Source organism: Coleofasciculus sp. G1-WW12-02, from assembly GCF_040219735.1.
Classification (GTDB): Bacteria; Cyanobacteriota; Cyanobacteriia; order Cyanobacteriales; family Coleofasciculaceae; genus Coleofasciculus.
The window spans coordinates 1-41,980 of the sequence record NZ_JAVJRX010000137.1 but is presented as its reverse complement, the minus strand read 5'-3'; the positions used below and the strand labels follow the sequence as shown (position 1 = coordinate 41,980).

The window sequence follows — 41,980 nt, the reverse complement described above, 5'->3', positions numbered from 1 at the left end:
TATAAACGGACGTGGAGAGGGTGTAAGACCTCATTTGGAGGCAACCTTCAGCGAAGCGTCAACCCCAATCAGCGACCACCCCTAAAAAGGTGGCGTGGTGAGGAATCCCCCGCGCTCTTTAGCCGGGGGAGGATGTCAACGTCCCTCTGCCATCCCTTGTGAATTCTAACAGGGGCTAGTTCAGACAACCAAGTCAGCATTTGTCGCTGACCCACCATGACTGGAGAGAACCCGATCCCAGACTTTGCCGACTTACGCCCACTGGTTCTGTCAACGTCAGCCATGACTAACTCGTAGTGAATGGCACTAATCGGAAACAGTTTAAACAACTCTTTGACTACCCGTAACTCTAGCTGCTTATTAGCTCGAATCGAAGGCGGCAATTTACCCTGTCTTCGGTTTTCAAATCTGGCTTGACGGTGGCATCTTTCCGAGTAGGGTAACTTCCGGTTAATTCGTCTACCTCTCCTTGCTTGACGCATGACCCGCCGTAATTCCATCCGTTCCTTAACTGTCTTAAACGGTAGAACTAAATGAGCCATCCAGAGGGTAGCAAGGCTCGATTGAACCCCAATCCCCGAATAACATTTGCCGGGGTCTATACCCAAAGCTATGGGTTGAGTATTCTCTCCTGTTTCAAAGGTCAACTGGATGGCAAAGCATTCTAAGTCGTTGTGTACAATTTTGGCTTTACCTTCTTTGAGCCAACGTCTAGCGCGCGTCGGTTGGGTTGGCATTAAAGGTTTGCCTGACTTCGATAAAACTGGTACTCGTAACATAGCGATAAGCCTCCGAGTAAAGTATTTAGTCCCTTCCCGCCATCTCGGTTAAGATGTCTTGACTTAACAACAACCCGACAAAGGGTTTTAGAGGTGTCTGGACTAGGGAAACATCCAGAGGTCTGTACCAAACCGAGACTCTATGCGGTATTCAACGTTTAATTGCCGTTTGTCCGGCAATCCCTAACCAAAGAGCGATAGCTAGGTTAGGGTTGTTGAATCCTCCTCAAGAGGCGTATCCCGTAGAATACTGTCAATGTCTCGCATCCCTGGCAGAATCCGCAGAATTTCCAGGCGATTCTCCTTCACCCGATACACAACCACATAAGCCGTCTTGCCAATTAAAGGCGTTACCAGCTCCCTGATACCAAACACCCGCCCCGGCTTACCCAGGTTGGGCATAGACGCTAATCTATAGATACTCTGTTTCAGACGAGTGGCAACTTGTCGTGCCGCCTGCGGGTTATTCTTAGCAATATACGAGCGGATGCTTGCCAAATCCTGGACAGCAAGGGAAAGGAAAACTAACTGCATGGGGCGGGTTTTTCATCCTCCATCCCCCAGGAAGAAAGCCAAGCTTCCACATCATCACCCTCAACCCACTCAGCTTGTGGGCTATCGGCAAGGGTAACAGCTTCTTCAATCCTCTGAATCTGCCAGCTTTGCTGCTCCACATATAAAGCAATTGCCTCTGCCGCCAGCCAGGATTTGCTGCGTTTTGTACTCAAAGCTAGGGCATTGAGTTTTGCCTTAACCTCTGGTGTTAATCGGACGGTGACAACTTCAGTTTGAGACATACATTGCCTTGTTTATTGACCAGTCTAATCTAATTGTATACATGGTATACAATCGCATCAGACCGTCTTGAGCTTGAACCCAGTCCTTGCTTTCCTGCATTACGGCTAAAGAGAGACAGGAACACCTTGTCTATTGATTAGGTTTTCTGAGAATGCGCTGAAATAGGGGCAATCCAGGAATTGCCCCTACCGAACCGTTAAGATGTCCGACAACTGAGACTATTCGGGTTTACCCACTCGCTTTAACAGCACGGCTTGAGAATCAGCTAACTCAAAACAGCGCAAATCTGCCAAGGGTTCACTATCCAAACCCGGAGACGCGATCGCGACTTGCCATTCACTCATATCCAATTGCAGCCAGTCTCCCACGGTAACCGTCATCGGTTCTCCACCCATGTGCGCTACCATGGCGATTTGTTCCTCATGATCATCAGGATTACTGCGAACCCCGTAATAAACCGTCCGTTCCTCATCAGAGATTTTATTGAATCGATCAATTCCGGCTAAATTGTGAGCTAACCAAGGATGAGCATGGCGGAAACGACGCAGGTTAAGGTTATACTCAGTTCTTGTTTGATCAAGCTTGTCCTCATAGTGGGAGACATTACACAGTTCATAACAGTCTTCCATAAACATCAAAGCAAATGCCTTGAGCTTTTCAATAGTTAACCCTTTCAAGAAACTCACCATTTCTGGTCTATTCAACTTTTTGAGCGGCTCAATATCACACTGATCCGTATTTTCTCCCAAACAGAACTGGCAAGCTTGAACCACTTCGGCTAGATTGTAGTCCTTTTCAAGCATGGCAACTTGCAGCGCCCTGCCAAACTCCCGCAATTCCTCTAGCTGGCTAAATCCCAAAGACTTCAACCGACTAAAACTCTCTGGTGTCTCATAGAGTTCTGGCGTCACTTGCCAATCCAAGAACCCAATTTCCTCAGAAACCACCTTGACACCATAGCGTTCATCGGTATTGCGGAAAAACATCCAAGGGGCGTGCATTGTCGCATTGATAAAGTCCATGGGTAACCCCGGACTAAACCCATACACCCAAAGCGTTACCGCCGGGTTATCATAAGCATTTTTTAACACCTCTGGCAACGTAGTGCCTAAATTCCAATTAATTGGAGCCTCTAGGGGGATTTGATTGCCTCGCCGCACGGTATCATGATTTCCACAACCGGTGATCCAATGATCACCTTCAAAGATCACCTCACAAACCCGGCGCCATTTGCGATCCCAAAATTTTTCTAAGGCTGGGGTGTTATGGGCAAAAATCAGGGGTCCCCATTGGTAGGAGTCTGGTTTAAGATGAATTAATTCACGATAGGTCGAGATCTCTTCCCACCCTTCAGCGGGCCAGGGACGACCATCTTCAAAAATGGTGAATAATAGTCGTTGATGCCCCTCAATATCCTGAACCACATCACTCATCGCCAGCAGATAGGCGTCATCATATTCCACCAGTCCAGACAAAGGATTAAAGAAGCGGAAATCCTGACCCCCATCAATGCGAATCCCATCGGCTCCCGTGTTAATTTTACGCCGCTGCATTTCCAAAAAGATCGCCCGTACTGTGGGTAACTGGTGGTTTAAGTCTTGACCGTACATATTCGGTCCTTTGAGAAACTGGCGATGCAGGAGTAACTCCGATTGGTTATCTGCATGACCATAAACGAGGTCATAGATAATTTGAATCGGACCTGTGGGAAAATTATGCAGGGTAGCGATAAAGTCTACCAATTCATCGGGACGCAAGCTACCCAAAAGCGCTGCATTTGTAGCACTCGATCCCAAAATTGGCACGTCATAACCCCAATCCTGGGTATGGGGTTTTCTCAGCTTAATTTGCAGATCATCTCCCTCTTCAGCCGTACAGACAAAAAATTCACTTTCTGGACTGTATTCATCTCGATACTCAATCGTGGGTTCCATGGGGAGTAGCTGAATGGCATTATAACCCACATAGTTTTCTTCGGCTGGGGTTAAGGGGAGATGTCCGGCTAATTTACTCGCAATTTGGCGATAAACACGGGTTAAGCCTTCAACTGTTCCCTCTTTAGAGGCTGTGCCAACATGTAGCTGTAAAATGTTCCGAGGTGCTGGGACGCGAGGAAGCGCTAGGGGATCAGACTGGACACTGGTGGCTTTGAAGTAATCGAGATCGGCTCGTTGTTGCTGTAAACTTGCTATGTCATACAGTTCAGCCGGTCCGAACACGCCGTAGGGCATCGAATAGGGAATCGTATCCCGAATCGCTTGTAGTTTCCCTTGCTGATCGACAAAGCGCAGCCAGTAAAACGAGCCCATTTGCTCCCGGTTTCCGGGGCACATCCCGGCGACGACACCCCAATGGTATTCACCTTCTTGTTGTAAGAATAAGCGATCGCGGCGAAAGGTGACGGTTTGCTCAGCCGCCCGACAATCAATCGGAGCAAGGGGGGTTAAGACTTCCAGATAGATTTCCATCTTCCGCATCACCTGCGCTAATAACCGGGGTGTCCAGAAGCCAATTTCGGTTAACCCATCGGGACGGTAATGCGCCCCCAAGCGTTTGGCTATGACTTGAGCTTTTTCAAAATAGGTGGCGTCTGAATGCTCAATAGTCGCCGCCCAATCTACTAGTTCTTTGGTGGCATCTTCAACCAATCGGATGGAAGGTTTAGTATCAACTTTCACAATAACTTTTCTCGCAACCACTACCCAATGCTGTACGGGTGACTAAATCCTGACTTTCGGGATCGATATACCTGTACGGCAATTCCTGTCAAGTTTAACAGCCCCATAGCTTCTTTGAGAGTAAAACAATTTTCCAGTTGATCCCAACACTCTCAAGGATGAAATCGACTCCACCCATTAAGGTATGATTTTGATACAGCCGCGACAAATTAATTGTCCTGGAGTTAGAGTTAGTTCTTTTAGATCAACCTCTGAGCCTAAATCAATCGTGAAATGTTCTAGCGTTATCGGAGGCTGTTGAGTGTTAATTTGAATCTGGAGGGGGTGGAGTCGCAGTTGTTGAGGTGTCGCCAGTTGAATGCCCGCATTAATCACAATGGAGGTTTCTCTCGTCGGATGGTGCATCAGTGTTCCCTTGAGGGTTAGTCGCTCCCCATCAAGGGTAATCTGCTGCCAGTTCATTTTAGACTCACCCAGGGGTGGATACTGATCCGGTCGATTATAAGATTTAATAAATGTATTCAGTAAATCCGTTAAAGCATTTGATAATAAAGGAGCGCCCAGAGACGCTTGCAGGTCATTCTCTTGCAGTACGAGTTGACCCGCGACTGGTAAAGGTTCTAGGAGGCGTAGAGGTTTGCCTTTAAACACCTGAGTGAGATTGAAGCGAATATTGGTACCATCTAGCTGGAGCTGCGACAGGTGTAATCCTTGATAGACAGCACGACGAGCCGCAATAGACACCGTGGGAATGTGTCCCCGAAGAATTTCGCGATCGCGACCCATCAGCTTAAAGTGCAGTGTCTCCACGGTCTCCACCTGCGATCGCAGCCATAACTGTACCGCAGGTGACACCACCGTACTGATCATCCGGCTGCCTTTGTCTGTTCCAGCTTGTGATTTATTCACGCCCATTGCCAAAAATTCCGGGTCAATCCTGTATTCTGACACAACTGTGGTATAACTCGAACCGGGCAATGAGCGGGTGAAAAAACTGAATGCTTGCAATTATCCCCATTCTTGTAATATTTGTACATAGTCTATTCTGGTCAGTGCCAGGAGCAGACGTATCCCTCCAGCAACCTTAAAGCAGGAGATGTTCAAACAAAACCCCTGCCGGAGCTGGAAAAATTACCATAGGGATGGAGATCGACTCTTGACCAGCACAGTCTGGGTCTAGACGCACTAGCTTACACAGGTAGTCAAGCCATGGAGGAAAGATTACAAAAAATTCTTTCGCAGTGGGGTATTGCCTCACGTCGTCAAGCTGAGAAAATGATCATAGCCGGACAAGTTCGGCTAAATGGCACTGTGGTGCAGTTAGGACAAAAAGCTAATCCGGAAACGGATTTGATCGAAGTTAATGGTCAACATCTCAAACCGAGTAATCGTCCTCATGCCATTTATCTTTTGCTCAATAAACCCGTGGGTATAATCTCTACTTGTCGCAATGATCGGGCGTGTAATCCGAAACGTAAAACAGTTCTTGATTTACTCCCCAGAACCATTAGAGAAGGTCAGGGAATCCATCCAGTGGGACGGCTGGACATGGACTCTACAGGAGCATTACTTCTTACCAATGACGGAACGCTCACCAATGAACTAACTCATCCTCGCCATCACGTTCCCAAGACATACCAGGTTTGGGTCAAGGGTCATCCCTCTGAATCAATCCTCTCAGCTTGGCGTCAGGGTGTGGACTTATCGGGTAGAACCACTTTACCTGCTCAAGTTCGAGTCCTTAAGCAGCAACAGTCAAAAACACTTCTTAAAATTGTCTTGACAGAAGGAAGAAACCGTCAAATTCGTCGAGTTGCTGACCTGCTAGGCTATCCAGTAATCCATCTGCACCGCACGGCAATTGGTCCGATTCAATTACAACGACCAGGTGAACCAATACTGCTCAGTGGGCACTACCGTTATCTTGAAGAATTTGAAATTAGCTTCCTCCACAACCGAGTTCACTAACCACTACTAAAACGTGCCAGCAGATATCAAGGAGTACCGTGTATGAAGGAGAATACGAGGAATTTGCAGCAGGAACAAGTTGAGAAGCTAGAAGTTCTAGGCGCCCGCCTGCGCCAGTGTCGGCTTGAGAAGTCGATTACCTTAGAGGAAGTGGCAGCTCAAACACGGATTCAGGCACGGCTTTTACAGGCGATTGAAGAAGGCAGGCTTGACCTGTTGCCAGAACCCGTCTACATTCAAGGCTTTCTCCGGCGATTTGCCGAAGCCCTGGAACTCGACGGCGCAGAATTTGCCCGTGATTTTCCAGCCGGTGCGGGTGTCGTGTTGATGAAACCCCGCTGGCAATATTTACCCGCCGCTCAATTGCGACCGCTTCATCTCTACCTGTTCTATATTCTGTTGGTGATTAGTTCGGTTAGTGGTTTATCGTACATTCTGAATCGCTCGGCAGTCCAAGTGATTGAAGTTGAAAATATCCCTTCTGCCCAGCAGTTCCCTACACCGAAAAATACACAACCCATACCACCTAAACAGTCACTCGATGCTAGCCAATCGGCGCAAGTCAGTCATGCTAGCCAAGATGGCAAACCGGTGCAGGTGGGTGTCACCCTGAAGGCTCAGTCTTGGATTCGAGTCGTTGTGGATGGTAAAACCGAATTTGAAGGCGTCTTGCCCGAAGGAACCCAGCGGACTTGGGTGGCGGATGAACAACTGATTGTCCGGGCGGGTAATGCCGGAGGCGTCCTAGTGGAGTTTAATGACCAAAGCGCTAAACAAATGGGCGCCCCCGGTGCGGTTGAGGAAATGACCTTTGCGGCTAATCCTCGCTCTTGACATTAAGACCCATTAGGTGTCCGACCATAAGTATAAGTCAGGGTTTTGATGCGATCGCGCAGTTGCTCGGTTAATGCCTCGGCTCGATAGCGCCATTGCCAGTTTCCCTCGGATGTACTGGGACGGTTCATCTGAGCATCTGCACCCAAACCCAAGAAATCTTGCAAGGGAATCATGGCGAGATTAGCGACACTGCTGTAGGCTAACCGGATTAAATCCCAATGGATGCCTTGGGAACTTAACTCCCCTAAGTAACGAATCACATTTTCTTGTTCATCGTCACCAAGCTGTTTAAACCAGCCGATTGTCGTGTTATTATCATGAGTCCCGGTATAAATCAGACAGTTTCGCTCCAGATTAAAGGGTAAGTAAAAATTATCTGGCTCTCCACTAAAGGCAAAATGCAAAATCTTCATCCCCGGAAACCCAAATTGATCCCGCAATGCTTCAACTTCTGGCGTAATCAAGCCTAGATCTTCAGCAATAATCGGCAACCCTTCTAATTCTCGCTTGAGAACTTTGAAAAATTTAGCTCCAGGTCCTTTGACCCAGCGCCCATTCATGGCAGTTTCTTCACCTTGGGACACCTCCCAATAGGCTTCAAATCCGCGAAAATGATCAATTCGCAGCACATCGACGTACTCAAACATCATCTTCAGGCGCTTGATCCACCACTGATAGTTATTTTTTTCCATCAGTTCCCACTCGTAAATCGGGTTCCCCCACAATTGACCCGTTTCACTGAAATAGTCGGGGGGAACACCCGCCATTAGAGAGGCTTCGCCCGTTTCCTCATCAATGGCAAACAGTTCTCGGTTTGACCAGACATCGGCGCTATTATGGGCGACATAAATCGGGATATCCCCAATGATCTGGATATTGCGGTCATTGGCATACTGCTTCAACCACGACCACTGGCGGAAAAATTCAAACTGGAGGTACTTTTGGTAATAAATGCGATCACTTAACCGTTCTCGCCACTTCTTCACCGCCTCCGGTTCGGCTTTGGCAATGTCTGGCTCCCACAAATGCCAACTGGCATCGTCAAAGGTGTTGTGGAGTGCCATAAATAAGGCATAATCATCTAACCAGTAGGCGTGACGCTGACAAAATTTATCAAATTCATCCTGTTGTTCCGATGACACTTCCCGCTTAAAGCGATCGCAGGCTTTGAGCAGTAGCGATTTTTTCATGGAAGCGACTCGCTCAAAATCGATAGAATCCGGGGTAAACTCGGGCAGATGAGCGAGATCTTCATCCGTTAGTAGCCCCTTCATTTGGAGTTGTTCTGGGCTAATCAGCATCGGATTTCCCGCCATGGCTGAGTAAGACATATAGGGCGAGTTACCGAACCCCGTGGGTCCAACGGGCAAGATCTGCCAAAATCGCTGATCACTACCCGCCAAAAAATCAATAAATTGGTAAGCCTGTGACCCTAAGTCACCAATTCCATAAGGACTGGGGAAGCAAGTGGGATGCAGCAAAATACCACTCGATCTAGGAATCTGCATAGAAATAGACCATAGTACAGCAAAACAAGTCCTATCGACATTAGCACGCTAGGCAGGCGTTAAAAAAGAGCCTTCGTGGTAGATTTGAGTCTGCCAATAGAGGTATTCTGAAAATAACTTACCGGAAAATTGGGTCTAAAGCCTCGTTCTTCTAGGACGACTTTGTGTTAAAATTAACTTCGAGGAAAGGGTGTTTAACCTCTATAAAAACCCAGAGCCGAGAGGCATCGCACCTTGAAAACTAGGCTATTCGGGTTCTGTACAGGAATGCTTGTACAGGTAAAAAGTCTAAGCCCCAAGTACCAGAAAACACATTTTTTCTTGTTTTCAATAGTACGGTAGGGCATATCGTAACTAGCTTCTGCAATGGAGCAAAACGCTTCTGGAGAGATCCTCCTCTGGTATGAAATAGGACCCCTGTTTCATAGTAAGAGCGCTCGATGAAAGAAGAATCCTCATGCCTTTAGGCTGAGGAGTGTCAACCACCGCGATCGCTACCCGTTACATAAACTGGACTTGTGACTTACCGAAATCCCGTTCCCACAGTCGATATCATTGTCGAACTCATAGATCGACCCTCCCGACCAATTATTCTCATCGAACGCCAAAACCCACCCCTCGGCTGGGCAATTCCTGGTGGCTTTGTCGATTATGGGGAATCGGTGGAAACAGCGGCGGTTCGAGAAGCCAAAGAAGAGATTGGCTTACAGGTTGAGTTAATTGAGCAGTTTCACGTCTATTCGGCGCCTGATCGCGATCCACGTAAGCATACCCTCAGTATTGTGTTTCTCGCTACCGCGACAGGCGAACCCCAAGCCGCTGATGATGCCAAAAATCTGGATATTTTCAATTTATGGGATATTCCCTCGAATCTTTGCTTCGATCATGACCAGATTTTGCGGGATTACCGACGTTACCGCCATTATGGGGTGCGTCCTCATCATTGATTGAAGGATGAAGCAGGGGAAGCAGGGAATGTAGGGGCGGGTTTTACAGATAACTTATGGCAACAACTGATAACTTAAATAAACCCGCCCTTCTAGGGAAGCAGGGGAAGCAGGAGTAGGGTGGGCATTGCCCACAAGAAATGCTTATGGCGAAGACAGCGCAACTACAAACATTAGTGTAAACTACCCGCCACCAAGCTGAGTACAGCTATGGTGGGGGCTTTTAAAAAAGCCCAGAGTTTACCAGGCTGAGTGTTAATTCACTACGTTACGAAAATCAAGATACCTAAGAATGCGTAGCCAGTTTTTAGCTCTATCGTTTGCGATTAAACAGACATATCGGGTCGAAGTCAGTGTCGTAAACCCAACAAGCTTTCGTAACATTGCCAAGGCTAACATTACCCGCAAGGAGACTCACTCGTGAGTAAAGTTTTTGTCTTAGACACCAACAAACAGCCTCTCAATCCCATCCATCCAGGAAGGGCAAGAATACTGTTGTCTCAGGGGAAAGCTGGGGTTTTCCGACACTACCCCTTTACTTTGATACTTAAACAGGAGGTGTCAAACCCCAAAATTGAACCACTCCGAGTCAAAATCGACCCCGGAGCGAAAACTACTGGACTAGCATTAGTCAACGACACTACAGGCGAAGTGGTTTGGGTAGCCGAGTTGCAGCATCGTGGGTTTCAAATTCGGGAGTCTTTGACTTCACGTCGTCAGTTACGACGCTCACGCCGTAACCGCAAAACCCGTTATCGTAAACCTCGTTTCCTTAACCGCACCCGTCTAAAAGGTTGGTTGCCACCATCTTTAAGTAGTCGTGCTGCCAACATCCTGACTTGGGTCAAGCGCCTATCATCACTGTGTCAAATTACCACCATCTCTGAAGAACTGGTCAGGTTTGATACTCAGCAGATGCAGGATGCTGAAATTAGCGGAATTGGCTACCAGCAAGGTACACTCTTCGGTTACGAAATCCGTGAGTTCTTACTCGAAAAATGGAATAGAACCTGTGCCTACTGCGGGGCAAAAGACACCAAGCTGGAAATAGAGCATATTCAGCCTCGCTCAAAAGGAGGTTCTAACCGTATCAGCAACCTGTGTTTAGCCTGTACACCCTGCAATCAGAAAAAGGGCAACCAGGATATCAGGGACTTCCTCAAAGGCAAACCTGACCGGCTTAAAGGAATTTTGGCACAAGCTAAAAGACCTCTAGCTGATACGGCGGCGGTTAATGCAACCCGATGGAATCTGTACGAAAACCTCAAGAAAACGGGCTTACCTGTTGAGGTTGGTACTGGTGGTCGCACCAAATACAACAGAACCATTCGAGGACTGGACAAAACCCACTATTGGGATGCTGCTTGTGTAGGGGCATCAACCCCAGAGCAGTTAATCACATCAGGTGTTAATCCGTTGCTAATTGCTGCCAAAGGTCACGGAACCCGTCAGCAATGCCGCACCAACAAATTTGGATTCCCGATTCGTTATTGCAACAGAACAAAATTCCACAAAGGCTTTCAGACAGGTGACATCGTTAAAGCGATTGTCACTTCTGGGAAAAAGGTTGGGACTTACGTTGGTCGAGTAGCCACTCGTGCCACTGGAAGTTTCAATATCTCAACACCTGATGGACTGGTTCAGGGCATCAGTCACAGATACTGCAAACATATTCACAAAAAAGATGGATATTCATACATACAGTGATTTGGATATTTTAGGGGGATTGACCCCCATAAAATATCCCCCGTTTCCTCCCGCAGTTAACCTGAAGGGTATAACGGGGGTTTCCACGGGGGAAGAAAGATGAATGCGATCGCACAAACTCTAACACCGATTGTGGGCGACTCTGGCATCTACCAGGGGGATAATCTACCCCCGATATGGCAAGAGCGAATCCAGAAGGCTTACGGCGGGGAAACTCTTACTAGCACTCTCGTTTGCCCTAGCACTGTCCAACAGCTTTGTCAGGTGATCGAATGCGCCAACACCAATAACTGGCGGGTTCTCCCCTGTGGGAACGGTAGCAAATTGGCGTGGGCGGGTGTAGGTAAACCGATTGACCTGGTGATTAGTACCCAAAACCTGAATCAGGTGATTGATCATGCGGTGGGTGACTTAACAGTAACGGCGCAAACGGGTGTGAAGTTAGCAGATTTACAAGCAATACTGCTGAAAACCAATCAATTTTTGCCTCTAGAACCCGCCTACCCGGAAGCCGCCACCCTGGGTGGAATTATTTCAACGGCTGATAGTGGCTCATGGCGACAACGCTATGGTGGGGTTCGGGATATGCTTTTGGGGGTTTCCTTTGTCCGCAGTGATGGACAACTCGCCAAAGCCGGGGGACGAGTGGTGAAAAATGTGGCAGGTTATGACTTAATGAAACTGTTGACGGGGGCGTATGGCACCCTGGGAATTTTAACAGAAGTGACGTTTCGCTTGTATCCGGTACAAGAAGCATCAGGGACACTCGTGCTGACGGGAGACGCTGACGCGATCGCATCAACAACCAAAACCCTACTCGCGTCCGCCCTAACGCCTACAGCCGCCGACTTACTCTCGTCTGAATTGGTGAAACAATTAGGCATCGGTCAAGGGATGGGCTTGATGGTTCGCTTCCAAAGCGTTACTGAAAGTGTACAGGAACAGTCCTCCCGTTTGCTAGAGGTTGGGCAGCAGTTGGGATTACAAGGCACACTTTATCAGGATAATGATGAAGCTCATCTATGGCAATCATTGCCAGAACAAATCTGGGAAATGCCCCAATCCACCGCGATTACTTGCAAAATAGGAGTAGTACCAACGGCGGCAGTAATGACTTTAACTGTACTGGATACCCTAACCTCTGGAACGGGATTGGGGCTGATCCATGTTGGCAGCGGCTTAGGAAAATTGCGGCTTAAACCTGAAACGGTGAAACCGGAGACAATTTTAAAGATGCGAGAGCATTGCCAATCCCACAGCGGTTTTTTGACGGTACTAGAGGCTCCAATTAGTTTGAAGCAACAGCTTGATGTTTGGGGATACAGTGGCAATGCTTTAGATATTATGCGCCAAATTAAACAGAAGTTTGATCCGAAAACTATTTTAAGTCCTAATCGATTTGTGGGAGATATTTGAAAGAAGGCACAGGAGCAGATTTGACCCTTCACAACCTTCGAGGGAACCTGGTTTTTACGAATGTAAGGGCGGGTTTCACTATTATCTTTTCTTTTGCACCCGGATGTGACTAAACCCGCCCTGGCACGTCTGGAACATTCAATATTAGCTATTAGTTTTGTACATCTACCTAAAAAAATATGCAAACGGACTTTAAATTTCCCACACCAGATTCTGTTAAAGAAAGCGCAGAAACTACACCGTTAGAAACGGAACAAAATGAATCTCAATCCCCTGGTTTTGATGCCAAAAATCCGCCTAAACAAGCCTTAATCGATACTTGTGTTCACTGCGGATTTTGCCTCTCTACTTGCCCCAGTTACCGAGTGATTGGCAAAGAAATGGATTCGCCGAGGGGACGGATTTATTTGATGGATGCGATTAACAACGGTGAAGCACCATTAGCAGAGGCGACGACGCAACATTTTGATTCCTGTTTAGGCTGTTTGGCTTGTGTGACTACCTGTCCCTCTGGGGTACAGTATGATAAGTTAATTTCAGCGACACGGCATCAGGTAGAACGAAATCAGCCTCGGAGTTTATCTGATCGGATGATTAGAGCGCTAATCTTTAATCTGTTTCCTTATCCGAGACGCCTGCGCCCCTTCCTGGCGCCACTTTATCTGTATCAAAAATTGGGTTTACAGAAGCTAGTCCAGTCTACGGGGTTGCTAAAGCAGATATTCCCCCGTTTAGCGGCAATGGATTCAATTTTACCGCAAATTACTTTAAAGTCCTTTCAGGATAACTTCCCTGATGTGATTCCAGCGCAAGGGGAAACGCGGTATCGAGTGGGTGTGATTTTGGGGTGTGTACAGCGGCTATTTTTCTCTCCGGTTAATGAAGCGACGGTGCGGGTATTAACGGCGAATGGCTGTGAAGTTGTGATTCCCAAAACTCAAGGGTGTTGTGCTGCATTACCCGAACATCAGGGACAAACAGAACAAGCCCAAGCCTTGGCGCGGCAAATGATAGATAGTTTTGAGGGGACGGGTGTTGATTATGTGATTATAAATGCCGCAGGCTGTGGTCATACGTTGAAGGAATATGGGCATATTTTAGAAGATGATCCGGCGTATCGCCAGAAGGCGCAAGACTTTGCGGGGAAGGTGAGAGACGTGCAGCAATTTTTAGCTGAGGTAGGGTTGACGGCTAAATTGTCACCTCTGACAGATAAGCCTTTGACAATGGTGTATCAGGATGCTTGTCATTTGTTGCATGGGCAAAAGATTTCCGTACAACCGCGTCAGTTATTGCGGAAAATTCCGGGGGTAACATTACGCGAACCCATCGATGCGGCGCTGTGTTGTGGTAGTGCGGGGGTTTATAATATGCTGCAACCGGAAGTAGCCGATGAGTTGGGACAGCAAAAGGTTGAGAATTTGTTGAATACTGGGGCGGAGTTAATTGCGTCATCGAATCCGGGGTGTTCGCTGCAAATTAAGAAGCATTTAAACTTGCAGGAGAAGGAGATGCTTTTGATGCATCCGATGGAGTTGTTGGATTATTCCATTCGGGGGGAAAAGTTGGAAATTGGTGATAGGTGATGGGGGAAACGGGAATCGAAGTAGGGGCGCACCGACGTCATTGGTGTCAACTTAAGCGCTAAAAGCAGGGGTTGTTCCAGACGTGCCATGGCACGTCTGGGAGCTGGGGGAGCATTAGCGTGTAGGATGGTATACAGCATTTTCTACAATGCTGTAGCAGGATGTCATTAATGCCATACCTCACTCAAACCCAAGATATTGACCGTGCGATCGCAAGCTGCACTCAAGCCTCTATCCTATGGTTAGATACGGAAGTCGCTGACTACAAAACCGATACGCCCCAATTGTCTTTAATTCAAGTCTTGGCGGATGGGAATGAGTTCACGGGTGAGTGTGTCTCGATTCTCGATGTGCTATACCAGCCAGAACTCGCCGATGAGTTTATAGCTAAAATTATGTACAATCCGGCGATTGAGAAAGTCTTTCACAACGCCAGCTATGACCGGAAATTTTTGGGTAAACGCAAGGCAAAAAATGTCACCTGTACCCTAGAACTGGCGAAAACGATTCCCTACTATCGCCTCCCTGTCCCCAATCATCAGCTTAAAACTTTAACTGAATATTTTGGGATATGTCCCCATGTGGATAAAACGGAACAAACGGGTGACTGGAGGAAACGTCCCCTCTCACCCCGCCAACTCGATTACGCGGCTAAGGATGTCGTCTATATGGCTCAGGTTCACCGTCATTTGTTAGAGCTGGCTCAACCTGACCCCGCCACGGAAGATATTGAAGCCCTAACCCTACGATATCGACAAATCGAGCATCGCTGGAAGCAACTGGATACGGAAATTCAACAAATTAAGGAACGGCTGAAAGCGGCGATGCAGGCGCAAAAGGTGCAAAACGTCAATGGCTTTCGCTTATCCAGTCAAAATCGCACCAGCAAAAAAGTAGCCTTTCATCAATTGGCACAAGTGACCCAAAAACTGGGTATTGAGTTAGATTTATCGGTACAATTGACTAAATCTCTACAAGAGAAGTTAGGGGAGGTCATGGAGGAATTACCTGTAGAAGAAGAGAATAATAAGATTTGGCGACTCTCGATTACTCCACCGGAGGATGAAGACTTGCCATTTTGATTGCCATGTTTATAGAGGCTGCAAAAGCACGTCTGGCAGATGACTTTCTAGGTAGCGGTACTAGAGGACTCGGATCAATCCGTGGCTTACCCCATAAATTAAACGGGTAATAGCATCTTCAGCCTCAGGACTCAATGCATCTTCTAACGGCGCTGTCATTAACTCATACCACTCCGAAAAGCTAATTTGTCCCGTTTGCATGGTTTCGGCAAATAATAAGGCTAAATGAGATGAGCTGTGACTGACATACCGCCATTGTATTTTTTCTGCTACTATCATAAAATTACCGAAATCTAAAAATATTCTTAACTTACACCAAGATTTTAATCAAAAATTTAGATTTTGTCTCTAAAAATGGGGAACAAAGCCTAAATTTTTGAGTAAATAATTGTAACAATCACAGAAATTTTGTGGCTGAGGGTTCGACGACTGAACCGATGTTCGAGAAACGAATACCCGGTTGTGTTCAAACGCTAAAGCGATCGCGCAAGAAGCAGCTTATACTATCGTTGACGACCCTGGCTGACCTGACTTGGGCTAAAAACGATGACCATCGAATTATTACGCCATTTTTATCGGGCGACTGATCCGGGGAAACCTCTGTTGGCTCAAGACCCAGAGGATCAGAAGCTTTATATCGATTTCTCGGAAGTACGCGGCGGTAAGATTATTGAGGAGCTTAAGGGTAATATTACCTTCTTCTCGCCCGATAGTCCCACCTGTTCCCTATTTACCGGACATATTGGCTGTGGGAAGTCCACCGAGTTATTGCGACTCAAGCTGGAATTGGAACAAGAGGGTTTCCATCTGGTGTATTTTGAGTCCTCCCAAGACTTGGAAATGGCGGATGTTGATATTGGTGAAGTGCTACTCGCGATCGCACGCCAGGTTAGTCAAAGTTTAACCGATATTGCCCTGGTTGAACCCAGGAGGTTGAAAGAGTTTCTGGCTGGGGCATTGGAGGTGTTAAACTCTGAGGTGACAGGGATAAAGTTGAATATTCCGGGACTGAAGCTACTGGGGGACTCTCTGGGGGATGTGGGGATGGCGTCAGACGCCGATAAATTTTCCCTCTATTTTAGCATTGGCGAAATTACCACCCGCACCAAAAGTGATGCGAGACTGCGAGAACGACTAAATCGGTATCTTGGACCACAGAAAAATCAACTCGTGGATGCGATAAATCAGGAATTAATTGAACCTGCGATCGCATCCCTAAAAGCCATCGGTAAAAATGGACTCGTGGTCATCGTGGATAACCTTGACCGCCTGGATAGTCACCCCAAAGACTGGGGGCGTCCGCAACCGGAATATTTGTTTGTAGACCAAGGAGACTGTTTAAATCGGCTCCATTGTCATGTTATTTATACCATGCCTTTAGGACTGAAATTTTCCGACGAATATGGGAATCTTACCCAGCGCTTTACCGATGAACCCAAAGTATTACCCATGGTGTCGGTGAAGTTACCCGATGGTGGGGTTTGTGAGACGGGGATGAACCTATTGCGCCAGATGGTTTTAGCCCGGGCTTTTCCCAACCTGAATGAATCAGAACGCCTAGAGAAAATTCCCGAACTCTTTGATAGTCCACAAACCCTTGACCGCCTTTGTGCGATTAGTGGGGGACATGTGCGCGATGTCCTGCGCTTATTGAATGGGTGGATTCGCAAGCATAAGAAACTACCCCTATTGCGGGAGACACTAGAAGCGGTGATTCGTTCCCGGCGTAACGAAATGATGATGACGGTATCAGACGCCGATTGGGAATTATTGCGCCAGGTGAGACAAAGCCAAAAAGTGAGTGGGGCGGATGGATATGAGAAGTTGATTAATAGTCGATTAGTGTTTGAATATCGGCAAGATGAGGAATCCTGGTTTGATATCAATCCCCTTTTGGCAGAAGCGAAGGAGATGCAGGATTAGTCCTTTGTCCTTTGGGGATTGTGTAGGGGCGGGTTTTACTATTATCGTTTCTTTTTGACCCAGATGTGACTAAACCCTCCCCTTATCGACCCCACCCTAACCCTACCCTTATCAAGGGGAGGGAACCGGGAGGAAACCAGGTTTGTAGGGGCGGGTTTTACTATTATCGTTTCTCTTTGACCTGAATGTGACTAAACCCGCCCCGACCCTAACAATTGATGCTAATATTTGTTCAAAACCGACTGGCGTGGCACACCTAAAATTGTGGAATAGGTTGTAGGTTGGGAAAACGCAAGGAAACCTAACAGAATCTAGGGCTCGCATCCCTTACTACAAGCCAAATCTAATCCGTTAAAATAATACAATTCCCCACTCCCTCCTATCTCTTGCCTATTGCCCAACGCCCTAATCATGGTTAACCACCAACAACCCGAAGACATTATCGCCCACAACCAGAACGAACTCGACGAACTCGCCTGGTCAATCGAGATGTCTCTGGGACAATTTCGGCTCTATTTCGCCCGATGTAATTATATCCGGTTGCGATCGCGTCTCATCAAACAGCTACAGGCTTTAACCTCCGTACAGATACGGGTGGTAGAAATTAAGGCATCAGAACGGACACTCTATGCTCGCATCCAGGCGGAATTAGGCGACGAGAAACCCGACGCGGCGATGGTACTGGGGTTGGAGGCGGTGGGAAATAGCCGACAGCTTTTGAGTGCAACGAATCAGGTGCGGGAGGAGTTTCGCAAACATTTTTCCTTTCCCTTGGTACTGTGGATTAATGACCAAGGATTAAAGGATTTCTTGACTTATGCCCCAGATTTTGAAAGTTGGGGAATTAGTTCCCATTTTTTGATGCCTAGGCAGGAATTAATTGCGGTTTTAAAGGAAAATGTCGATAAGTTTTTTGCCGGGAGTTTACTCCTAAGTTTAGACCAATGTCGGGAAATTCACCAAGCGACGCAGGAATTGCCAGAGGCGGATTATCAAGGGAATTCAGAATTAGCCGCTACCGTGGAAACCTTACGCGGTGCGATTCAGGCGGGTCATCCAGTTAACCGAAATTTAGACCGGGCGTTAATCTATTATCAAAATAGTGCCGCCCTTTGGCAAGATTGTAATCAGGTAGAACGCCAGGGGAAACTGTTGCAGGAATTAGCAATCGGCTATTCCTTAAAAGCCGCGTCCATCGATGAGATAGAACATCCCGATTGGCAAACGGCGCGGCAGTATGTACAGCAATGTTTAGCCGTCTTTGCCGCCGCCCAACGTCCCGATTTAGTCGCCAATTCCCTCTCCAGTTTAGGGCATATTCTGAAACGGTTGGGGGAGTGGCAGGAATTACAACAGTGGGCAGAACAAGCAGTTGCTTACCACAAAAAAGCCAATCTGTCCAATAAATTAGCCGAAGATTATGGCTTATTAGCCCAAGTCGCCCTGGCACAAGCCAACTGGCAGAAGGCGCAGGACTTGGCGCAGCAGGCTTTGGACTGTTTAGCGGTAAGTTCAAGGGAGACTGACACCCCCTGGCAGATGGCATACGCCGAGAGTCAGTATCGATTCACCTTAGCGCAGGCGTATTCTCAGCTAAATCAACCTCAAGCGGCGATTGAGAACTTAGAACGCGCCCAAACCATGGGCAGTCCGGAGTATGACACATCCCTTTATCTGGACATTCTTAGTCAGTTGCAGCAGAGTTATTTTCAGCAACAGCACTATGTTCAAGCTTTTGAGATTAAACTGAAGCGACAATCGATAGAACAGCAGTATGGGTTTCGGGCATTTGTCGGCGCGGCGTGGATACAGCCCCAAAGACAGGCAAAGATAGCACCCACAGCGGTAACTCCAGCCGATTCTCAGCCGGGAGTCGGGGAAATGATAGCCCCAGAAATTGCCGCATCGGGGCGTCAGTTGGATGTGGAACGGTTAATTGAGCGGATTGGGCGGCATGATTGTAAGTTAATTGTGATTCATGGGCAATCTGGTGTGGGTAAGAGTTCTCTGGTGCAGGGGGGATTAGTGCCAGCCTTGAAGCAGAAGGTGATGGGTACGTCAGATACGTTACCAGTGACGATGCGGGCGTATTCCCATTGGCAAGAGGAATTGACACAGTTATTGGCAGAGGCGTTGGCAGATAGGGAAGCAGACGCATCATTCGTAGGGGAATTCGTAGGGGAATTCGTAGGGGCGAAGCATTTGCGCCCAGATGTCTCGGTTTTATGCCAAAATCCCAACGCAAATGCTTCGCCCAATCCCCATGACGAAGATGGGGGAGAAATTTCCCAATCCCCAATCCCATACCTACAGCACACAGAACGATTAAATCTGCGGACAGTGCTGATTTTTGACCAATTTGAAGAATTTTTCTTTGTCTATCCCGACGCCAGGGAACGGCGGCGCTTTTTCCAATTTATCGGAGAATGTCTGAAGATTTCCCCCGTCAAGGTAGTTCTCTCCCTGCGGGAGGATTATTTGCACTATTTATTAGAGTGCAATTACCTGGACAGCATGAAAGTGATTGGCAATGATATTCTCAGTCGGAATATCCTCTATCGGTTAGGGAATTTTTCCGCCGCCGATACTCAATCAATAATTCAACGGCTGACGGAACGGTCGAGTTTTCATCTAGAAGCGGCATTAATTGAAGCATTGGTGCAGGATTTAGCCGGGGATGTGGGGGAAGTGCGCCCGATTGAGTTGCAGGTGGTGGGGGCGCAACTGCAAACCGAGAAAATTACCCGATTAGCCGAATATCGCCAGTATGGGGAACAGGCGAAAGAAGTGTTAGTGCGGCGCTATTTAGATGAAGTCGTGGCAGATTGTGGGGAAGAGAATCAGCAGGCGGCGGAGTTGGTGCTGTATTTGTTGACGGATGAAAAGGGAACTCGCCCCCTGAAAACGCGGGCGGAAATTGAGCGGGATTTGCAGGCGTTGGCGGTGAATGTGAGGGCGGAGATGGGAGAATCGGATGAGGTTCAGACTTCTCCTCCCCGACACGAGGAGGGGATGGTGGGCATTGCCCACCCTACCACTGGTGCTTCCTTGGATTTGGTGTTACAAATATTCGTCAAATCTGGCTTAGTCTTACTATTACCGGAAAATCCTGAACAGCGGTATCAGTTAGTTCATGATTATTTAGCCGCGTTTATTCGCCAGCAGCAGGAACCGCGATTACAAGAACTAATCGCTGAATTGGAGAAGGAACGGAAACAGCGCCGACAAGCAGAAGCACAGCGTCAGTTAACCCAGGCAGAATTAGAACGCACCGAACAAGCGAGAGTGCGACTCAATCGCCAAGTACGCCGCGCCTTGGCAGGATTAGCGTTAACCGGAGTCATGGCGGGGGTGATTGTCGTATCTTTAGGCGGATGGGCAACCAAAACCGTGGGTGATGCGAAGTCTGAAGTTAGCGCGGCTGAAAACAAGATTAAGCAAGCTGAAACGAAAAGTAAACAAGCCGAAACCCAAGCAAATCAGGCAAAGAGACAAGTTAAACAAGCCCAGACGCAGTTAGGTACAGTTCAAACCCAGTTAAAACAAGCGGAAACCAAAACCCAAGCCGCCGAAGCCAAACAGAAAGAAGCAGAAGCCAAACGCCAAGCGGCACAGAAACAGGTGCAACAGGCACAGCGGCAAATGCAAGCGGCGAATCAAAACCTGAAAACCGCCCAGGCAAGGGTAAACCAGGCACAGCAGCAATATGAAGCCGCCAATCAAGCCGCTGAAACTGCCCGGAAGACTGTAGAAACGGCACGACGGGAACAAGCCCAATTACAGGAACAAGTGGAATTAGCCGAAACTGCCCTGCAAGACGCTGAAGCGGCGCAACAAGCAGCTAAAGCCGCCCAGGAAGCCGCGCAAATCGCTCAGAAAGAAGCCCAGGAGGGAACCCGACTGGAACGAGAGGGGACGAATGCTATCAAAGAATTTGAATATCAACCGCTCAATGCTTTAGTTTCTGCCATGGAAGCGGGACAAGAGTTACAGAAAATCGTTAAAAATCGCCCCCTGAAAGACTATCCCGCCACTAGCCCGCTGCTGGCGTTGCAGACGATTCTGGATAATATCCAGGAGCGAGTTCAGCTAAACGGGCATCAGAGTACTGTCTACAGCGCCAACTTTAGCCCGGATGGAGAGCGGATTGTCACTGCCTCTTCGGATAATACCGCCCGGGTTTGGGATAGAAAGGGCAACCTACTCACCGAACTCAAGGGGCATCAGAGTACTGTCTACAGCGCCAATTTTAGCCCCGATTGGATTAATATCGAGCAAGAAAAATCCCAACCCCAAAGTCAATTTGATTTCCGGGAGGATATCTTAGCAGAACGCCAAGACTGGATAGACTATTTAGAGAAAATAAAAGTCCAACGTCAAGGCTGGATTGAGGCGTTAAAAGATGGGGAGAATCCTTTCACGCGAGAGGAGTTAGAATCGCTGCGGAATGAGTGATTTATGGTGGTGCTGCGTAGGGGCACGATAATATCGTGCCCCTACCCTAAATGGCGTGTGTGCTTACAGCGTATTGCAAGTTGGTGAGGTACAGTGCGATCGCATTCATCATCGAATTCAGTGATAGGATTAGCCTCAGCATTGGAGGAGATTCTTCACTTCGCTTCGCTGCGTTCTCCAATGACAGGATGGGATTGGGTGTTGGGTTGAGGGGATGGGTTGCTGGAAGAGTGCGATCGCATTCATAATCCTATTGAGTGATTTTTGGGAATGCAAAAAAAACTCCCCTCTCCCCCGGTGGGAGAGGGGTTGGGGGAGAGGGGGTTGTGGCTTAAGTTGACACGACAGGTGCAGGGACAATAATATAACCCGTGTTGACATCACCCAATACCCAATTGCGCTCAATCCCCCAATACCACCAGTAAGCCGCAATATAGGCACAGATTAAACTATCCAATTTATCTTCTAAAGCTTTAAGCGTCACCCCCGTAAATCGTTCCGAAAAACTACCATTTAAACCATCAATCCCATCAAGTTTTGGTTCTAAACTTGGCAATACGTCCCTAATTAAATGATAAAGTTTTAATAATTCCCCTTGACGCTCTGCCAGTTTTCCTTTCTTATATTTCAGAATCCGATTTAATCCAAACAAATGCACGATCGCGGGATGGGGAAAGACCTCGATTTGATAGCGCCCCAGGGTTTTAGGCGTTATCTGGGGGGCGTGAATAAACCCCCGTGCTTCCAAACTCAAACCAAACTCTATCGTGCGTTGGGCAAAAGGGCGCTGGCGATTTGCCGGATAACACCCCCCGTGGTAGCGGTGAAAATACCGATGACTAAGTTTATCCGGGAGGCGCATTCCAGTGGCGTTGGGAATCAGCGTGGGGGCGTCTACGGCGATGATGGCAGGTTCAGTGGCGGCTGTCCAATCATTAATCCAATTCAGAATATCTGCTGTAGCTTGTTTACGATTTAATTCTAATAGCTGAAGCTGTCCATCTGACCAATTGAGGCAACATAAACCACTCGCACCCGAAGTCCAACCGAGGTCAATTCCGATAAATTTCATCTGTTCCCAATCAGGACTTACGCAATTTGAGGATTCAAACCCTATCCATACTGGTGGGGTGGGCAATGCCCACCCTACCACATATATTGCCAGACGATCGCGCCTTAATTCCCTGTACAGTATCAGAGATAGCGCAAACGTCTCCCTATGCTCAATTCCCTTTTCTCATTCAAAACCAATCGACCTTCCTACCGCCCCAGGTTTAACCCCAAACAACTGCTGCTGCTGTTGCTGCTGTTATTTGAAGCGCAATTCCTCACCCAGCCAACCCCAGTCACGGCTCAAACGGATGCACCGACAACGGTTGAACCCTCCCCAGATACGACAACACAAACCCTTTGTCCAGCCGATCTCAAAGCCTCCATCGACGCGATCGCAAATCGTCCAGAATTTAATTATGCCCGTTGGGGTATCCTGATCCAACCCCTATCCTCAGCCACACCCCTATACAGTCATGAACGCGATCGCTATTTTATCCCCGCCTCTAATCTCAAATTATTCACCACAGCCGCCGCTTTATCCCAACTCGGTGCTGATTTTCGCATTCGCACCTCTGTTTATGGCACCAATTCAGATGGAATGATCAGCCAATTACGAGTCATTGGGCGAGGTGATCCTAGTTTAAGTACTGATCAGTTAAAAAACTTAGCCCAACAGCTTCAGCGTCAGGGAATTCGGCGCGTGGATCAACTGATTGTCGAAGATCGTTATTTTAGTGAACCCACGGTTAACCCAACCTGGGAATGGTCAGATGTTCAATTTTATTATGGGACTGCCGTCAATAGTTTAATTCTCAATGAAAATGCCGCCTTACTAACCCTATCTACCCAAAAAATAGGACAACCTTTGAACGTTACTTGGGCTGATCCCATTGCTGCAAAACAATGGCAGATCGAAAATCAAACCCTTACTGCTGAAGCCGAATCACCGGAATCAGTTAACATTTCTGGGGTGCTGGGTAAACCTGTATTGCGAATTCGGGGTCAATTAGCAGCGGATGCAGGACTTTGGTTAACGGCGGTGGCAATTCCTGATCCGGCTGACTATTTTCTGGAGCATTTCCGTCTGGCGTTAGCGGATGCAGGAATTCAGGTGGAACAAGCCTCTGTTACGACTGATCCCAATGTCCAGAGGGGAACTGAACTAGCCGCCGTGGAATCTCCTCCCCTGAGTGAACTGATCACCGAAACCAATCAGCAAAGTAATAATCTTTATGCGGAAGCTTTATTGCGATCGCTAGGTGTGACTGACAAAGAGGCGGATGAGTCAACGGCTAAGGCGGGACGGGAACAGATTAGAGATATTTTAACAGAATTAGGGGTTGAACCGGAAACATACATCCTTGCTGATGGTTCAGGATTGTCTCGCCACAATCTAGTTAGTCCCACGGCTATAGTACAAATCTTACAGGCGATCGCACGAACTCCGATGGCACAATCCTATCGAAACTCCTTAGCTGTGGCTGGGGTGGAGGGGACGCTACGACAGCGTTTTGAGAATACCCCAGCCCAAGGTCGAGTTTATGCCAAAACCGGAACCATGACTGGCGTGTCAGCGCTTTCTGGCTATGTGGAAGTTCCCGATTATCAACCGTTGGCGTTTAGTATTATGGTGAATCAATCCAATCAATCGGTGAGTACTATCCGTCAGGCGATTGATGAGATCGTGGTTTTGCTGACGCGGCTACGTTCTTGTTAAGTTGGTCATAGATTTATGCTAGCCGCAAAAACTGGTAGAGACGTTGCCTGCAACGTCTCTACCATCTTCCCTATAATTAACCAAAGGCGGGTTGAGTCTAGTGATCAGTTTTTCCCAAACGTTATCGGCAAAACCCACCCCACTTGAATGAAAATGGGGGGGGAAACCTTCGACAACCCTGTCCTAATAACCCGTCTCTTCCTCGTATTCTGGGGTTTTAGTCTTTTCAGGAATGTTAAGGGGCGGTGCTTGATAGGGTTCGCGCTCTACATTATCGTCCCAAGCATCACCTTCTACCTCATAATCGGCGTACTCATCTTTAGAGTTTTGGTCATAAGGTTCAGATTCGGCATAAATGGGTTCTTCATAACGACGCGCTGATTGAGAAGAATCTTCCCATTCATCCCCCCAATTATCTTCTTCGAGTTGGGCTTCGGCATAGATTGGTTCTGCCCGTTGTTGGCGTATCGGCTCAGGCTCTGGCTCTTGCCAATCCTCATCCCACCGTTCCTCGACGGGTGTAGCCGTCTGGATGGGTTGAGCAATCGGGGTGCGAACGGGTATTCCTGTCCCCAATTGATTTTCAGGTCGAGTGGTGGGCGCATAGTAGCCTTCCTCTTCTTCCCGTTCCCAAGGAGGATTGCCAATACCCATACGCTCTAGAATACCGACGGTTAGCTGAATCAACCGTTCTTGAGCGCCTTCAAAGACGATTAGGCGGTCCGGACCACTGCTGACGATTTCCTCAATTGGTAATTCATAAGTACTAATCACCTGATCAGGGATTTGGGGTAATCCCAACGAAGCAATAATCAGAGACGCCACCTTGCCATCTTCTACGCTAAACTTGAACCCTCGAACCCGACCTAAGAGTTCACCGGTTTCGGTAATCACTTCGCTGTTGATCAGCGTACTGTAGGCGTCAACATCAACATCCTCAATCACATCCTCATCCTCAACCAGGATGACATCGCCCACTTGTTGAATGCTGCTGAGGAGCATATACTGCGGCATTCCAGCCAGCGAGAGCAGGTTGTCTCGTAACCCTAATGCCACAACTTCGCGCCGATCAATATCTACTAGCAGCTCCTTAACGACACCTAGGCGCTTACCGTTACTGCGAGTAATCACCTGAGTGTTTAAAAAATCGGAGCGCTGACGAATTAGTTCAGTTGTCATTATGTCTTGCAATCCTGAATCTCAACTCCTGCTGGAATGGTTATCAATAGTATCAAGGCTAATAATCACATATAATCTACATCAGTCCCGTTTGGCAGACCCTAATTTCAATCCTAGGACTTGAGTATACGCTCCTCTTGCTTGGGTAACACCAATGGTGCGCTCGGCAGATTCAATCATAGGTCGGCGCAAACTAACAACGATAAATTGGGCAAGTTTAGCCTGTTGTTTGATCATTCTAGCTAATCGCTCGACATTTGCCCCATCGAGAAACATGTCAACTTCGTCAAAGGCATAGAAGGGAGACGGTCGATACCGTTGCAGGGCGAAAATAAAACTCAGAGCGGTGAGAGATTTTTCGCCGCCGGACATCGACGCCAATCGTTGCACCGGCTTGCCCTTGGGGTGAGCCACCAAGTTAAGTCCGCCGTTAAAGGGATCATCGGCGTCATCCAGTTGCAGATGCCCGTCACCCTCGGAGAGTTCGGCAAAAATTGTTTGGAAGTTTTGATTAATCGCATCAAAGGCTTCTTTGAATGCTCTCAATCGTAGGGTGGTAAAGTTTTCAACTCGCAGCAATAGCTCAGTTCGCTCCGCTTCTAGAGTTGCCAGTTTTTCAGACAGTTCCTGGAAACGGGCTTGGGTGCGATCGTACTCCTCCAAGGCTAGCATATTCACGGGTTCCATTGCCTCAAGTTGTTTTTGACCGTTACGGATATCCCGTTGCAGTGTCTCAAGTTGAGCGGTGAGTTGGGAAATTGTATAGGGGTTCTTTTCACTACTATCGTTTCCGTGACTCCTAGATGGAACTAAACCCGCCCCATCTGAATGTGGATTAACTCCCTCATCTTCCAGACGTTCCACGGTCACGTCTCTACTAGCTCCTTCATCTGTCTCATCCTCGACTACCTGCTCCTGATTTCCTTTCCCTACCATCAGGGGAACTTCTGGCAAAGGGTTGGGTAATTCAGCCTGTTGAATGTCGAGTTGAGTTTGCAGGGTACCCAGTTTTTCCTGCCTTGTCACCTGGGTTTCCTGGAGTTTTTGCCGTTGCCAAGACAGCTTTTGCTGGTTTAGGTGCTGGTTTCTGAGTATAGCCTCTGTGCGATCGCGTTCTTGTTTGGCTTCCCCTAAACGCTCCTCTAGCTGGATTAATCGGCTTTGGGTTTGAGTGATTTGGGCGTCAATTGCCTCAAGCTGACGATTAATCTCGGTTTGCTGTTGTTGAATCGATTGTTGTTGGGTTTGATATTCGGCAATCCGTTGATAACTTATCGCCAGCTTCTCGTTCGTGCGCTGATGCTGATTCTCTAAGGCTTGGAGCTGTTTTTCCGCCTCTCGCAGTGCCTGTTCGCGATCGCCTAATACTGCTTCCTGGGTTTTAATTTGACTCTGAATCTGTTGCCATTCCTGGGGGGTTTGCTCGGCTTCGAGTTGAGCCAGTTGTTGGCGTAAGGCTTGCAGTTGGCTTTCTTGGGCGGGTAGTTCCTGATTTAACTGGTGCAAACGTTCAGCCGCCGTCTGTCGTTCCTGGGTATTTTTGCTCAAGAGCGATCGCACTTGAGCTTGTTGCTCCGTCAGCGTCTGAATTTCTTTGCGGGATTGCTCTAGACGTAACTGCGTCTGGGAGCGGGTTTCCCTGGCTTGTGTCAGGGTTTGAGTCAGATTTTTTGCCGTTGCTGATTCCCGTTCTAGCCATTCGTCACAGCGCTTTAACATGGCTTCAATATCCTGGAGACGATCTCTCAATGCCATCATCTCCACCGAGTCACTGGTATCACTCGTACCAAAATGTAATCCAGAACGGTAGCTACTGCTCCCCCCAGTCATCGCCCCGCTACTTTCCAGGAGTTCTCCATCTAACGTGACAATCCGGCATTGACCCAAATAGGGACGCGCCGTACTCAGGGTTTCAAACACCACAGTCGAGCCAAACACATAAGCAAAAATCGTTTGGTATCGAGGCTCACAATCGATTAAATGCACCGCATAGTCAATAAACCCTTGAGCATGGCGCAGTGCCACAAGTGGGGAAAATCGGGGCGGCTGAATTTTATTTAAGGGTAAGAATGTAGCACGACCGGCGCGTTTTTGTTTGAGCAGTTCGATTCCTACCGCCGCCACCGCATCATCTTCGACTACGACATGACCCAAACGTCCACCCGCTGCTGTTTCCAGGGCAAGCTGGTAATCGGGTTCTACTCGACCAAGTTGGGCAACCAAGCCATGAACGCCGGGGATATCGGCTTGGAGGATAATTTTAGTGGCATAGGTGCCTTGAGCTTCTTGCTGTGCTTGTGCTTGGGCTTCTAGCTTATCCAGTTGACGCTGTTTGTCCCGTTGTTCTGACAGGAGGCGGGTTTGGGTTTGCCGTTGAGTTTGTTGTTCTTGTTCGGTAGCAGCTAGGGTGTGGGCAAGGGTTTGAATCTGTTGCGATACGGCGTTCAATTGCCCTGCTAATTCTGCCGCTTGTGTTTGAAGGCTGGTAAGTTCTGGGGCGATGCGTTCTAAAAGCTGAGTTTGTTCGTCACTTTGGCGGCTGAGTTGGTTATGACGTTCTTGGAGTTGGGCTTGTTCGGTGCGCTGGGGATTCAGGGTTTGCAGCAGGGTTTCAATTTGGCGGGTGAGGGTGTTTTGTTGCTGTACCCAAGCTTCTGAAGCCGACGCGATCGCATCCCCTTGTTCTCGGCTAGCGTTCAGGGCGGTTTGAGCCACATCCCGTTCTTGGCGGCGTGAGGCGATAATTTGGGTGTCTAGATGGTGTCGTTGAGCCTGAAGCTGTTGCAGGCTTTGTTCCTGTTGCTGGATCTCAGTCTGAGTGGTTTGTTGATGCGCCTCTGTATCTGCCAGGTTTTGTGTTAATTCTTGTTGGCGTTGTTGTAACTGGCGGCGTTCAGCGTCAAGGCTGGCTAGGGTAGCGGATACCGCGACTTGTTCCTCTTCGCCTAAGGCTTTCACACGGGCGTTGAGGGTTTCAAGTTGAGTGGTTCCTTGGACAATTTCGGTTTCTAGGGTGGTGAGTTGGTGAGTAAACTGGCGTTCGTCTTGTTCTGCTTTCTCAATCAGAGTCTTCAGGTGAGCCACCTGTATTGTCAGCAATCGCCATTTGAGAACGACTTCCCACTGTTGTTTTTCCTGAAGTTGAGCCCGCAGCGTTTGGTATTTCTGTGCCTTAATCCGATCCGCCGCTAAGCGATCGCGTTGGGTGATCAGTTCTTTTTCAATAATCCGACAGCGATCTTCCCGTTCTTTAACTTCATTCAGGGTATCTTTCGTCTGGGTAATTTTGCGGTCAAATGCGGCGACTCCGGCTAATTCATCAATAATCTGCCGTCGTTCTCGCGAATTCATGGAGATGATCCCAGTGACATCCCCTTGCAAAACCACATTGTAGCCTTCGGGATAAACTCGCAGGCGGTTGAGCATCTCGTGCAGTTGAGTCAGCGTGCAGGGTTCACCGTTGATATAGTAGGTTGAGGTGTAGGTGTTTTGCTTGGTCACCCGTAGCCGCCGTGTCACGCTCCATTCTGTTGATTGAGGAGTTGGGGGTTGGGAGTTGGGATTGTCTTGTTCGTCTGATTCTTCAGATTCCTCTGTTTCTTGTGCTTCCTCATCTGCTGCTGATTTCGAGTTTTCCGCCATCTGTTGTGCAACTAGAAAATCGGGTGCGTCAGATAGGTCAAATGTAACCGTAACCCTGGCTTCAACCGTACTCCGCCGCTCTTTATTATGGTTAACCAAATCAGGAAGACGTTCAGCCCGCATTCCCTTGGAACTGGATAGCCCTAGACAAAAGAGGAGGGCATCAAGGATATTGGATTTTCCTGACCCATTGGGTCCTGAAACCACAGTAAATCCAGGCAGCATCGGAATTTGAGTCGTGCCGCCAAAAGATTTAAAGTTAGTGAGTTCTAGGCGCTTGACATGCACCATAGGCGTGGGTCAGTTCAGGTTCGTTGTGTGGTACGAGTGTATCAAGTGAACAGTGAACAGTAAACAGTTATCAGTGAACAGTGAACAGTTATCAGGGAGTGGATATGAAGAGTATTGCATACCAGAAAGCGTATCAATTTGCTATTCGGGTTGTTAAAGCTTACCAATATCTCACTGAAAACAAGAAAGAGTTTATTTTGTCAAAACAGTTAATTAGAAGTGGAACTTCGATTGGTGCGAACCTCGCTGAAGCCAATGGTGCTATATCTACAGCAGATTTTTCTGCTAAAGTATCAATAGCCTATAAAGAGTGCCTAGAAACCAAATATTGGCTATCTCTGTTGAAAGATACAGGATACATTGCGGAAAAAACCTTCAATAGCATACACGCCGACGCTGACGAGATAGGCAAAATCCTCTTCTCAATTCTCAAAACAACCCGACTCTCTGACAACTGATAACTGACAGCTGATAACTGATAACTGACAACTGATAACTGTAGACTTGTGATCCAAAACACTCTCAAGGCAGATCTGAGTCTCACAGAGGGCGTACTCTGGGTCAAAATACTGATGTGACTGTCTTGTAAGCAACACAGGAGGGCGATCACTTCTATCTCAGGATAGAAATGATGAAATTAACACAGCAGACTCTATCAAAACAGTCAGTGCAACAAGAGGGGAGTTGTTATGCAAACATTAAAACAGGGGTTAGAGGAGTGCCATCTGATGGAAAAGTTGGCAGATCAACTCGAACAAGAGTGGCAAAAGCGTTTATCCAATGACTATCCAGACTATTGCCCCGATAGCCGAACCAGCATTGTCCAGTGGTTATTGGGAGAAAACAGGGAACAGTTAAACCACCTACTCCCAGACAAACTCAAGATTGTCAGCCAAGCGATGGAGTATCGCTATCGGATTTTACGACAGCGCTATTTGGGGGTAACTCCAGAGCAAGCCTATCGCAATTTAACGGGTCGGTTAGCGGGTTTAGTCACGTTACGCAATAAAATCAGGACGTGGGTGTCTTTGAGTCGCGATCGCCAACGCGCTGTGGTGGATGTCTTGCAAGAAGTGATTCAGGAATTATTAAACAGCGATCGCTATATCCAAGGGCAGATTGGTTGGATTGCTCAATGTAGTGAGGACATTCATTTACGCGACGCCCTCTTACTCACTACCCTTGAGGAATATTGTTTACGCCCGATCCGCAATCAGCCTTTGGTCGTCTATCGATTTGTCAATTTCCTCAAGCGATCAGGACGGGGTGGGATGACTCATCTACCCGGCGGGGAAAATGTGCGATTTGTCTCAGAGTCGATCACCTCCGATGACACCGATACTCCGGTGAGTTTGTTAGATAATCAAGCGATCGCGGATTATCAAGAGACTCAAGTTTGGCAAGAGCAACAAGTGCTGCGTCTATCAGTACGTCGCGAATTTGAAGCCTACCTCGACCAAAACGTTGGCGCCCAAGCCGCCCAATGGTTACAACTTTATCTGCAAGGGAAATCTCAAGAGGAGATCGCGAAAACCTTAGACTTGCCCATCCAAAAGGTTTATCGCTTGCGAGAAAAAATCAGTTACCATGCGATTCGGGTTTTTTCCCTTAAAGTTAAGCCTGAATTAGTCGCCAGTTGGTTAGAAGTGTCCTTAAAAGACCATAATTTAGGGCTAACCCCCCTACAGTGGCAAGACTATTGGCAAAGTCTAACCGATAAGCAGCGCCAATTAATCCAACAATTGAGAGCCGGCAAAACGTTAGATGTCATTGCCAAGGATCTAAATTGGAAGTATAACCAGGCACTTGGCGAATGGAGTAAGCTCTACTTAGCGGCTCAAGACCTACGCAGCTCTTCTTAAGCAGAACGTTGATCTTTTGCCAATTCAGTGTATTCCCTAACTAAAGTCAGTAACAATTGAAGTAGGGTTAACAGCTAACCTTTTTGCCAATCCCAAACCGGACAGTCTATATTATCTGACTCCTGGGGCATCTGAACCGATTGATACTCAGGCTGGAGAAATTATTATGTTACCCTCACCACAGGACCCAGAACGAGCGGACACTCCTGTTCAGTCACCATCATCCTCTCAAGCGTCGGAACTCTCTGGCGTGAGTAGTGAGCAAATGTTTCGGCTGATTGATAGTATTCTGCCTTTTGAAGCCTGTCTATTTCATCAATTCTTGCCCCTGTCTCTCGAAGGTAAGTACCTCAAACTGGGTATGGTCGATCCCCACGACTCTACTGCCCTCGATTATGTGCGTCGCATCCTGGCGTTTATGAACTGTTCCCTGAAAGTCGAACAGATTACCGCCAGCACTCATAAAACTATGCTGTCTGCCTATTTAAACAAAGATCATCAAGGCACGGCATCGAAAAGGCAACGCTCTAAACGCCAACAGCCTATTGCGCGATCGGAACAGTCAACACTAATTATTGATGATGTCAGCTTAGCTGAAGATGAGGCGAATCAGCCTGAGCCGTCAACCCCTTCTCCTCCGGCTGCTGATCACAAAAGCAACTCTACGCCTGCAGGGTCTAAAGCGCAACCGAGTGATCCTGCTCGTCTAACTAAGGATCAGACAACCAATAATCAGCCGCCTGCAGCATCTCAACCTCCACCCAGCCATGATCCGAGTCGAACTGAAACTGAGGCGGTGCAGCCTGAGGCGTCAAAAGCGGCGGCGAAGACCAATCATCCTCCGGCTAAAGCCTCTCAACCGACATTGATTATCGATGATATCCGCCAACTCCAGGAAGAATTGAACCAATCCTATGGCTTCCCCAGACAAGAGGATAGCCCGCCATCGGCAGTAAAACCTCAACCGACTTCACAATTGCCGTCTGATCACTCCCCGGTAAAACCGCCCCCTGATTCCAGCAAGAAGGTATTGGCTGAGACGGCGCTGACTCCAGTTTACAAAAGGTCACTGCCGACTAAGGCTTTGATACCCTTAGAGGTGAAGCCCCTGTATTTATCTCGTCCGATCGGGTTTTTGGCAACCTTAGCCCCCCATCAAATCGTGGAAGAGTTGTTAGGTCGCCTGTTGCAGGGGGGAATGGGTCGGCTGTATTTCCAGCGACTATCTGAGCGCGGTCGCATTGTTTTGCGCCAAGATAACTCTTCCCAGTCTGTCTTGGACAAATTAAGCGTGTCCGTTTTTGAAGATATCATTGTTGAACTTAAGCACCTGGTTAACCTGCCTTTGCAGCCGATTACCCAGCCCAAACAGATAGAAAGTGAGCGATTCTATCAGCAAGAATCTCTTCTATTGTGTTTGCGAGTCGTACCCGGTACTCACGGGGAAGAGGCAACGCTACAACTCTTGCGTGGAGCAGCTTTGACGTTCTATCAACAACAAAAGGTGGAACGATTGGGTCAGGATGCGATCAAACTCGCTGGACAACTGCAAAACAAGTTAAATGATATCCGCGATCGCTCTTATCGCTACTCCCTTCCTCCCATGGAGACACTCAAAACCCTTAGCCAACTCTTACACCATCTCGACAAGCAACTCAACACCCTGACTCACAATCCCATGGATCAGCAGGACAAGTAAACTACCTACACCATACCTGTACTCAGGTTGGTGTAGGCTTTCAGTAGCCCTGTACCAAACCCTTATAAACTAGGTTGGAAGTACTCCATCCGACGTAGTTCACACGACAGGTACGAACCTCCAGGGCTGTTTACAGAAGCCCCCAAAAGTTTAATTACGTTGGCACCATTAAAATCAGCATCACCCTTCCAGTTGCAATGTCCACAAGAGAAAGTCTTACCAATACGGTAGGACTTTCCTTTTACTGGATGGATGTGTAGGCATTTGTGGCAAGTTTGCGAGGTATAGGCTGGATTGATTTTGATTACCTCAACGCTCACTTTGTAACGGGGTATGAAGAACTCTTACAAAAAATAGATGACATTTTTTATCAATTAGAGTTACGGTTAGAGGGAGACATAGGAGTACTTTCATGGGTAAATCACATAAAAAAACACAAGTCACCCCCTTTCTGCTAGAGGGACAATTTGTCAAGTTTCTGGGTAAGACAGATAAAAAACCCAAGCTGCTATGGGTAAATACACAAGCAGGTGAACGGTATATTAAGCTGGCTAAACCCCTACGGGATTCTCTCCCCCAAATCCTTAAATCCGGAGATCAGATTGAAGTGTCTGGGAAACAGAAGTACAAACCGAAAACTGGGGAACTGGAACTCAAAGCCAAAACGGTGACATTAAAGACACCGAAAGAGTCCCAGGAATATGAGAAACTTTTGCAACCGTCTCCGAAGAAAGCCCAAGCCAGCATCATGCTGTGTAAAAAATCATCCTGTCGCAAGCGCGGTGCAGCACAAGTCCATCAAGCGATGAATGAAACCTTGCGCGATCGCAACCTTGATGAGAAAGTAGCGATTAAAGACACAGGCTGTATGAAACAGTGTAAAAAAGGTCCTTGTATGGTATTAATGCCAGACAAAGCCCGGTACAATGAGGTAGCTCCCGAAGACGTCCCGACGTTGGTGGACAAGCACTTTGGCAGTAAACTAGAGCCAGAGGCAAGTGTATTCCAGCGATCTACCGTTAACTGTGGAGGCTGACACTGGAGAATTGGGGGTCAAGAATTCAACAAAAACGATTTAGTTCTCCGATTCCCCTTGCTTTCTTAGTGTTGTTGCCAGATAAACAAGGTGCATAATGAGAAATTTACCGCCACCTGATTCAGATTCCTCTCCACTGGGTTTGGAGGAATGGATTGGTATAATTATCGCCGTTACCACTATCGGTGCGATTTTGATTGGAGTATTGGGTCAACGGCAAAAGGGATTTAACCTGAAGCAGTGGGTTGGCTCAACCACCTCTGAACCAACGATAGAAGAACCAGAAGCGCCAAAACTGACACCTCCGACACTTGATCCGACTCCGACTCGCCAAACCCCCAGCCGCATTCAAATAGTCCCAGCCTCCCCTTCACCCTCTCCAGCCGTAACCGTCTCCCCCTCATCCCCAGACGAGGCGTTTCCAGAAAAAGCTAGAGCCGTTCCCCTCGCTCCTATTGTCTCAGCCCCAGAGACAGAAACACCCACACCAACGCCAACTGAAACGCCTGTTGAACCAGTGAACTTTGCCGATGTTCCCGACGAGTATTGGGCAAGTCCTTATATTACCGCTCTGGTGCGGCGGGATATTATGAGAGGCTTTCCAGAGAGTAACACCTTTAAACCGGATAGTTCGATCACTCGGGCAGAATTTGCGGCGTTGCTGAAAAAGGCTTTTGAGCAACAACCGACATTAGCGACACCCAACTTTAAAGACGTATCCTCAGAATTTTGGGCGTGGTCCGCAATTCAGGAAACCAGCAAAACCAACTTTTTGCGCGGCTATCCCAATACTACCTTTCGACCTAAGGAACCGATTCCTAAGGTGCAAGTCTTAGTTGCACTGGCGAGTGGATTGGGGTTAAAAGAAACTCAACCCTCTCAGGAAGTATTACAAACTTATCAGGATTCAGCTCAGATTCCGGAGTACGCTCGCGAAAAAATCAGTGCGGCGACACAAGCGGGTATTGTGGTGAATTACCCTAATCTTGAGTCTCTTAATCCGAATCAAGATGCAACTCGTGCTGAGGTAGCGGCGATGGTTTATCAGGCGTTAGTCGAAGCTGGGAAAGCAGAAGCCATCGGCTCTGAGTATGTGGTCAATCCTTAACATAAATTCGCGCAAATCCCCATCCGTCTATACGGTGGGGATGGATAGCGAGTCAAAATAGGGGTTCGATACCCTCTATTTTGACATTTGTTATTAGTAGACACCTGTATTTTCTAGGTGTTATACTAATAGTAACTCTCCTAGGTCTACATGGTAAGGCATGGGAGTCAAGATGGTTGAGCAAGAGGGTTGAGCCAGGTGTGATAGAGATGTAGTCCATTACCAGATTGAGTTCTGGACTTTCTACCTAGAAATTAGAAAGTACCCAACGTGGCATCGGCGGATGAAGCGGGAAATCCCAAAGACGAATAAGACCGTCCTTGCTTGCTAGTTGGAGGTTCCCCAAATAAGAGCGAAGCAAGTTGGGGTACTTCACTTGAGGATGCTAGATAGCGATAATACTACCGACATTCTACTGCCTACTGCGATCGCACTCAGTCTCTACTATGCCTCAATCCGACCCGACCCAACCCTTACCTCCCCTTGATCCCACCCTAGACGTTACTCAAAATCACTATTGGACGTATCATAATCTAGAGGCGCTGCTGAGTTGCAAGCGTCCTCTCACCGCGTCCCAAGACGAAGACTTATTTATTTCCGTCCATCAGATTTGCGAACTGGCGTTCCATCAAATGATCCTTGATATGGAGCGAGTTTTAGCCGCATTAGGGCAAGCAATTGCCGATGAGACTGATCCGATTATCGGGGATACTAGCGGAGCCTGTTACTTTTTCCCCCGAATTCTGCGCCTTTATGAAGTAGTATTAACAACAATGCCCATTCTCAAAACAATGCGGGCATTTGCTGAGTTTCGGACAACCATTGGTCCGACGAGTGGTTTTCAGTCGTTCCAGTTTCGCCATTTAGAAATTATGAGCGGGGTGCGAAACTATTGGCAAGGAGGAACCAAAGACGCTACTGGCAATCCTCATATTGCTGAAACCGAATTTGAACGCCGCTATGGTAGTGATATTGCCCAATGGTTTGAGCGCTATCACAATCACAATCTCGCCTATTATTACGATACGCTACTGCAACGAAGTCCCGGAAGCACGACGGCGGAACAGATTTCCTTTCTCTTGAACCATCCTCATGGGAGTCCAGTTTTGAATAATATGCGGACTTACGATAATTTGCAAATCCGCTTTCATCAATTCCATCTTGCACTCGCTGTACAACAACTTAAACTCGTAGGTGTAGAGATAGGAACTGGGGGGACATCATTCCGGGATTATCTAGCGAAATACCATAAACAGCAAGCACCGCTATTTCCAGGATTAACTCAATATAAGCCTGATGGGTTCAGTTAGTCCTCAGTTAAGATTTTATGTCGGGTGGGCAAGAATGAGAAAACTTCACAACGAGGTAAAATTAAATTAAGCCTTTCAACCCGTTTAAACGGGTTTTAGTTCTTAGCCCGAATTTTAATTCAGGGCTTAAATTAATGACATTCGGCTTAAAAGAGAATAGATGTGAGGGAACAGGAAACAAACCATTGCACGAACTGGGAATTACGCAAAATATCGTTGATATCGTTACCGAACACGCGAAGGGGGCGAAAGTGCGACGAGTTTGCCTGGAAATTGGTCAGTTAGCCGCAATAATGCCCGATGCGGTGCTATTTTGTTTTGATGTTTGCAGCAAGGACACTCCCTTGGAAGGGGCAACCTTAGATATTATCGAAATTCCGGGTATAGGTCGCTGTCGTCACTGCAATGCCCACATTCCCCTAGATCAACCCTTTGGTATCTGTGAATGCGGTAGTGTGGAACTGGATATAATATCGGGTCAAGAACTGAAAATTAAGGAAATGGAGGTCGAACCATGTGTGTAACCTGCGGCTGTTCTGATGGCGCTGACACCACTCTCACCAATCCGGAAACGGGGGAAGTTGTCGCCATGGCTAACCACAGTCATGACCCCATGCATACCCATACTCTACCCGATGGGACTGTTATCACTCACTCCTCTACCTCTAGCCACTCCCATACTCACACATTACCCGATGGTCGAGTGATCACCCATACTCACACTCACGACTCTCCAGGGAATCACAGCCCTGAAGCCTCCCAGGTTCACGCCCAGGTTCATGGTACGACAATCTCTCTTGAACAGGATATCCTGGGAAAAAATAATCTGATAGCTGCCCAAAATCGGGGATGGTTTAAAGGGCGTAATATTTTGGCGCTGAATCTAGTCAGTTCTCCGGGGGCTGGCAAAACTACGTTGTTGACGCGCACGATTGAAGATTTACAGGCACAATTACCGATTAATGTGATTGAGGGAGATCAAGCGACGACGAATGATGCCCAGAAAATTCAAGCAACGGGGTGTAGAGTCGTACAAATTAATACGGGAACGGGGTGTCATCTGGAAGCGGCGATGGTGGAACGGGGTTGCACTCAACTCAATCCTCCCCTTAATTCTGTGGTCATGATTGAGAATGTGGGTAATCTGGTTTGTCCCGCCTTATTTGACTTAGGTGAACAGGCAAAGGTGGCGATTTTATCGGTAACGGAGGGCGATGATAAGCCGATTAAATATCCTCATATCTTCAGCGCTAGCCAAGTGATGATTCTGACTAAAATTGACCTGTTGCCTTATGTAGACTTTGATGTGGAACACTGTATTGAGTATGCACGAACGGTTAATCCTCAGATGCAGGTGTTTCAGGTTTCGGCAAAAACAGGAGTTGGGCTAGAGGATTGGTATGAATGGTTAAAGTCTCAGTTTCAAGTCTTGCAACCATTAGCGTGAGTATTACTCAAGATCAGGACGGTTTAAACCGCAACGACTGGGATTAAATGTATCTATTTTTTCCGGATAAAACTATACCATAAAAATGGCGCGACCGCCTGTTGATTTGATTTGGGGAAGCAGTGCGATCGCGCTTTGATTGGGTTGAGCCTAGGGTATGCGATCGCATATCTTGCCCGGTGCGCTTTTCAACCGCGTAATGCACCAAACCGGTAGGGGCGCAAGCCTTGCGCCCAGAAAACCCGTAGAGTCGATTCCACATACTTAAAATTACTGGACTTTAAACTACAACAAATCAACCCAGGTATAACCCAAAGCTGAGAAAGAAGAAAAATTCCTTGTTAAATTAAAAAAAATAATCAATAAACCAATGAAACTCACAGATATTATTCATCACGATGTCGTGATTCACTTAGATACCCTGAAGACTGACCCAGAATTAGTCAAGCAAATCCAAACCCAACTGAATCGCCTAGGATTTTACCCTGGTGGTTCCTGGCTGGATGGCGCCTATGGTCAGCGGACAGAACAGGCAATGACTGATTTCAGTAAATCGGTTTACTTGAATAATAGGGACAGTAATAAATTTGGGAAAGGGTGGGCGCAAAAACTACTGCCTGATGACACAAAATCCCTCCTCTCTCTAAAAGACACCGATAAAGAAACGATTTATAAAACCTTCTTAAAAGAATCCGTTAAGGGAAGCATTGACGAACCCGCCCTATTTTATAAAGGAATTGACACCTCTGCCTACAAAACCCAAATCAAAGACTATGCCGCCCGTCTGATGCAAAAGCCCGATGGCAAAACCTTGGTTTCGGTCACCAAAGATACCACCCACTTCCAACCTTTCCCCCCCGTTGGACAACTCCCCGATATTGATGACCAGGGATTAAGCTTTTTGCATCCAGAGATTACCGAAGCTTGTCTGTGTGTAGGCGGTTTTGTTAACGGAGACTTCAAGACCAAATGGCTAGGCAGAAATGCCTTGAGTAAAACGGAGTTTTGGAGTAGTAGTAAAATTATCCCCATTCTCAATGTCGTCTCTCGCAGCAACACTAATGCCTTTCAGACGGATATTGATACCTGCCTGATTCGAGGCAGAGATTTAAGCGGACAATACCGAGAATACTCTTTCCATGATGTCCTTAAAGATATTCTATCCTACGAAAATCGAATTGCCTCATCCAACTCCCTCGCGGCAATGTTAAAGCAATTTTCGACTCCCGCCGAGTTAGAGAATTGGCTGAAAAGTATGACTGGAAATCAAAACTTGATTTTCACGGGACGCTATGGCGAAGAACCGTTAATCCCTGAACCCGAATTATCAACGCAACCGCCTCAAGGATGGTGGCGTCCCCGAAATGTTATTCTTAAAGGCGTATCAGAACGACATCGCGGCGAAAATACGATTACGGCTTATGATTTAACTCGAATGATCTCGATGTTAGGTTGGCATTATCACATCCCCCAATCCTCACGGCTACCGGGTGCTCAATGGCATAGTTTAGAATCGGTGATTCGGGCGATGGGTGCAGATGCGGCGCGTTTAACGGATGGGGCATTAGATATGTTAAATTTACAGGATAAAATTAGTGCTCCGGTGATTATTTCTAAACTGGGGAATGGTGTAACTCAGATGCGGAATCGGGCGGAAGCGGTTTATGTGGCGTTGGTTCAGTTTATTCAACCAAGTACAATGGGTGTGCCAGAGTTGGTGACGTTTAGCATGGCATTAAAGGGGGCAAAGCGTTTAGAACCCAGGGATGCGAAGCGTGAGGTGGTGGAATTGGATGCTAGGATGGCAACGGAAGTGACGGAAATTATTCGTCGAGGGGTGTTAGGGGAATTGGGTTGAATTCCTGAATTTGGTTCTCTGCAGAGTATTTCTAATTAATGAGTGTGAGCGCCTTTTATCTCTAATCCGACGGCTGTTCTCTCACCCAAGTCCGAAACGCCCGTAATGTTGCGGTTTCTCCATCCGCTAAACTTTGTCGAATAAACCGAGGAATTGCGCCTAAAGATAGCCATGGAAACGTCGGACTTTTCTCCATTGCCCTTGTTCTTTTCCATTCGATATCTTTTTACAGAGTTTTTGCTCTATATAAAAAGGCTCTTGCGTTTCAACAAGAGCCTTCAAGCAAATTAAATTTTAGTGGATGAAATGAACCAATCTAGTCAAGATCACCCATAAACAGCACTGGCTCACTCTCACGGTCAATACCTTTTTCAAATCCAGCAACAGCCGCACGAGCGCGACCTGCATGCCAGAGGTGACCGATCAAGAAGAAGAATCCTAAGATAAAGTGAGCCGAAGCCAACCATGCACGGGGGTTAACGTAGTTAAACCCGTTCATTTCCGTGATAATGCCACCAACGGAGTTGATAGAACCGTTCGGTGCATGGGTCATGTATTCAGCCGCACGGCGTAATTGCCAAGGCTGAATATCATTTCTCAGCTTGTCTACATCCAGTCCGTTAGGACCCCGTAGAGGCTCTAACCAAGGACCTTGGAAATCCCAGAAGCGCATGGTTTCACCACCGAAGATAATTTCTCCAGTCGGAGAGCGCATCAGGTATTTACCTAGACCGGTAGGACCTTGAGCTGAAGCAATGTTTGCCCCTAACCGTTGGTCACGCGCTAAGAAGACGAAGGACTGAGCCTGAGATGCTTCTGCGTTGGTTGGACCATAAAATTCGCTGGGATAAGCGGTGTTATTGAACCAAACAAACGAAGCGGCGATAAAGCCCATCAGGGACAACGCACCTAAGCTGTAGGAGAGATACGCTTCTCCAGACCAGATAAAGGCGCGACGTGCCCAGCCGAAGGGCTTGGTGAGTATGTGGAAGATACCGCCAGAAATACAGATCAGACCGATCCAAATATGTCCGCCGATAATGTCTTCCATGTTGTTGACGCCGATGATCCAACCTTCTCCACCAAAGGGAGAGCGGGTTAGATAACCGAAGATCACCGCCGGGTTCAGCGTTGGGTTAGTAATGATCCGCACGTCACCGCCACCGGGCGCCCATGTATCATAAACACCGCCCACAAACATGGCTTTAATCACGAGCAGGAAAGCACCCAGACCTAAGACAATCAGGTGGAACCCGATGATTGTGGTCATCTTGTTCTTATCTTTCCAGTCGTAACCAAAGAAGGCGGAGTACTCTTCTAAGGTTTCTGGGCCACGAACGGCGTGATAGATACCGCCCAGACCCAGAACAGCAGACGAAATGATGTGCAGCACCCCTACCACAAAGTAAGGGAATGTGTCAATCACTTCACCACCGGGACCTACACCCCAACCCAGGGTCGCAAGGTGAGGTAAAAGGATTGCGCCCTGTTCGTACATGGGCTTTTCTGGAACAAAGTGGGCAACTTCAAACAATGTCATTGCCCCAGCCCAGAAGACAATTAATCCAGCATGGGCGACATGAGCCCCCAGTAATTTACCGGAGAGATTAATCAAACGGGCATTACCCGCCCACCAGGCAAAACCTGATGATTCTTGGTCGCGGTTTCCCGCCACCATGGAACTACTAGAGAGCGTTACCACGTGGTAGTACCTCCTCAGGGAATACAAACTTCTGGTGTGGTTGGTCTTGAGGCGCCAGCCAAGCCCGGACTCCTTCATTCAGGAGAATGTTCTTGGTGTAGAATGTCTCAAATTCGGGGTCTTCCGCCGCCCGGATTTCCTGGGAGACGAAGTCATAGGCACGCAGGTTCACGGCTAAGCCGATCACACCCACTGAACTCATCCATAAGCCTGTCACGGGGACAAACAGCATGAAGAAGTGCAGCCAGCGCTTGTTGGAAAACGCAATCCCGAAAATCTGAGACCAGAAACGGTTCGCCGTTACCATTGAATAGGTTTCTTCGGCTTGGGTGGGGTTAAACGCCCGGAAGGTATTTGACCCTTCACCATCTTCAAACAAGGTGTTTTCTACG

32 protein-coding genes and 3 pseudogenes are annotated in these 41,980 nt (G+C 47.7%); 20 read left to right on the top strand and 15 right to left on the bottom strand.

Annotated elements, in window-relative coordinates:
- Positions 1-146 precede the first annotated feature (146 nt).
- From RID09_RS22215 to RID09_RS22195, 5 genes and pseudogenes are all read right to left on the bottom strand, one after another.
- Positions 147-779: pseudogene (locus RID09_RS22215) on the bottom strand (RRXRR domain-containing protein); the annotation flags it as partial.
- Between the two features lie 201 nt (positions 780-980).
- On the bottom strand, positions 981-1,313 hold the full coding sequence (locus tag RID09_RS22210) for a type II toxin-antitoxin system RelE/ParE family toxin (protein ID WP_446338091.1): 333 nt from the start codon (positions 1,311-1,313) through the stop codon (positions 981-983).
- On the bottom strand, positions 1,304-1,576 hold the full coding sequence (locus RID09_RS22205; RefSeq protein WP_446338090.1) for a CopG family ribbon-helix-helix protein: 273 nt from the start codon (positions 1,574-1,576) through the stop codon (positions 1,304-1,306). Before RID09_RS22205 ends, RID09_RS22210 begins: the two co-directional genes overlap by 10 nt.
- Positions 1,577-1,795: 219 nt before the next feature.
- Entirely contained in the window at positions 1,796-4,255 is a 2,460-nt protein-coding gene (gene gghA / locus RID09_RS22200) for a glucosylglycerol hydrolase (protein ID WP_446338089.1), read from the bottom strand.
- Positions 4,256-4,432: 177 nt separating this feature from the next.
- Positions 4,433-5,263, bottom strand: a complete 831-nt coding sequence (locus RID09_RS22195; protein ID WP_446338088.1) for an LmeA family phospholipid-binding protein — start codon at positions 5,261-5,263, stop codon at positions 4,433-4,435.
- Positions 5,264-5,464: 201 nt separating this feature from the next.
- Here RID09_RS22195 and RID09_RS22190 point away from each other — a divergent pair, with 201 nt between their 5' ends.
- Positions 5,465-6,223 (top strand): pseudouridine synthase, encoded by a 759-nt coding sequence (locus tag RID09_RS22190; protein WP_446338087.1) that lies wholly within the window; start codon positions 5,465-5,467, stop codon positions 6,221-6,223.
- A gap of 42 nt (positions 6,224-6,265) precedes the next feature.
- Complete coding sequence (locus tag RID09_RS22185; RefSeq protein ID WP_446338086.1) at positions 6,266-7,057, top strand: helix-turn-helix domain-containing protein; 792 nt, start codon at positions 6,266-6,268, stop codon at positions 7,055-7,057.
- A 2-nt stretch (positions 7,058-7,059) separates the two neighbouring features.
- On the opposite strand, the gene malQ is transcribed toward RID09_RS22185, so the two are convergent.
- Positions 7,060-8,568: a 4-alpha-glucanotransferase gene (gene malQ, locus RID09_RS22180; RefSeq protein WP_446338085.1), complete on the bottom strand. Its 1,509-nt coding sequence runs from the start codon at positions 8,566-8,568 to the stop codon at positions 7,060-7,062.
- 518 nt (positions 8,569-9,086) lie between these two features.
- Between malQ and RID09_RS22175 the strand changes: the two genes are divergently transcribed.
- From RID09_RS22175 to RID09_RS22155, 5 genes are all read left to right on the top strand, one after another.
- The gene (locus RID09_RS22175; RefSeq protein ID WP_446338084.1) at positions 9,087-9,515 is read left to right on the top strand and encodes an NUDIX domain-containing protein; all 429 of its coding nucleotides are present in this window, start codon (positions 9,087-9,089) and stop codon (positions 9,513-9,515) included.
- Positions 9,516-9,935: 420 nt separating this feature from the next.
- On the top strand, positions 9,936-11,222 hold the full coding sequence (gene iscB, locus RID09_RS22170) for an RNA-guided endonuclease IscB (protein ID WP_446338083.1): 1,287 nt from the start codon (positions 9,936-9,938) through the stop codon (positions 11,220-11,222).
- A gap of 99 nt (positions 11,223-11,321) precedes the next feature.
- Positions 11,322-12,638: an FAD-binding oxidoreductase gene (locus RID09_RS22165; RefSeq protein WP_446338082.1), complete on the top strand. Its 1,317-nt coding sequence runs from the start codon at positions 11,322-11,324 to the stop codon at positions 12,636-12,638.
- A gap of 179 nt (positions 12,639-12,817) precedes the next feature.
- A complete protein-coding gene (locus RID09_RS22160) occupies positions 12,818-14,224 on the top strand; it encodes a (Fe-S)-binding protein (protein WP_446338081.1) in 1,407 nt (468 codons plus the stop codon).
- A gap of 170 nt (positions 14,225-14,394) precedes the next feature.
- Complete coding sequence (locus tag RID09_RS22155) at positions 14,395-15,306, top strand: ribonuclease D (RefSeq protein ID WP_446338080.1); 912 nt, start codon at positions 14,395-14,397, stop codon at positions 15,304-15,306.
- Positions 15,307-15,366: 60 nt separating this feature from the next.
- Here RID09_RS22155 and RID09_RS22150 read toward each other — a convergent pair whose 3' ends face one another.
- Positions 15,367-15,585 carry a hypothetical protein gene (locus tag RID09_RS22150; RefSeq protein ID WP_446338079.1) on the bottom strand — a complete coding sequence of 73 codons (219 nt, stop codon included), beginning with the start codon at positions 15,583-15,585 and terminating at the stop codon, positions 15,367-15,369.
- 131 nt (positions 15,586-15,716) lie between these two features.
- On the opposite strand from RID09_RS22150, the gene RID09_RS22145 reads away from it, so the two are divergent.
- From RID09_RS22145 to RID09_RS22135, 3 genes are all read left to right on the top strand, one after another.
- A complete protein-coding gene (locus RID09_RS22145) occupies positions 15,717-15,893 on the top strand; it encodes a hypothetical protein (protein WP_446338078.1) in 177 nt (58 codons plus the stop codon).
- Positions 15,853-17,229: an ATP-binding protein gene (locus tag RID09_RS22140; RefSeq protein ID WP_446338077.1), complete on the top strand. Its 1,377-nt coding sequence runs from the start codon at positions 15,853-15,855 to the stop codon at positions 17,227-17,229. Before RID09_RS22145 ends, RID09_RS22140 begins: the two co-directional genes overlap by 41 nt.
- A 411-nt stretch (positions 17,230-17,640) precedes the next feature.
- The gene (locus RID09_RS22135; RefSeq protein WP_446338076.1) at positions 17,641-21,684 is read left to right on the top strand and encodes an nSTAND1 domain-containing NTPase; all 4,044 of its coding nucleotides are present in this window, start codon (positions 17,641-17,643) and stop codon (positions 21,682-21,684) included.
- Positions 21,685-22,015: 331 nt separating this feature from the next.
- Here RID09_RS22135 and RID09_RS22130 read toward each other — a convergent pair whose 3' ends face one another.
- Entirely contained in the window at positions 22,016-22,756 is a 741-nt protein-coding gene (locus RID09_RS22130; protein ID WP_446338075.1) for a DUF429 domain-containing protein, read from the bottom strand.
- Positions 22,757-22,903: 147 nt separating this feature from the next.
- Here RID09_RS22130 and dacB point away from each other — a divergent pair, with 147 nt between their 5' ends.
- A complete protein-coding gene (gene dacB, locus RID09_RS22125; RefSeq protein ID WP_446338074.1) occupies positions 22,904-24,454 on the top strand; it encodes a D-alanyl-D-alanine carboxypeptidase/D-alanyl-D-alanine endopeptidase in 1,551 nt (516 codons plus the stop codon).
- Positions 24,455-24,637: 183 nt separating this feature from the next.
- On the opposite strand, the gene RID09_RS22120 is transcribed toward dacB, so the two are convergent.
- Together RID09_RS22120 and smc are read right to left on the bottom strand one after the other, a co-directional pair.
- Complete coding sequence (locus RID09_RS22120) at positions 24,638-25,633, bottom strand: PRC-barrel domain-containing protein (RefSeq protein ID WP_446338073.1); 996 nt, start codon at positions 25,631-25,633, stop codon at positions 24,638-24,640.
- Between the two features lie 81 nt (positions 25,634-25,714).
- Complete coding sequence (gene smc / locus RID09_RS22115) at positions 25,715-29,566, bottom strand: chromosome segregation protein SMC (RefSeq protein ID WP_446338072.1); 3,852 nt, start codon at positions 29,564-29,566, stop codon at positions 25,715-25,717.
- Between the two features lie 104 nt (positions 29,567-29,670).
- Here smc and RID09_RS22110 point away from each other — a divergent pair, with 104 nt between their 5' ends.
- The 3 genes from RID09_RS22110 (at position 29,671) to RID09_RS22100 (ending at position 33,127) form a co-directional block, all read left to right on the top strand.
- A complete protein-coding gene (locus RID09_RS22110) occupies positions 29,671-30,024 on the top strand; it encodes a four helix bundle protein (RefSeq protein ID WP_446338071.1) in 354 nt (117 codons plus the stop codon).
- Between the two features lie 231 nt (positions 30,025-30,255).
- On the top strand, positions 30,256-31,428 hold the full coding sequence (locus RID09_RS22105) for a HetZ-related protein 2 (protein WP_446338070.1): 1,173 nt from the start codon (positions 30,256-30,258) through the stop codon (positions 31,426-31,428).
- A gap of 166 nt (positions 31,429-31,594) precedes the next feature.
- Entirely contained in the window at positions 31,595-33,127 is a 1,533-nt protein-coding gene (locus RID09_RS22100) for a GspE/PulE/PilB domain-containing protein (RefSeq protein ID WP_446338069.1), read from the top strand.
- Between the two features lie 62 nt (positions 33,128-33,189).
- On the opposite strand, the pseudogene RID09_RS22095 reads toward RID09_RS22100, so the two are convergent.
- Positions 33,190-33,441: pseudogene (locus tag RID09_RS22095) on the bottom strand (zinc ribbon domain-containing protein); the annotation flags it as partial.
- Between the two features lie 98 nt (positions 33,442-33,539).
- Between RID09_RS22095 and RID09_RS22090 the strand changes: the two are divergent.
- The 5 genes from RID09_RS22090 (at position 33,540) to hypB (ending at position 38,028) form a co-directional block, all read left to right on the top strand.
- Positions 33,540-34,163, top strand: coding sequence for a (2Fe-2S) ferredoxin domain-containing protein (locus tag RID09_RS22090; protein ID WP_446338068.1), 624 nt, complete (start codon positions 33,540-33,542; stop codon positions 34,161-34,163).
- Positions 34,164-34,260: 97 nt separating this feature from the next.
- Positions 34,261-35,271, top strand: coding sequence for an S-layer homology domain-containing protein (locus tag RID09_RS22085; protein ID WP_446338067.1), 1,011 nt, complete (start codon positions 34,261-34,263; stop codon positions 35,269-35,271).
- A 446-nt stretch (positions 35,272-35,717) separates the two neighbouring features.
- A complete protein-coding gene (locus RID09_RS22080) occupies positions 35,718-36,581 on the top strand; it encodes a tryptophan 2,3-dioxygenase family protein (protein WP_446338066.1) in 864 nt (287 codons plus the stop codon).
- A gap of 185 nt (positions 36,582-36,766) precedes the next feature.
- Positions 36,767-37,105: a hydrogenase maturation nickel metallochaperone HypA/HybF gene (locus RID09_RS22075; RefSeq protein WP_446338092.1), complete on the top strand. Its 339-nt coding sequence runs from the start codon at positions 36,767-36,769 to the stop codon at positions 37,103-37,105.
- Complete coding sequence (gene hypB / locus RID09_RS22070) at positions 37,096-38,028, top strand: hydrogenase nickel incorporation protein HypB (protein ID WP_446338065.1); 933 nt, start codon at positions 37,096-37,098, stop codon at positions 38,026-38,028. The genes RID09_RS22075 and hypB overlap by 10 nt, the downstream gene beginning before the upstream one ends.
- A 43-nt stretch (positions 38,029-38,071) precedes the next feature.
- On the opposite strand, the gene RID09_RS22065 is transcribed toward hypB, so the two are convergent.
- Positions 38,072-38,290 (bottom strand): hypothetical protein, encoded by a 219-nt coding sequence (locus tag RID09_RS22065; RefSeq protein WP_446338064.1) that lies wholly within the window; start codon positions 38,288-38,290, stop codon positions 38,072-38,074.
- Between the two features lie 108 nt (positions 38,291-38,398).
- Here RID09_RS22065 and RID09_RS22060 point away from each other — a divergent pair, with 108 nt between their 5' ends.
- The gene (locus RID09_RS22060; RefSeq protein WP_446338063.1) at positions 38,399-39,886 is read left to right on the top strand and encodes a peptidoglycan-binding domain-containing protein; all 1,488 of its coding nucleotides are present in this window, start codon (positions 38,399-38,401) and stop codon (positions 39,884-39,886) included.
- A 61-nt stretch (positions 39,887-39,947) separates the two neighbouring features.
- Here RID09_RS22060 and RID09_RS22055 read toward each other — a convergent pair whose 3' ends face one another.
- The 3 genes and pseudogenes from RID09_RS22055 to RID09_RS22045 form a co-directional block, all read right to left on the bottom strand.
- Positions 39,948-40,082, bottom strand: a complete 135-nt coding sequence (locus tag RID09_RS22055; RefSeq protein WP_446338062.1) for a hypothetical protein — start codon at positions 40,080-40,082, stop codon at positions 39,948-39,950.
- A gap of 120 nt (positions 40,083-40,202) precedes the next feature.
- The gene (psbC, locus tag RID09_RS22050) at positions 40,203-41,564 is read right to left on the bottom strand and encodes a photosystem II reaction center protein CP43 (RefSeq protein ID WP_446338061.1); all 1,362 of its coding nucleotides are present in this window, start codon (positions 41,562-41,564) and stop codon (positions 40,203-40,205) included.
- 7 nt (positions 41,565-41,571) lie between these two features.
- Positions 41,572-41,980, bottom strand: a pseudogene (locus RID09_RS22045) (photosystem II D2 protein (photosystem q(a) protein)); the annotation flags it as partial.

Bases quoted from the DNA above. Each gene is read 5' to 3' on its own strand.
- smc (WP_446338072.1), bottom strand. From the start codon at position 29,566: ATGGTGCATGTCAAGCGCCTAGAACTCACTAACTTTAAATCTTTTGGC.
- RID09_RS22120 (WP_446338073.1), bottom strand. From the start codon at position 25,633: ATGACAACTGAACTAATTCGTCAGCGCTCCGATTTTTTAAACACTCAG.
- RID09_RS22080 (WP_446338066.1), top strand. From the start codon at position 35,718: ATGCCTCAATCCGACCCGACCCAACCCTTACCTCCCCTTGATCCCACC.
- RID09_RS22085 (WP_446338067.1), top strand. From the start codon at position 34,261: ATGAGAAATTTACCGCCACCTGATTCAGATTCCTCTCCACTGGGTTTG.
- RID09_RS22105 (WP_446338070.1), top strand. From the start codon at position 30,256: ATGCAAACATTAAAACAGGGGTTAGAGGAGTGCCATCTGATGGAAAAG.
- RID09_RS22210 (WP_446338091.1), bottom strand. From the start codon at position 1,313: ATGCAGTTAGTTTTCCTTTCCCTTGCTGTCCAGGATTTGGCAAGCATC.
- RID09_RS22055 (WP_446338062.1), bottom strand. From the start codon at position 40,082: ATGGAGAAAAGTCCGACGTTTCCATGGCTATCTTTAGGCGCAATTCCT.
- RID09_RS22165 (WP_446338082.1), top strand. From the start codon at position 11,322: ATGAATGCGATCGCACAAACTCTAACACCGATTGTGGGCGACTCTGGC.
- RID09_RS22100 (WP_446338069.1), top strand. From the start codon at position 31,595: ATGTTACCCTCACCACAGGACCCAGAACGAGCGGACACTCCTGTTCAG.
- RID09_RS22110 (WP_446338071.1), top strand. From the start codon at position 29,671: ATGAAGAGTATTGCATACCAGAAAGCGTATCAATTTGCTATTCGGGTT.
- RID09_RS22190 (WP_446338087.1), top strand. From the start codon at position 5,465: ATGGAGGAAAGATTACAAAAAATTCTTTCGCAGTGGGGTATTGCCTCA.
- RID09_RS22205 (WP_446338090.1), bottom strand. From the start codon at position 1,576: ATGTCTCAAACTGAAGTTGTCACCGTCCGATTAACACCAGAGGTTAAG.
- RID09_RS22140 (WP_446338077.1), top strand. From the start codon at position 15,853: ATGACCATCGAATTATTACGCCATTTTTATCGGGCGACTGATCCGGGG.
- hypB (WP_446338065.1), top strand. From the start codon at position 37,096: ATGTGTGTAACCTGCGGCTGTTCTGATGGCGCTGACACCACTCTCACC.
- RID09_RS22155 (WP_446338080.1), top strand. From the start codon at position 14,395: ATGCCATACCTCACTCAAACCCAAGATATTGACCGTGCGATCGCAAGC.
- dacB (WP_446338074.1), top strand. From the start codon at position 22,904: ATGCTCAATTCCCTTTTCTCATTCAAAACCAATCGACCTTCCTACCGC.
- RID09_RS22065 (WP_446338064.1), bottom strand. From the start codon at position 38,290: ATGTGGAATCGACTCTACGGGTTTTCTGGGCGCAAGGCTTGCGCCCCT.
- RID09_RS22160 (WP_446338081.1), top strand. From the start codon at position 12,818: ATGCAAACGGACTTTAAATTTCCCACACCAGATTCTGTTAAAGAAAGC.
- psbC (WP_446338061.1), bottom strand. From the start codon at position 41,564: ATGGTGGCGGGAAACCGCGACCAAGAATCATCAGGTTTTGCCTGGTGG.
- RID09_RS22185 (WP_446338086.1), top strand. From the start codon at position 6,266: ATGAAGGAGAATACGAGGAATTTGCAGCAGGAACAAGTTGAGAAGCTA.
- RID09_RS22130 (WP_446338075.1), bottom strand. From the start codon at position 22,756: ATGAAATTTATCGGAATTGACCTCGGTTGGACTTCGGGTGCGAGTGGT.
- malQ (WP_446338085.1), bottom strand. From the start codon at position 8,568: ATGCAGATTCCTAGATCGAGTGGTATTTTGCTGCATCCCACTTGCTTC.
- RID09_RS22150 (WP_446338079.1), bottom strand. From the start codon at position 15,585: ATGATAGTAGCAGAAAAAATACAATGGCGGTATGTCAGTCACAGCTCA.
- RID09_RS22060 (WP_446338063.1), top strand. From the start codon at position 38,399: ATGAAACTCACAGATATTATTCATCACGATGTCGTGATTCACTTAGAT.
- RID09_RS22135 (WP_446338076.1), top strand. From the start codon at position 17,641: ATGGTTAACCACCAACAACCCGAAGACATTATCGCCCACAACCAGAAC.
- RID09_RS22090 (WP_446338068.1), top strand. From the start codon at position 33,540: ATGGGTAAATCACATAAAAAAACACAAGTCACCCCCTTTCTGCTAGAG.